Below are 43446 nucleotides of genomic sequence, written 5' to 3' on the forward strand. Positions count from 1 at the left end.
AGGGAGCAACTCAAGGAGATGTGGTACTGCACAGATGAAGCCGAAGCCACGGCTCAATGGAACCTTTGGTGGCAACAAGTCAGAGAGAGTGGTATCAGGCCGTTACTCCAATTTGGCCAGCGTCTTAAAAACTATCTTCATGGCATAGTTGCTTCAGCGGTTCATCCGTTGCACACCTGCCGACTGGAAGGGATGAACAACAAAATCAAACTGCTGAAGCGAATGGGCTATGGCTACCGGGATACCGAATACTTCTTTCTGAAAGTCAGAGAGGCGTTCCCCGGAGATCCGCGATGAACCTTTTTTTTGGCTGATTGTTATTGTCTAAGCTTTATGCCCCTTATCCCCACTAACTATTTCTCCCTCTCACTGCTATTCAAACGTTTGATGCCCCTCTCTACAAACCAATATTGGGAGAATCAGGCACCAAGAAAGGGGCCGCAATCTGGATTTAGCAGCAAAACTGCCAATGGTTTTCGACCAGTGATTTAGATTCAAACGCATCAAAAAACCACTTACTAATCAAATATTTTTGATAAACACCCAAGATGAGAACAATTAGGCCGGAAAGATTTTATCTAGAAAGGGCAAAAAAACAGTTGCAAACATAAATGAGAATGATTATTGTTAACTCGCGTTCCAAAACTCATCCTTAGCTTTAGGCCTGCATTACCCGCTGAGAGTTATGGTGTTCCTGAGTTTGCAAAGCACGACATTGCTCACACACTCTTTGTGGCCGGGTTAATTACCCGGCTCTTTTTTTGTTTGCACGCCAAGCCTATAACCTACCCGAACAGCAGACCATCATAGGGGCCTGACTGATCCTCTTTAGCTATATGATAAATACTGACAGTAAACTGCGTCCCCTTACCCAGAGTCGAACTGACCTCTATGGTGCCGCCTATACGCTTGATAATACCGTAGCTCAACGACAAGCCCAGCCCGGTACCATCCTTACGGGTGGTATAGAAGGGATCGAATATCCGGCTCAATTGCTCCTGCGGGATCCCTGAACCTTCATCTTCAATCTCTATCTTGATCCCCACAGGTTCATCCTGTTCCACCCAATCATAGGTGCGGATCCAGATCCGCCCCTTGCCATCCATAGCATGAGCGGCGTTGACCACCAGATTGATCAACACCTGCAGTAATTGTGGACGATTCACCTGCACCGGATAACTGGCGTTCAGCTCAGGCAACAACACCACTTCCTGCTTACCCAATGAGTGACGCACCAGCAGCTGCATCTCTTCAATAATAGGTGTGATTTGATGCATCTCCAGCGGCGCATTGAATTCACCGGGACGACTGTACTGCAGCAAGCTGCGAATAATTGTACTAATACGGCCTACCTGCTGGATGATGAGGTCTATTTCCTCCTCAACGACCTCAGCGTTGTCACCAAGCTCCACCCGCAGCAGTTCCATATTACCGAGGATTACGGCGGTAGGGTTATTGATCTCATGGGCAATCCCAGCGGTCAATTCCCCGAGGGCGGTCAGTTTTTCATTGGTCACCAACTGCTGACGGGTTTCGTTCAGCAATTGTACGTTGCGCTGCAACTCTTCGGTTTTTTCCTGCAGGCTACGGGTACGTTCCTCGACCTTCATCTCCAATTGCTCGGCTGCCGCTTGAATTTGCGCATTGCGGCGCTGCAACAAATCGAGCATACGGTCAAACTGCTCTGCCAGGTTGGCCAGCTCATTGTCTCTGTCCAGTCCCAGCTCGCCGATACGCAGGTTACGCCCGGACTGCACCGCCTTAACCACTTGATGAATTCGTTCAATCGGTTGCAATAAACTGTAAGCGCCGCGATAAACCAAGAGTCCGGAAACCAGCAACACCAACATCAAAATGGTGCCCAACTCTATGATATTAAGAAGATAGTTGTGGATAAAAGGCGACTCGGAAAACCCGGAATAGATCATGCCTATCCGTTGACCGCGGATATCGGTCAACGGCGCATAGGCCGAGATAAACCAGTCGTTGTAAACAAAGGCTCTATCAACCCAGAGTTGGCCTTTGACCAACACCTGCTGACGTACCTCCTCCGACACCAGTGTGCCCAATGCCCGGCCGCGATTCTCATCTTCTTTGGGGAAGAAATGCAGAGGCACATTGGTGCTGATGCGGATATTGTCGAGGAAGATGGTCACAGTGCCTATGGAACGTTCCGGCAGTGTGCCCTTGTCATAGACCAGATCGCGAATATGATCGACGATGCGAGTGTTGCGATTAAACAGGATCCCACCATCCAGATACCAGCCGATCTTGCCGTTTTCATCGGCTACCGGCAGCAGGCTGCGGCTGAGCATGCCCCGCTCTTCAACTTCCCTATCGGGATTTTGTGCCCTCAAGGTCATTTTCACCGGGATCTTGGCACGTTCGGCCAACTCGGGATCGATTCGCGCCAGCCGCGAGCTGGAGAGTACCATCAACCCGGAATAGGCGCTTTGTCCCTGAACCAAGGGCAGCATCTGCCGCAAGTCCGGATCGGCCGCCGCATCGGCGATTCTAACCAGACGCAAAAAATCGAGATCCAATGCTTTGCGTTGCTGATCCAGAAAAACATTGAGCTCTTTCTGCTTCAGCTGTTTACCTTCGAGTATCGAGCGAAAGTGGGTCTGGAAATCGAAGGACTGCATCACATGTTCCAGCTGTTTTTCCTGGCGCTCCTGCACGGCATCCAAGGTGTTATTGGCCACGGTCAGGTCTGCTTTGACCTTCATAAACAGCTGTTTGCCTGTATAGCTGATGTTCCAGTAAATGGTGATAAACACCAGGCTCACCAGTGTCAGCAAGATGGGCAACAGAGTCAGGATCAGAATGCGATAACGCACCTTTGCCTGTAGCTGCTGCCAGCTCAGGCCAAAGAGCCGTTTGAACAGTGACAAGCTCAGACCTCCGACTCGCAGTCAAACCACTCTTTGTATTTACGATCCAGTGTCTTGCGAGACACTCCCAGCACCCGGGCTGCCGCCGACTTGTTGCCTCCGTGGGAGTCAACGACGGCGGTGACATGGTCTTTCTCCACATCCTTGAGCGCCCAGTCGTGGGGATAGCCAGGCTGAGCATTCAGTTCGGCCTTGGGCTGTTCTTTCCAGTATTCCGCCGGTGGCTTACCGAGCAGAATGCAGCGCTCTATCATGTTACGCAATTCGCGGATATTCCCCGGCCACTGATGTTGCTGCAGTTTGAGCAGGTCCTCATGGCTCCAGACCACCTCTTTCACCCCGAGCTCTGCGGCCAACTGACGGGTAAAATGATGGGTCAATTCCACCACATCATCCGGCCTTTCCCGCAATGGCGGGATCACTATGTCGAGCACATTGAGACGGTAAAAGAGATCGCGGCGAAAATGCCCGGCTTCAACCTCTTCGGCCAGTTTACGGTTGGTTGCCGCTATCACCCGAACATCAATATTGACTTCTTTCTCGCTGCCAACCGGACGAATCGCTTTTTGTTCCAGCACCCGCAGTAAGGCCGTCTGCATTTTCAGCGGCATTTCCCCGATCTCATCGAGGAAGATGGTGCCGCCGGAGGCAAAACTAAATAAGCCTTCCCTATTGCCCTTGGCGCCGGTAAAGGAACCTGCAGTATGACCAAAGAGTTCACTTTCCAGCAACTCTGGGGCAATGGCGCCGCAGTTAACCGGTACAAAGGGGCCCTGACGACCACTGAGCAGGTGAAGTTGCCTGGCCACCAGCTCCTTGCCCGTGCCGGACTCGCCTTCGATAAGCACTACGGCATTGGTCGGTGCCACTCGCTCAATCACCCGCTTGACCTCCATCATGGCATCACTGTTGCCTATGATGGTGGAGGAGTAGCCGCTGGACACTTCCCGGCGCAGCATCAGGTTTTCCCGCTTCAATAAGCGCCGCTCGATGCAGCGATCGACCGCCTTCATCATCTGCTCAAGATGAAAGGGCTTCATGATGAAGTCGGAAGCGCCGGCCCTAAGTGCCTGAATAGCCACTTCCATATCGGCATAGCCCGTCATAAAGATGATGTCGGAACGCCGCTCTTGATCATCCAGCGCCTCACGCCACTCAATACCTGAGCGGCCGGGCAGACGTATATCCACAATCAGCAGATCGAAGTGACAACGGCTTCGCAGTTGTTCAGCTTCTTCTATGCTGGCGGCGGTTTCTACCAGGGCAAATTTCTTTGCCAGCGCTTTGTTGAGGAAACTGCGCATACCGGGCTCGTCGTCGACGATCAACACGGACACGGCAGAAGGCATTGGCTTAGACTTAAGTGGCTTTTCTATCTGGCTCATATTGTCGGCTTCAGGACATTTTGACTCAATTGAAATAGATTCTATCATTGATACGGTAAAAATTGGTCACTATGAACCAGCGAAAAAGCCGATTGGGACAATTTGTCTGACACTTATTTACCAAGCTTGGGATCCAGTTCACATATTGGATCCCTCAATATCGGTTTATAGCTGACATTCATCTTTGGCACCCAAATTGCTTTATTGGGTGCGAGTACAAGGCCGTGGCCCGCTGGCTTATGGGTTCGGCACACTTATAAAATCATGCCAAGGAGCAATAATGTTGAACTTGAAACAACTGCTGGGTCTTGCCATTGCGGCAGGCCTGATGATCTCTGCCCCGGCTTCCGCTCAGGAAACCATCAAGCTGGCCACCACCACAAGTACTGAAAACTCAGGTCTGCTGGGTTACCTGCTGCCAAAATTCGAATCTGAATCAGGTTACAAGGTACAGGTGATCGCCACAGGTACAGGTAAAGCCCTGAAACTGGGTACCCAAGGTGACGTGGATCTGGTGATGACTCACGCTCCTGGCGCAGAAGCCAAGTTCGTTGCCGACGGTTTCGGTGTTGAACCTCGCGGTATCATGGAAAACGACTTTGTTGTCCTAGGCCCAAAGAACGACCCTGCCAAGGCTCGTGACAGCAAGAATGCCGAAGAAGCCTTCGCCAAAATCGCCAAGTCAGGCGTACCTTTCGTATCCCGTGGTGATGACTCAGGTACTCACAAGAAAGAACTGTTGATCTGGAAAGCCGCCAACGTGACTCCAGACTTCAAAGGCTATACTTCTGTAGGTCAAGGCATGGGTAAAACCCTGCTGATGGCTAATGAACTGCAAGGTTACACCCTGTCTGACCGTGGTACTTTCGTGGCTTACAAAGCCAAACTGGACCTGAGTATCGACTTCGACGGCGGCGCCACTCTGGCCAACCCTTATCAGGTTATCCTGATCAACCCTGCCAAATACCCTGATCTGAATCACAAAGGTGCACGTGCCTTCAGTGATTGGTTGATTAGCAAAGAAGCACAAAGCATGATCAACAGCTATAAAGTTCAAGGTGAACAACTGTTCAAGGCAACTTACGGCAAATGAGTGAAGGCTGGTTAGCCCTTATACAGCAGGCCCTCGGCCTGCTGTTTTCCAGAGACCCCGAAGTCTGGTCTATTATCTCCGTCTCTTTCTCGGTATCTTTCGCGGCACTGCTGATCACCTTGCTGCCGTCCATGATACTGGGGTTCGCCCTGGCGTTTGTTCAGTTTCCCGGTCGCTGGCTGGTAACCAACCTGGTGCAAACCCTGCAATCCATTCCCACTGTGGTGGTTGGCCTGTTGGCTTATCTACTACTGACCCGTAACGGTGCCCTGGGCGACCTGCGCTGGCTCTTTACCCAAAAGGGGATGATCCTCGGGCAGATGATGATCTGCGCCCCGGTACTGATAGCCATGAGCCATGCCGCCTTCACCAGTGTCGACCGCCGCGCCTGGGAAACCAGCCGCACCCTGGGTGCCAGTTGGAGCTCGGCTATCTGGGTGGTTTGCCGCGAGCTGAGAGTACCGCTGTTACTGGCGATTATCGCCGCGTTTTCCCGTATCATTACCGAAGTCGGCTGTTCCATGATGGTTGGTGGCAATATAGCCCATGTTACCCGTAACATACCCACCGCGATTTCGCTGGAAACCAGTAAAGGGGACTTCGCCCAGGCCATAGCCCTTGGCTTGGTGCTGCTGGTGCTGGCACTGATACTGAATTTTGCTCTGGGTACTCTGCGCGGCAGGGCCAATCCCAGAAGTCATTAGGACGCTTGATGATAAAGCTGATAGCCCAAGATCTTGAGATGCGTTTTGGTGAACGCCTGTTATTTCGCGCCCGGCAACTGGAGTTTTGCCAGGGCGAAGTCATCTATCTGCAAGGTGACAATGGCTGCGGTAAAACCACTCTGATGAAGCTGCTGGCCGGCTTACTCAAGCCCAGCGCCGGTACCATCTATACCCAAGGATTTCCAGCTGCGCCCTGGTGGCGAGGTGATACCTTGCTCGGCAAGGCTATTTACCTGCATCAGCACCCATACCTATTTGAAGGCAGTGTCAGCTACAATCTGCAACTGGCGCAGAAATACAGCAGCCTGGATAAAGCCGAGCAGCGCACTAGGATGCAAAGCGCGATAGAAAATGCCCAATTGGGGAAACTGCTCAAGACTAACGCCTCAACGTTATCCGGCGGCGAACGGCAACGGCTGGCACTGGCCAGAGCCTGGCTGTTGAAACCCAAGTTACTCATGCTCGATGAGCCCATATCCAATATGGACAGGGCATCGCAGCAAACCGTTTTTGCTATGATTGCCGAATTAAAGCAACAAGGTACTGGGCTGCTGATCAGTAGCCACCAGCACTCAGAGCTGACCGCACTTTGTCACCAACATTGGCATATAGAATCACAACAACTGACAACCTCAGCCAATTTGAGACTGGCCACGGAAGAACTGCAGGAGGAGAACTATGTCGCAGCGCATTGATGCGGTAATACTCGCCGGAGGCATGGCCAGGCGTATGGGCGGAGAAGACAAAGGACTGGTAGATCTGCTGGGGCGTCCCATGATTGCCCATGTTATCGACAGGGTAAAACCTCAGGTGAATCAGATCCTGATCAACGCCAACCGCAATCAAACACGTTATGCTGAGTTCGGTTTTCCAGTCATTGCCGACCTGGAACAGGGCTATCCCGGGCCGTTGGCAGGGATGATCAGCGCCCTGGACAAAACAGACGCCGATCTGCTGTTAGTGGTGCCCTGCGACTGCCCTTTGCTGCCCAAAGACCTGGTTGAGCGCATGGCGCAAAAACTATTGGCATCAGAAGCGGATCTCGCCGTGGCATCCGACGGCGAGCGGGAGCAGCCAGTGGTTATGCTGCTCAAACCGACGGTGAGGGATTCGATGCAGGCGTTTCTCGATTCAGGCAGGCGCCGTATTGATCTCTGGTACAGTGAGCACCCGGTAGTGGTTGAATCATTCGCCGATCAACCCAACGCCTTTATTAACGTCAACACCAACGAACAAAAACAACAACTCGCGGCGGAAATATCCCAAGCTTAAGAGGTTTCTATGAGCACTGTCTTTACCAATCCCCTGTCCATTCCCGTGTTGGGCTTCTGTGCCTATAGCGGCACAGGCAAGACCACACTGCTGAAGCAGTTGATCCCTGAACTGAATCGTCGTGGTTTGAGACTGGCAGTGATCAAACATGCCCATCACAACTTTGATATCGATGAGCCGGGTAAAGACAGCTATGAGATGCGCAAAGCCGGTGCCAGACAGATGTTGGTGGCCTCCCATGTACGTTGGGCCTTGATGACAGAAGATCCGCTGGACAGAGATCCGGATCTGCTGCATCTACTCGGCCAGCTGGAACAGGACAAGGCCGATCTGGTGTTGGTGGAAGGCTTCAAGAAACTGGCGCTGCCCAAGATTGAATTACACCGAGCCGCCCACGGCAAACCCTTTATCCATACCGAGGATCCCAATATCCTCGCAATAGCCTGCTGTGACGAAACCAAGCTGCCAGGGGAGATCCGCCGCCTGGATCTCAACAATGTGGCGCAAATCGCTGACTTTGTGCAGCAGTATGTTCGCGATTATCGCCCCGAATCCAAGCCCTCTTCAGCAAGAGCCCTGCCCTTAAGCGCCTGTGAGCTCGGCAGTGAACAGAATCTGTCGGTACGTCAAGGCATTGACCATATCCTGGAGCAAGTCAAACCCGTCACAGAGACAGAGCTGTTGACGCTCGATGAGGCCGACAACCGTATTCTGGCCCAGGATGCAATATCACCTGTGAATGTGCCACAGCAGACCAACTCGGCAATGGATGGTTACGCCTTCGCGTTTCAAGACAACATGTCACAACCCTTTGAGCTGAAAGGAGAAGTGCTGGCCGGTCATCAATATTCTGGCCAGTTGCAGCCGGGTGAAGCGGTACGAATTATGACAGGTGCGCCGGTTCCTTTGGGTGCAGATACCATTCAACCCAGAGAGCTTGCCACTGAAACTGATGGCAAGGTCAGCTTCAGTGGCAAAATCTACCGCGGCCAGCACGTGCGTCTGGCGGGTGAAGATATAGCCCAAGGCGCCGTTGCCCTAAGTGGTGGTACACGTTTGGGCGCTGCCGAGCAAGGCCTACTGGCTTCGCTGGGACTGTTTGAGATGCCCCTCAAACGCCGCCCCAGAATTGCCGTATTCTCCACCGGCGATGAAGTCAGCCAACCCGGCACTGAGCTCAAGGCCAACTGCATCTACGACTCCAACCGCTATACCATCAAGGCGATGGCCAAGCGTCTGGGCTGTGAAGTGCTGGACTTGGGGATCATCGAAGACTCAGAAGCGGTTCTAAGCCAAACATTGAGCCAGGCGGCGACTCAGGCCGATGTGATCATCAGCTCGGGCGGGGTGTCTGTCGGCAATGCCGATTATATCAAGACAGTGCTGGCCAAGCTGGGAGAAATCAACTTCTGGCGTATCAATATGCGCCCGGGACGCCCATTGGCATTCGGTAAGATAGACCAAACATTGTTCTTCGGCTTGCCCGGCAACCCTGTGGCCGTGATGGTCTCTTTCCTGATGTTTGTTCAACCTGCATTGCGTAAACTGGCCGGTGAACCAAGCGGGCAACCAAGACTATTGCCGGCGATTGCCGATGAAGCCATGCGCAGCCGCAGCGGCCGCACCGAGTTTAGCCGCGGCATCATGACCCTGGGAGATGACGGCCAATTGCACGTACGCACGACCGGTGCCCAGGGCTCAGGCATGCTCAGCTCCATGGTCAAGGCCAACTGCTTGGTGATTATCGGTGAGGCCGATGAACGCATAGAGGCGGGTGAAACCGTCTATGTACACCCGTTTGCAGACCTGCTCTGAGGCTGCCCTTGAACAGCCTAAGTGACGGCTTTGGCCGCAAAATAGAGTATCTGCGCCTCTCCATTACCGACAGGTGTGATTTTCGCTGCATCTATTGCATGAGTGAAGATCCCTGTTTTCTAGCGCGGGAACAGGTATTGAGCCTGGAGGAACTGGCTTTTATCGGCCGCGCCTTTACCGAGCTTGGCGTCAGCAAGATACGCCTCACCGGCGGCGAACCCTTGGTACGCAGCGATTGCGACCGTTTGGTGGCGCAGCTCGCGGCATTACCTGGGCTCAAAGATCTTTCCATGACCAGCAACGGCTCCAGGCTGGCCAAACTGGCTCCGGCGCTGAAAGCCGCCGGCTTGAACCGCCTCAATATCAGCCTGGACACCCTAAAGAGCGAACTCTTCACCACCCTGACCCGCAACGGCAAGCTGGAGCGAGTGCTCAAGGGCATAGATGCCGCCAAGGCAGCCGGCTTTGACAGGATCAAGATCAACGCCGTGATCCTCAAGGGACGCAACGAAAACGAAATTATCGATCTGCTGGAGTATTGCCGTCAAAAGCAGCTGGATATCGCCTTTATCGAAGAGATGCCTCTGGGTGTGATGGAGGAGCGTTCTCTGCCAAGACACATGAGCAGCAGTGATGTCAGGGAAATTATCAATCAACGCTGGCCCTTGAGCCTGTCATCCAAGCGTACCGGCGGCCCGGCACGTTACTACAGCATGGCCGACAGCCCTATCCATATAGGTTTTATTTCACCCCACAGCCATAACTTTTGCCATGAGTGCAACCGGGTCAGAGTCACGGCCGAAGGCCGCTTGCTGCTGTGCCTGGGGAATGAACACTCGCTGGATCTGAAGCAGCTCATCCGCAGCCATCCAGGTGACATAGACGTGTTGAAGCAAGCTATCTTCGAGGCGATTCAGCGCAAGCCCAAGGAGCATCACTTCGACGATCCCAATCAGGTGCAGATCCTGAGGTTTATGAACAGCACGGGTGGCTGATACCTGCCACCGTGCTACACTGGCGATTCGACCTCAATCAAACTATTTTTGCCCATGGCACTGACCCGCAAACAGTGGAATAACATCATTATTCTGGCCTCCATTTTGATGGTGTCGGTACTGACCTTGCTGGATAAACGCATGAACTCGGTGCCCGATACCCGCGATCTGTTTGACAGCCATACTGAACTGCAACAGCTGCAACTGGACGGGATCTGGTTGGCACAGGCCGCCACTGGCCAATGGCAGTGTGACCCCAAGGTGCTCAATTGCGCCGACTGGAGTCAAGCCTGGCTCAGTATTCGGGTATCACCATTGGCCAGCAAGCCTGAACTCACCCAAGATGAGCGGCCACAAGAGTTGCTGCTGAAAGTCAGCGGCGCTGCCGAGCCACAACTTTGGCTGTTCTATCCCCATCAGGGACTGCTTAAATCTGCCGCCGGGAACTGGTATCTTATTCCCCCCAGCCTCAGAAGTGGTGTTGTACCTCTGCTGAGTGTATCCACAAGCTGATAGAGCAGAGAGCCTTATGCCAGAATTGCCGGAAGTGGAAGTGACCCGCCTCGGGGTTACGCCGTATCTTGTTGATCAGACCGTCAGTAACCTTATCGTTCGGAATCCTTCGCTGCGTTGGCCGGTACCGGAAACGGCCCGCAATATCATAGGACAGACCATCAGAGCCGTGCGCCGCCGCGCCAAATACCTGCTGCTGGATACAGATGCCGGTACCTGCATAGTGCATCTGGGGATGTCCGGCAGCCTGCGGATTTTGCCCCGTAGCACACCGGCGGAGAAACACGACCATATAGATTTGGAGCTGGAAAACGGCCGGGTGCTGAGGTTCAACGATCCGCGCAGATTCGGTGCCTGGCTCTGGTGCGAGTTGCCGGAAACGGCTCATCCACTGCTGGCCAAACTGGGCCCCGAACCCTTAACGGATGCCTTTAATGTCGAGCAACTGCACGCGGCACTCAAGGGCAAGAAGAAGGCGATAAAACTTTGTCTGATGGACAATGCCATTGTGGTGGGTGTCGGTAATATCTATGCCAACGAAGCCCTGTTTGCCGCCGGGATCCACCCGCAGGCCGATGCCGGTAAAGTGGATAAAGAGCGGCTGACAGTGCTGGTCGCCGAGATAAAGCTGATCCTGGCCCAGGCCATCAAACAGGGCGGCACCACACTGAAAGATTTCACCAATGCCGAAGGTAAACCGGGTTACTTTGCCCAAAAGCTGCATGTCTATGGCCGCGGTGGGGAAACCTGCACCCAATGTGGCCATCTATTATCCGAAATACGCCTGGGACAGCGCAGCACAGTGTTTTGCAGCCTGTGCCAGACGCGCTGACCCAAGGCTATTCCCGCATCCACTGCCCCGGATGCGGGGTGTAGTAACTGACCATAGTCTTGGGCGACTGACATTCGGGCAGACTCGCCGATGCCGACAGTAAATACCAATCTTGCCTGTGGGCCGAGCCCATATTCTGCCCCTTACTCAAATCAAAGCATTCAAGGGTTACCCAACCGGGAACCAGGAGATAGCGTTGTTTACCTTGTTGCAGCCACTGCCAGGCCCGGCGCTCCTGCTCGGCGGTGGATGCCAGATAGCTAAAATGGGTAATACTTATGGGAGAAAACAGAATAAACTGCTCCTTGAAGCGGATTAATCCAAGCTCAGCTTCCTCACCTATCACCTCGGCAGTATGTTGCATCAAAGCCTTGGGAGTACGTATTTCATCGAGCAACAGATAACCCCAGGTGCTGACCAGGAGCCATCCTAGAATAGTTACAGCGCCGGCCCTGAACAGCGAAGGCTGCTTCCTTAGCCACCAAATCAAAATTAGCCAGGAAGAACCCAGCACCATAAACAGGTAGCCGATACCTGTGAGATCATCGGTATAGTCCGCCAACCTCTCAAGCAACTTGGGATGATTCAGCAATGCCAGCACCCCAAGAGTCAGCAGCAAGCCCCCCAACAACCACAACAGGGCGGACACCAAACGCTCAAACCACAGACACAACTGTGCTCCCTGCAATGCAGCCGCAATGGCCAGCGCGGCCATCGGCAGTGCCGGTAAAATATAGAGATTGCGCTTACCTGGGCTGATACTGAAAAACACCACCACCAACAAGACCCATAACAGCAAGACGGCAATGCCTGGGTCTGCCTTAATGGCCGCCCAGAGGCGCTTTCCGTAAGCCAATGCCAATAAAGGCAGAGGGAACCAGAGCCAAGGAATGACACTGAAAACAAAGAAATACCAAGGTTTGATATGATCCCAGGCGTTGACGTAACGTTCACCCGTTTGCTTAAACAAAATATTGTTCATGTAAGCCAGGTGATCCGGGCTCGCGGATGCTTGAACCGTCAGTATCATGGGAACCAACCAGAGCGCAATTACGGCCAACATGGCGACCGGCCCCAATAGCGCCCGCCAGCGCCAGCTCTCTCGCCATAAGCCTCGTTGCCAGCTGTAAAATGCCAACGGCAACAGCAACAGCAGAGGCAGAAAGCCAACCCCCTTGGTGATAACCCCCAACCCCATAAAGCCCCAGGCGGCGAAATACCAGCCCCAACTCGGCCCTTTGAGGAAATGGCGCAAGAGGCCATAACACCCTAAAGTAATCCAACACATCACCATGGCATCTATCTGAGCATTCTTGGCCTGCATCAAAAATTGCGGCACCAATAGCAGCAGCAGAGCAGCATTGCGCCCGGTGCGAACATTCCAAAGTCTGGCGCCCAGATCGTAGACCAGCATCACTGTCAACAAACCACACAGGGCATTGGGCAGCAAGAAAGCCAGCTTGAGGTCACCAATCAAGGCGTAGCAAAGTGCTATGGCCCACATGAAAACCGGCGGTTTATCAGGATAAAATTCGCCGCCGCGACTGGGAAACAACCACTGACCGCTACTGACCATTTCTCTGGCAACTTCGACAAATCTGGGTTCGTCAGCAGGCCAGGGAGAGCGGAATCCAATTCCCAGCAACATAATAAACAAGGTCAGCCAGAACAATGCCCAAAACACCCTGGTGTAACTATCACTGCCAAAGTAGCTACGCAGCCAATTCATCAAAGCTCCTGTTTTTCTGTGACCAAATCATCCACCTGACGACTCAGGCGATTGCGGTAAAGGTAAGTTCCTATAAAGCTGGAAAGCAGCAAGAGCACCAGGCTGATGCCGAGTTGATACTGATCAGACAAGCCCAAGCCGGCCCCGGCATAGGCAAAGATCAGCATCTGCGGTAAATAACCAATGAAACTGCCAAGCAAAAAACCGCCGACAGGAACCCGGGTTGCCCCGGCGAAAAGATTGGTCAACAGGTTGCTGCCCACAGGTAACAGCCTAATCATTAATACTTTGAGCCAGGTGCGATGGATGATCATCCGTTCAAAACGTTGCAGCCGTATACCAAAACGTTTTTGCAAGAATTCGCGTACCGTCAAACGGGCACAGTAAAAGCTGAGAAGGCAACCCGCCAAGGCGGCAAAGGTAGAAAACAGGGCGCCAACAGCCCCCCCAAGCGCGAAGCCGAAAACAAAGGCAATGATCTGTCTCGGCCCCCCCACGGCAGTAAACAGGGTGCCCACAGCAAACAGTAACGCCAGTCCACCACTCCCTTGGCGCTGAATAAAGTTGGCAACCCAGTTGCTGTCGGTGAGATGCTCAAACCAGCCGGCCTGAACGGCCAACATCAGCCCAAGCAAGACAGAGAGCAACAACAGTGTCTTTAGCAAACGCTTCAACTTAATCCCGGCGGCTGTGTTCAATGCTGTCTATCTCGGCAATTTTGGCCCGGCGGATCAACCACATCACCCCCAAGATATCGACGATTCCCACCCAGAGTCGATTCCAGGCAGTATATTTTGAAATACCGGCTTGTCTATCTCTGTGATTAACCACGGAAATACGCACATCTCCCCCAATACGGCGGATAAGCGCCGGAATATACCTGTGCATATGGTTGAAATAGGGAAGTTTCAGAAAACTGGCTCGTGGAAACAGTTTAAGGCCACAGCCGGTATCCGGAACGCCATCGTGCAACAAAGCATCGCGTACCCGGTTGGCAAAACGGGATTGAAAGCGTTTCCAAGCCGTGTCTTTACGGTGCTTTCGATAACCTGCGATACAAAAATCAGCACTGTTCATTTGCGGGATAAGCCGGATCATGGCGGGGATATCCGCAGGATCATTCTGCCCATCGGCGTCCAGGGTCACTATATATTCCCCCTTGGCCTCGCGCACTCCCGTGCAGATAGCCGTGCTCTGACCTGTACTGCGTTTATGACGGATAACTCTGGCATCACAACCATTTTGTTCTGCGGTTTGTAACACTTCGTTGGCAGTGTTATCGCTGCTGCCATCGTCCACAACCAGAATTTCAAATGGAGTTGTACTTGCCAAGGCCTGACAGATTTCATTAATGAGAGGGCCTATATTGCCGGCTTCGTCTTTGGCGGGTATTACGACTGAAATCAAAAATAAGCTCCCGGGATACTGACCTAAAAACAGTTCAAGCCTATGTTCCATAGGCTTGAACTGCAGCATAGAAGTCGTTTCTTAAGGCTAAATTATGTCAACGCCGCTTTTTACGCAACCATTAAAACCAATGCTGATAACATTTTAATTACAGACATAAAAAAGCCGGCTAAGCCGGCTTGGGGAAGGTGTTATTTCTCAGAATCTGTATTCGTAACTGCCAAATAGGCTGGCATCTGTATCGTTATCAGTATCGAATTCTGAACGGGAAGCAGTTCCCCCAAAAGTCATCATTCCCTTCAACAAGGGCATTCGATAGCTGAGCTCCAACATCAATAGGTCTTCCTTGGCAGGCTGAGGTGCCCAACCATGAGAAGGAGACTTGCCGTCTTTATTGAGTTGAGCATAACGCAGGTAAGCGTTGATGCCGTGGCTGTCGGCAAATTGCCCAACCAAACCCAACACATAAACCTTGGCATCGCTGTCATAGGTGGATCCCAAAGAACGTTGATAGTAACGTGAACCACTCAGGTAAGTGCTATGTTCATAGAAACAGTTAAACACATTAGGGTCGCTACCACAGGCTACCATTGTATCCGTATACTCAAAGAACAGCTTATATTGTTGCTGCGCCAGGTTGAAGCGGGTATCAGCGCCCACCAGCATGGCACAGTCGGCAATCTGCCATGGCGCCGAACCGCTGGAGTCTTCACAGGTGCGCTCCAGATAAAGGCCGAAAGGCACGTTAAACAGAGTGTCGGCATAGCGAATATCGAAACCCGCCATCTGGTTGCCTATCTTGGACTGCATGGAAGGGTCACAGTTAGGATCTCCATCGGCACACTCGGTACCACCTGAAATAGCATCCCAGAATGAACCAAAACCGCAATCCTGCCCCTCACCACAGAATTGCGTGGTCCAGGAAAGGCCTATTTCCAACTGTTTGAAGGGTCTGACACTGCCACGCATATTCCACAGCAGGGTATCTTCAATGGCCCTGTCGTCGTTCATCCAACTGATACCAGTAGTCAAGGTCCAGGGACCAATCCAGGATAGCCAAGGGGTTTCAAAGCCAGCGGCATTGTTACGACTGAGCATCACAGACGGCATGGGCCTGGCATTATTTGATTTATGCAAGGCCGAATCAAATCCAGGCCCCCACCACTGCTGCACAGCGCCTGCGGTCACTATCCAATTGCCCAATACCACAGCCATGTAGGAATCATCCGGACGAGCGTTCTCATCATCCTGAGCATCATATGCCCCGGTTCCTGCAACCTTGAAGGCAAAACGTTCTCCGACATATTCATAGGAGGCACTCAGTTGTCCCTTCTCACGATAGTCAGAACCAAAATGTTGAAATCTGGCAGCATCGGTTGCCGCCGTTGCCTTGATGGCCGCACTACCGCGACTGTCTATCGCCTGACGATAGTAAAAATTCACCCTGGAAAAGGCGTCGGTCAACGCCGGGGTCAGGGTGGCCGGCTCAACTTTGGCCAAGTCGGCACCGATACCTGCCCACATCAAGGGATAGGTATTGACCGGAACCGTGATTACCCCGGCATCGGCCAGCGCTTGTATATCGGCTCTTAAATAAATGTCAGAACTATCGACCCAAGGCGCCGCTTGACTCATAGTACTCATTCCCAGGCCAATGCCCAGCACCAAGCTTTTGTACAAAAAACTTCTCATTGAAATTAACTTCCTTGCTTTTTGATTCGGGTAACCAAGGCCTTGGCAACATCCGGATGAACAAATTGACTGACATCGCCCCCGTGCAGCGCGACTTCCTTGACCAAGGTCGATGAAATAAAAGAGTTTTCTTCCGCAGGGGTCAAAAAGACACTCTCCAGCTCAGGGTGGAGCCGACGATTCATATTGGCCAGTTGGAACTCATATTCGAAATCAGACACAGCGCGCAGCCCCCGCACCAACACATTGGCACTCTGTTCTTTGGCAAAGTCCACCAGTAGCCCGGTAAAGCCAACCACCTCGACATTATCCAGATGTGAGGTCACCTTGTTGAGCATGGCGACCCTTTCTTCCAGAGTAAAACAAGGCTGCTTCGATGGACTGGCTGCCACACCTATCACCAAGTGAGAAAATAGCGCAGCGGCACGTTGGATAAGATCCGCATGCCCATTGGTGACAGGGTCGAATGTTCCGGGATAGATGGCTTTCGTGTACATGACTCTGTGCCCTAAATTGATGGTGTAATCGCGCCTAGTTTAACGAGTTCTCTCCCTGGATTGAACCATTGACATCGAATCAGCTTGGTTAACCGCTTAACAGCGGTTGTACCCAAAGAGTCTGAGTTCAAGGCATTTGGTGACCCATGCAATTCTTTCAGACATGAAACCTGGTTATGAAAGACGAAAACACAGATCTATGGAATTTAAATTGGTATACTGACACGCCTTTTTTCGTGAGTGATCCATTGATGTTCACGAGGATGTAGACATCAATGGATCACTTAAGTTTTTACAATGAGTTGATTTTTTCATATGTTAAAAAGAGTATTGGTCATCAAACACGATAAAATTGGCGACTTTGTCCTCATGTGGCCTGCACTGTATCTACTCAGGCATGCTTTACCGCAAGCCAGTATTGAAATGTTTGTCTCTCCAGCCGTAAAGCCATTTGCTGAAGTATGCCCTTATGTTGACCATGTCATTGTCGATAACGGCAACGATGAAGAGATTGGCGAAGCCATCAGCGCCAGGCAATATGACGCAATTCTCATCTCTCAATCCGAATACCGTATCTACAAAATCTTACGCCACATAGATGTTGCCTATAAACTCGCTCCTAAGCATAACTGGTACCAATATCTCTATAAACACAGAGCCAACGTTCAATATCGTAAGGGAGAGCCTTGTTGGCGTGGTGCTTGCTTACTGGTAGAGCACTTCCTTAATCATTTTGGATACAGTATCCCAGCGCTTCCCAAACAATATTGGGATAAACAAGCCGTGCGAGACAAATGGCAAGCCTATTACGAACATTCTTCAGGTGAAAAGTTGATCTTTGCTCATCCGGGTACAGGTGGGTCATCCGGTGCGCTCGCCCCAAAGGACTTTGCCTACCTATTAACACAGATAAACGCCAATACTAAAATCGACTGTAAGTTTGTACTCACCTTTAACGGTGACGAAGAAGCATTAGCGCAAATAATCAATAAAGACTTACAAGCTAACGGAGTCAAAGTGGTGATGGCCAAACCTTTAGCCGGCCTTGCCGACTTTGCCGAATCACTGGTCGCTGCCGACATGTTTATCGCAGGTTCAACAGGCCCATTACATATCGCTGGGCTCCATGATGTGCCGACTGTAGGCTTTTATGCGGGGAGGCGTTCAGCGCCCAAAATTCGCTGGCAAACTTTGACCCAGAGCCACAAGCGTCTAGCCTTTACTCCACCGATAGGCAAAAAAACTGGCCGAAATATGGCACTAATCGATTTTGACGCTGCGGCACAGGAAATTGCTCAGTTCCTAGATACCTTTTATGGTGAGCCCCAACCACTCACCTCGGATTTATAACATTTAGCGACTCGACATTTATACGAGTCACACGAAAATTGGAAAATACTTATGATAGTAGTCACAGGTGCCGCAGGCTTTATTGGTAGCAACTTAGTTAAAGCGCTCAATAACTTAGGGCGTAGTGATATTATTGCCGTAGATGACCTGACCGACGGCACCAAGATGTTTAATCTCGCCGACTGTGAAATCGCCGATTATCTGGATAAAGCAGACTTCATCGAACAGATCAACCAGGGACAATTCGATAACAAGGTTGAAGTAATCTTCCATCAAGGCGCCTGTTCGTCAACCACTGAGTGGGACGGCAAGTTTATGATGGCTAACAACTACGAGTATTCCAAAACCCTGCTCCACTTCTGTGAGCGTACCGGCAGCCAGTTTATCTATGCATCCTCGGCCTCTGTTTACGGCGGCAGCGATAAGTTTGTCGAGCAGCGGGAGCTGGAAAAGCCGCTCAACGTCTATGCCTACTCCAAGTTCCTGTTCGATCAATATGTCAGGCAACATAGCTTCACGACTCAAGTGGCCGGACTACGTTACTTCAACGTTTATGGACCAAGGGAACAACATAAGGGCGGCATGGCTAGTGTAGCTTTCCACTTCAACAATCAGATTAAGGCGAATGGTATCTGCCGCCTGTTTCAGGGCCACGACGGCTTCGAAGATGGCAAACAACTGAGAGACTTCGTGTATGTCGAAGATGTAGTCAAAGTCAACCTCTGGCTATGGCAAAATCCAAGTGTCTCAGGGGTGTACAACTGTGGTACGGGTCAAGCACAGAGCTTCAACGACGTGGCCAATGCGGTGATCGCTTATCACGGTAAGGGGGAAATCGAATATATTCCTTTCCCGGATAAGCTCAAAGGCGCCTATCAAAGCTATACCCAGGCGGATCTCACTCGACTTAGGGCTGCTGGATATACTCAGGCCTTTAAAACAGTCGAGCAAGGAGTACCCGAGTATCTGGACTGGCTGGCCGCGCAACACTTTATCGGTCAGTAATTAAGCCTTGAGGAGCCCATTTGTAATGAAAGACAATCAATTGAAAACAGCTATTTTTACGCTTGCTATTGGTGATGAAAATCCCATGTACCGTGCCGCGTTACTCAGTTTCGAAAGATATGCCGAAAAAGTCGGTGCTGATCTTATCGTTTCAAAGGAGCTCCATTACCCAATCACCATCACAAATCCAAAACATACCGCCAGCCCTGCGTGGACAGAGAAGTTATATATCAAGGAGTTATTGAAAAAATACGATAGGGTACTGTACCTGGATGCCGATATCATTATTACTCCAGATGCTGACAACATTTTTGAAGTTTATAATGAACTGGATACTATTTATCTATTTAATGAAGGACAGTTGCTAGAGCGTCAACCTGTGATAGACAAAATCTCTGCTATCATGGGTGAAATAAAAGACTGGCCCAAAGAAAATGGACGCCCTGTCTACTATAACTTAGGCTGCATGCTAATTTCACGCCAATGTCCATTATTTGATATTGCCTCATTATCTGATCTTCAGAAACTTTGTAATCACATAAAGTACTATGAACAAACTTATGTAAACTACCTGATACAACGTGATAATCTCAAAAATAAGAGCATATCCTCACAGTTTAACCGCATGGATGTTTTAGGGGCAGATAATTATAAACAAGCCAGCTTCATCCATTATGCTGGTAGAGGCTATACTAACTCTTCCTTAAAACGTGAAGTCAGATTTGTAAACGACTTTTGCGACATCTTTGCTAACCAAATAGATGCTGACACTTTAAAAGAAATCAAAAGCGACGGCTGGGAATTGTTTATCGACAAAGCACATAAGCGTTATAAGCTACCGAGATCGATCATCAGTGCCTTGGCCAAAGCCTTCGTCACCATTTAAGGAAATAGCTAAAACTCATGATGAAGTATAAGGTTTTCGTTATCAATCTAGCCCGCTCTAAAGAGCGGATGGCCCATATTACCGAGCAACTCAATCGTGTTGGAGTCCCCTTCGAACGCATAGAAGGCGTTGATGGCAACCTACTAACAGATGAAGAAATTGAACAGGTTTCTCCTGCCAAATTAGTGCAAAAAAACTATTACAGGGCGCTAAGTAAAGGAGAGGTCGGTTGCAGTCTTAGCCACAAAAAAGCATGGCAAAAAATTATCGATGATGACTTGGATTTTGCCTTCATTCTTGAGGATGACATCTACCTAGAAGACAATTTCTCAGAAGTGGTCGACTTAATGCGAAACCTACCCACAAAAGAATGGGACTTCATTAAGCTTTATCCACTCCGCAAGGGTGGCCAGAGCAATATTAGGAATGCTTATACTTACCATAAGCACAAATTTATTAGTTATCATAAGTTTCCAATTAGCGCTGTAGCACAGGTAGTGAGTAAAAAAGGAGCTAAAGCACTTATCAAAAACATGCCTTATGTGGTACAACCAGTTGATGGACACCTAAAATCCTGGTGGACGCTAGGTATTTATCCTTTTGGACTCATCCCATACTGCGTTTCAGTCGATCTGACGGGCCTATCGGACATCAACCCTCATGGGGGGCTTGAAAAGATGAAGCAACGCAAATTAACCAAGCTATATCTTAACTGGCAACGCGCTCTGGCGCGGCTTTTTGCAACGCCTAAGCTTGACAAAAAATTCACACAGTTTACCAACTATCTAAAATAGAGATTCTTGTGTCTGTCATAATTGAACATTCAAGCATACTGAAAGCTAAGCGTGTCTTGTACATGACACACTTGGCCATTGGTGATTTTGTCTACCAAGGTGTTTGGTTACGCGCCCTTAAAGCAAAATACCCTCATCTTAGTATCGATATCTGGTTTGACGACTGTCGCAGTAAGCCCCACGATTGGGCCAAAGGCCGCAACAAAATTCTATCGGAATGGATAAATGCAATAGGGGATTTCGACGACGTTTATCCTATTGTGAGCAATTTGGATCAACGTCAAGCAGCAATCCAAACAGCTCGAGAAAAAAAATACGATATCATCATTTTCGTAGGGAAAAATCGTAGCGAACAATTTGCAAAGATTGCACGTCAGATCTCATCGACAGCCATAGTTGTCGCCACCATGAACTACACCCTAAAAAATCTATTTACCAGTAAAATCTATGCTGGCAAACTCGATGGTACTCTCAACTACCGTGACATAGCTAAAAAAAGCTCACATATTACTGACTTCTATGGTCACTGCTTTAATCAATTTCTAGGATTAGATACCACAGATCTCATTAACGGCAGCAAACAACTCGATATTTATATTAGTCCTGAGTATCAATCAAGTGTCCAACCCGTGATAACCTCACTCACACAGGGTGACTCAAATAAACTCATTATTTTTATCAATCACCTATCAACGGCGACGAAAAAAGACTACCCCTGGCCTCAAGTAAAACAACTGATCCAGCTGCTTAATTCAAAATATGCCAACCTAGTATTCATAGTCAATACACCGCCAGATAAGCTTGAATCTGTCACTGCAGAGATAAGAGCAGATAAAGATTTAAATCCAAAGCAGATCACTACCTTTACTGCACTGAATAATTTCTTTGAACTTCCAGCTATCATAGGTCTTTGCGACCTGAGCATAAGCGTCGATACTGCTACTGCTCATCTCGCTGTATGCATGTCGAAGCCTCAAGTAACCCTAATGGCCAGCGACTTTAAGCTCTGGCAACCACTGGGGGATAGCATCATCCTTGAAGGTACAGGTAAAGCAAGCTCTATTGCCCCTCACCAAGTCGCCAATGCAGTGGAAAAGCAAATCCTAAACTTCTATGGTGAAACAGAAAAATTTCAGCCTTTAAACAACAATTGAGTATATGTTGAACATAAACCTGGGCAGGGTAAACTTAATAATGCATTATTTATTAATGCTTTATATTTAGCCCACCAACACCGAGGCTTTAATATCAGGGCTTGTAAAACGATTAAACAAGCAAGAGCTTAAGTAATTGGGCTGCAAGTGGTAAAAGTGGTGAAGTTTTATTCCATTCCCCTTAAGAGGACTCACAGAGGCTCAGATAGTCGGCAACAATTTTGTCGATGGTCACCTGCGTAAGGATCTGACTGTCGGCAAAAGGCGGATAATACTCCAAGGCTTGCTCCAACTTCCGACTTAAAGCCTTACTATCCCGTCTCGGAACCAGATATTTAGCCAGTTCACCCGTTAAAATCTCATCAGGTCCATGGGGGCAGTCGGTACTGATCACAGGAGTGCCGCACAATAATCCCTCGACCAGGACATTACCAAAGCCTTCATAATCGGAACTGAGCACCAAGAGACTCGCACCCTTTATCCAGGGAAAGGGGTTGGCCTGAAACCCGGGACAGATGATGCGATCGGCCACACCGTATTTTCTGGCCAGTTTCATCGCCTTCTTGGGATTGTTACAAAGTAGCACCAGCGGCAAAGGCTTATGCATCTTGGCAAGAGCCTGAAATAGTATGTCATGACGTTTTTGCCGTGCGACGCGACCAACATGGATCAGATAGTCACCTTTGGGAATATCCGGGTGTTCCTCTACAGCTTTTGCCCTTATCGCTTCTATATCGAATGGGTTATATATAGTACGCATACTGCGGGGAGAAATTCGCCCGCTCTGGCGAATTTCCTGAGCGATCCCCTTGGAGACTGTGATCAACGCCTGGCCGTTTAGTGCCAGCTTGGTTCTGAGCATTGTAAGGTAAGCTAATAGTCCGAGTTTACGCTCACGCTTCAACTCCTCTTCAATAGAGTTATGCACCACAATATAGAGCTGTGATACACCGGCACGAGTTAGCAATAAATTGCTCTTGTCCAAATTAGACAAAATAAGGTCAAAACCACCATAAGTCTGTTCGAGTTCATCGAACCATTGCTTGACCCTGGCAACCGAGCGCCCCAACCGCCACCAGGCAATGATATGCCGCTCACCTTCATCGAAGCAGACATGCAAGGGAATTTCCTCAGGGACTGCATAATCATAATGAGGAGTCAGCACCAAAAGATGCGGCTCGTGTCCCAAACGTTTCAGTTCAGTCGCCAGAGTTAGGACTATCTTCTCTGCACCGCCACCGGCGAGGCTGTCTATAGCTAAGCCGATCCGTTTACTACTCATAATCAAGCCCCAATAGTCGTGCAATCTCCATTATGCAGATATCCAGCCCCTTGGCCTCCCCCTCTTTATCCATATTGGCAACTAACTGCCCCACGGTTTGTGGTTCCAACAGACGCTGTACCTGAGTACACATAGCATCTGTCTCGATATCGCTGCTGATGGCTAAGCCCCGCTGCACACAGCTATCAATCCGCTTGGGTTGATCCTTGGAAACTGCCACCGCCAACGTCGGCACCTTAAGAGCTATCGCCTGCAACAGGGTATCACCACCGCTTAGTACAGCGCCCACTGCGCCATCAAGCAGATTGATAAACTCCATGCTGGAGAGCCGCTCTATGCTCACTACCCCCTCTAACCTAGGCAGGGCTTTAGGATAATTAGGACCAAACACCATGACGCTGGGTATCCCCATCTTTTGATAACAGACCTGCGCTACTTGGGCAAAACGTTCAGCCGCAAGAGTTGCGCCGACATAATGACCGCCAGATCCTGCGCTATAGAGGAGATATCCCTTTGGCTTTAAGTTATATGCTTGCTGCAACTGCTGTTGCAACGCTTTATCGGGTCTTGCGAAGATAGGACCGGTAAAGATGGGCTCGGCCCGTTTGATCAGGTTTAACTTGAAGCGATCGAAACGACTAATATCGCCAATCACAAACTCAGGCTGCACTACCCAATGACTGTCAGTGACCAATGCCCGTACAAGCTTCATGCCTCGAGCACGTTTGCGTTTGTGCTGGCTGATAAAAACCACCTTGGCGCCACTGCGATAAGCATGTTTCAGCTGTGCTTTACGGCCGGCCGCATCAAAGATTACCAGGTCAGGCTTGAGCTCTGAGATCAACTGGTTCACCTCTTTCACTCGCTTGGTGGGAGTGTCGTCAACCAGATGCGTTGGATAGGAGCAATACTTGGCGTAGGGGGCGCGACTGTTAAGCACAAATTCAATCTGTGCTCCGGGCCAACGCTGCATGATCTCGTCGGCCACTATGGTGGAACGCATATATTCACCTATTCCCTCTTCACAGGAGACAGGTACAAATAGAAATTTTGGCGCCACGGACATCGACATTATCCCTAAAATTAAATGGAAAAACCCCATCCTCCCTCATTGCTTCACTCAACTGATGTTTGTCAGCAGATGAGCCTATCAAGCCTGAAGTTTACCATTAATCGGCAGCTCCTTACTATTGACCGGAGTATTGTTGAGGATCGCTCGATTAAGCGCTTTCGCTCGCTGGCAACAGACGATCAAATTGGGCTATTACAGATGCCACCGGGATCATCTCCATCAGATGCGCGCCCTTGGCGCGTGTCCCCCAGGGAACCTCGCCTGGATGTTGCAAGGCGATTACCTCATCATAGACACTGACCACGCTATCCAAACAGGTATAAGGCCCAGTGCGTCCAGGATTGGAATGGGCGTATAGGCCGATCACCGGCGTTCCTTGGGTCACAGCCATATGAGCAGGACCGGTATCCGGCGCCAGGACTATGCTCGCCTGTTTCAAAAGCGCCAAAAGCTGCGTCAGTGAAGTCTTACCCACCTGGTTTTCGATGCGGGCATCGCCATGTTCAATAATGGCCTCGGCAAGCTGATACTCCATAGGAGCGGGGCCGCCGCAAAGCAACACACGATAACCTCTTTCCAGCGCATGGTTGGCTACTTGAGCATAACGTTCGGGCAACCAATTTCGCTCTGCCTTACTGGCGGCAGCGCAAATAATCAGTGCCTTATCCCCATCAGGGATCAACTGACAGGCAAACTCAGTATCAGCGGCGGGCACAGGAATGTCCCACTTAGGCTGAAGATCTGTCACCCCCACAGCCTTAGCGAAGCCCATAAAGCCTTCCAATACATGGGGCGTGGCCAACGGGGCAACCTGCTCATTGGTCACCAACCATTGTCCCTCTTTGGCCCTGGCCCGGTCAAACCCTATGCGCACTTTGGCGGGGATCATCAATGAGGCTATGGTAGCCCGCAGCGCCACCTGCATGTGCAACAGCACATCGAAACGACGCCCCTTGAGCGCCCGCCGCAAATTGAGGTAACTCTTCCAGCCTTGACCTTTGTCAAACACCACAAACTCCACCCCGGGCAGGTGCTTGAGCAGCTGATATTCTATCTTGCCTACCACCCAGGTGATGGCCAGTTGCGGGTACTGGCGCTGAATTGCCTGCACCATGGCAACGGCATGACAAACATCACCAATCGCCGACAGGCGCAGCAAACAGAGAGATTGAATTTTCGCGGGGTCAAAACTCATGGACAGAATCGGCTTCTTGGGTGCAAACCCCAGATCTTAATGTAGAATAGACTCAGGTTCCACGCTTATAACGAACAAATAGCCGATGCAGATTAAAAACACCGCCAAGGGTTGCCTGGCGCTGAGCCTTGCCGCCCCACAAGCCCTGGATGAAACCTGGTTTGACGAGTCTTTTTGGCGGCAGCAGCAAGCGATTGTCGGCTCATCCAAGGGGCGTTACACCACTTGGTTTGTCGAGCATGAAAAACAGCAGTGGGTATTGCGCCACTATTGGCGCGGCGGCTTGATGGAAAAGTTCAGCAAAGACGCCTACCTGTTCACCGGCCTCACCAAAACCCGCGCCGTGGCAGAACTGGCGCTCTTGGAGCAACTCTTTGAAGAAGGTTTACCTGTACCCGAGCCCATTGCCGCCAAAGTGGAACGCTTCGGGCTCTGGTACCGGGCCGATATCCTGATCCGTCGCATTCATGGTGCCGAGGATCTGGTGGCTCTGCTGCAAAAACAGGCCATGTCACGCCCACAGTGGCAACAACTCGGCGCCTTGATTGGCCGTTTTCATCAGCGCGGTGTCTACCATGCCGATCTCAACGCCAAAAATATTCTCAGCAGCGACCAGGGCTTTTATCTGATTGATTTTGACCGAGGAGAGCTGCGAACCCCGGCCGATGGCTGGCAACAGGCCAATCTCAGTCGGCTGCTGCGCTCCTTCAACAAGGAAAAACGCAAACAGCCCCAGCTGCAATTTACCGAAGATAACTGGCAGTGGTTGCTGGAAGGCTACCGCGGCTCAGCGAGTGCCTGACAACAAGGCCTGAGCCAACTGCAACTGCTTCTGCAGTGCTCCTCTGTTGCTGCTAACCACTTCCAAGCCGGCTTGGGCGGCGCGGCGTCTCGCATCGCTGTCCTGTAACAGTGCCGCTATGCCACTCGCCAGCGAGGCGGCATCCTCAACTTGCTGTAAGGCCCCGGCACCTTGCAGCAGGTAAGTTATCTCGGCAAAGTCCCAATGATGAGGGCCGACAAATACCGGCAAGCCCAAGGCCGAAGGCTCCAGCGGATTATGCCCGCCATTGGTGATCAGGGTGCCGCCGACAAAGGCCAGATCGCCGCAGGCATATAACCCGAGTAACTCCCCCATGGTATCCCCGAGCAGCACCTGAGTCTCGGCAGCTAGCCCTTGGCCGCTGCTGCGCCGCACATAGGCAAGTCCGGCCTGCTTGATTGCCGTGGCGGCATTATCGAACTGCTCCGGGTGTCTCGGTACCATGATCAACAAGGCCTCTGGCCACAGTGCCAACAGGCATTTATGGCACTCCAGCATGGCGGCAAATTCCCCTGGATGAACACTGCCGGCAACCCATACCGGGGACGAGGCGCGTCCCCACAACTGCCTTTCGCCCCTGGCCCTGGTTATCTTGTGCTGATCCAACTGCAGGTCGAACTTGAGGCTACCGCAAACACTCAACTTGTCGCTGGCAACGCCCAAGGCGATAAAGCGTTCGGCCTCGGCTTGGGTCTGCACGGCTATCTTATCCAACAGTTGCAACATCGGCAGGCTAAGTCCGGCCCACTTCTGGTATTTGGCGGCCGACTTGGCCGACAACCGGGCATTGGCCAACATGATGCCTACGCCCTGTTTTTTGGCCTGATGCAGTAAGTTGGGCCAGAGTTCAGTTTCCATTACTATCAGGTTTGCAGGATTGAGCCTGTTAAGAAAACGTCGCACACACCAGGGGAGATCGAACGGCAGGTAACAATGCTGCACTGTGTCACCAAACGCCTTGCGCACCTCACGGGAACCTGTGGGACTGGTGGTCGTTACCGTGACAGATAAGTCAGGGTTGGCTTGCATCAATGCCTTGATCAGCGGCACTGCGGCCAGGGTTTCCCCCATGGAAACAGTATGGATCAACAGGTCTGTCGGTTTGGCCTTGAACAAGCCGAATCGTTCGCCCCACCTGCCACGGTAATCCGGGCTCTTCAATGCCCTAAATGCCAGATACAGCAGCAAGAGTGGCGACAACAGATACAGCAAGAGTGAGTAACGGCTAAGGTTCATTGGCGGGATAATTGAGTTTTGCCTGATGGATTGTCACAATGCTAGCATAATACCCGAAGCAGCATAACCAAGAGCCATTCGCCGGATTGCGGATGATGCCGCAACCATTTAGGACTCAGATGAAAACCCGCGATAAAATCATCCAGGCCAGCCTGGAACTCTTCAACGAATACGGCGAACGCTCCATCACCACCAACCATATCGCGGCTCATCTGGGAATAAGCCCGGGCAATCTCTATTACCACTTCCGCAACAAGGAAGATATTATTCGTTGTATCTTCGACCAGTATGAAAATCATCTGGAACTGGGGTTTCAGCCCTATGAAGACAGGCAAGTCGATGTCGAGTTGTTGATTGGCTATTTCGATGCCATGTTCTATACCCTGTGGCAATTTCGCTTTATGTACGCCAACCTGGCCGACATCCTCAGCCGCGATGAGGCCTTGAAAAAGCGCTATCTGGAAGCCCAACAAAAGGTGTTGACCCGCTCTAGCCACGTACTTCAACAGTTGTGTCAGGATGGCTTTCTGCAGCTGGAGCAAGACAAGATCTCCAGCCTGGCCGATACCATCAAGATGATAGTCAGCTTCTGGATCAGCTATCAGCTGACCCAATCCAGCATAGCCAATATCACCAAGTCTTCACTCTATGAAGGCCTGCTCAGGGTGCTGATGATCTTCAAGGCCTACGCCACCCCCAGTTCCACCTCGACCTTCGAGCGTCTGGAGCAACACTACCAAAATTTGGCCCACCAGCAAGACTAGCTCACCGTCTTGGGCATCTGACATTCAGGTGCCTTGCTCTCTCAGCTTCCTTAGTTTTTCTCATCTGAAACAAGCACTAGCCCTAATCTGATTTATCCCTGACGGCCCAGCTCAAAAAAGAGTGTTGAGCCATTGGCTTTAGGGTTAAAATGCCACCACTCCAATAAACAGAATAATCCAATCAAGGAGACTTAAGGTGGCATCTACCTCATTCTACGATCAGATCAACCAACAGCTTGCCGACGTCAAGGCCGAAGGTCTGTACAAGAGCGAACGTGTAATAGTTTCTCCACAGCAACCAGCCATTCGCGTCAACGAAGCAGAAGTTATCAACTTCTGCGCCAACAACTACCTGGGTCTGGCCAATCACCCTGAATTGATCAAGGCGGCACAGGCCGGGTTGGCAGACCATGGCTTCGGCATGGCCTCGGTACGTTTTATTTGCGGAACCCAGGATATTCACAAGCAACTGGAAGCCAATCTGTCCGAATTTCTCGGCATGGAAGATACCATCCTCTACTCCTCCTGCTTCGATGCCAACACAGGTCTATTTGAAACCCTGTTAGGCCCGGAAGATGCCATAGTGTCAGATGCCCTGAACCATGCTTCTATCATTGACGGTGTTCGCCTGTGTAAGGCCAAGCGTTTTCGCTACGCCAACAATGATATGGCCGACCTGGAAACCCAACTGATCGCCGCCCGCGATGCCGGTGCCCGCCATATCTTGATAGCGACAGATGGGGTGTTTTCCATGGATGGGGTTATTGCCAACCTCAAGGGTATCTGTGACCTCGCCGACCAATACGGCGCCCTGGTCATGGTCGATGACTCCCACGCCGTTGGCTTTATCGGCCAGAACGGCCGCGGCACCCACGAATATTGCGATGTGATGGGTCGCGTTGACATCATCACGGGCACCCTGGGTAAGGCGCTGGGCGGCGCTTCCGGCGGCTTCACCGCGGCCCGCAAAGAAGTGGTCGATTGGCTGCGTCAGCGCTCACGTCCTTACCTGTTCTCCAACTCACTGGCACCTTCTATCGTCAGCGCCTCGATTCGGGTGCTGGAGATGCTCAAAGAGGGCCAGGAACTACGCGAAGCGGTATGGGAAAACAGCCGTTATTTCCGTGAAAAAATGGCTGCAGCCGGATTCACCCTGGCCGGAGCAGACCACGCCATAGTGCCGGTCATGCTGGGTGATGCCAAGTTGGCCAGTGACTTCGCCAACCGCCTGCTGCAGGAAAATATCTATGTTATTGGCTTCTCCTTCCCGGTAGTACCCAAGGGACAGGCCCGTATCCGTACCCAGATGTCGGCGGCTCACAGCCGTGAACAGCTGGACAAGGCCATCGAAGCCTTCACCCGAATCGGCAAGGAGATGGGTATCATCTGATACCTATCCCATGGAGTAACATGATGAAAGCACTGAGCAAACTCAAGCCTGAACAAGGCATCTGGATGGTAGACGCACCCAAGCCGGAAATGGGCCATAACGATCTGCTGATCAAGATCCGCAAGACCGCCATCTGTGGTACCGATGTGCATATCTACAACTGGGATGAGTGGTCACAAAAGACTATCCCTGTTCCTATGGTTGTCGGCCATGAATATGTCGGCGAAGTGGTGGACATGGGCCAGGAAGTGCGTGGCTTCAATATTGGTGACCGGGTGTCAGGCGAAGGCCATATCACCTGTGGTCACTGCCGTAATTGCCGTGGTGGCCGTACCCATTTGTGCCGTAACACTGTGGGGGTTGGGGTCAACCGCGAAGGTGCCTTCGCCGAATATCTGGTAATCCCGGCCTTCAACGCCTTCAAGATCCCCGATGATATCAGCGACGAGCTGGCTGCTATCTTTGACCCCTTCGGCAATGCGGTACACACTGCGCTATCTTTCGATCTCGTCGGTGAAGATGTGCTGATCACCGGAGCAGGTCCCATAGGCATTATGGCCGCCGCCGTTTGCCGCCATGTGGGTGCACGCCACGTGGTCGTTACTGATGTCAACGAGTACCGTCTGGAGCTGGCACGTAAGCTGGGGGCTACCCGAGCCGTCAATGTGGCCAAAGAAAAACTCGAAGATGTGATGAGCGAGCTCGGCATGACAGAGGGCTTCGATGTCGGCCTGGAAATGTCCGGTGTACCGTCTGCCTTCCACTCCATGCTGGATACCATGAACCACGGTGGCAAAATTGCCATGTTGGGGATCCCGGGTGGCGATATGGCGATAGACTGGAGCAAGGTCATCTTCAAGGGGTTGGTGATAAAGGGCATCTATGGCCGGGAAATGTTTGAAACCTGGTACAAGATGGCCAGTTTGATCCAGTCCGGATTGGATATTGCACCTATTATCACCCACCATTACAAGGTGGATGACTTCCAGCAGGGTTTCGATGCCATGCGTTCGGGTCAATCCGGCAAGGTCATTCTCAGCTGGGATTGATCCTCAAACAGGGCGCTGTACTCATGCAGCGCCCTGATGCACACTGTTAATAAGCACTACCTCTTTTACAGGCAAACTATGTCCAGTTACCAACACCTTTCTGTCGTTCAACTCCAGCAAATGATGGCCGAAGATGCCGAGCTGCAGATAGTCGATATTCGCGATCCTGCCAGTTTCGAGACGGCCCATATTCCCGGCGCCATTCGCCTCGGCAATGACAATCTGGCCGACTATCTCAGGGACGCCGATATGGATAAGCCCTTGGTTGTCTGCTGTTATCATGGCATCAGTAGCCAAAGTGCCGCGGAATATCTGCAACATCAAGGATTCGATGAGGTCTACAGCCTGGATGGCGGTTTCGCTGCCTGGCCGAGGGACTGAGACATGGAAATCGGCCGCCTCCCCAACGAACGCGCCGCTCAGGCGCTGGTAGACTATCTCAAGGGTGAAGGGATCCCCTGTCGCATCATGCATCTGGAACAGGGAGTGGCTATCCATGTCATCAAGGACACCGACCAAGCACAGGGGCGCAAAGCGTTTCTCGACTTTGTTCAGGATCCGTTAAACCCCAAATATCTGCAGGCTTCCTGGGACCATGGCGACAACCGCATCCGCTTTGACTATGGCGCACCATCACTGCAACTGCTGAGTCAATTTATTACCGGCGCCGGGCCGCTAACGCTGGTCATTCTGCTGGTCTGCATAGCTATCTTCGCAGCCATGAACCTGGGTTACGGCAATCAGGTTTTCGAAGCCCTGGCCTTCTTTGGCGCCACTTCAGATGCCGGTTTCAGCCAATTCTGGCGCTTGTTTACTCCGAGCCTGCTGCACTTCTCGGCGCTGCATATCACCTTTAACCTGCTCTGGTGGTGGGTCTTGGGTGGCAAGATAGAAAACCGTATCGGCATTGCGCCGCTGCTGACGCTACTGCTGGTCGCCGGCACATTGCCCAATCTAGTGCAGTACTACCTCAGTGGCCCCAACTTCGGCGGTCTTTCCGGGGTTGTGTATGGCCTGGTGGGTTATACCTGGATCAGCGGCCGCATGAGCCCAGAGAAAGGCATAGGCCTGCCACCTGCCATGATGGGCTTTATGCTGTTGTGGCTGGTGCTTGGCTTTATGGATATGTTTGGCCTGTCGATAGCCAACGGCGCACATCTAGGTGGGCTCTTGGTCGGTCTGACCCAAGGCTGGCTCGACAACCGCAGGAAAAGATAATCCTATGTAGCTCGGCTTTGTAGACGCCAAAGTCATTCTGCACAGCAAGCAACAGTAAAAAGAGGGAGCTCAGGCTCCCTCTTGAATAGGAGCTAAGTAACTTGGACGGGCTTAGGCCAGCTCCAACACCTTGGTCACCAGCTTTTCAATGCCGCTATTGGCCTCGGCAATGGAACCTGCCAGCATATAAGCCGGGGTGCTGACAATCTTGCGCTCACTGTCGACCACAATTTCATCTACCTTGGCATTTTGATGTTCACCGCCCATGGCAGTAAAGGCCGCTGCGGTTTCGGCGTCCGTCCCTATGGTGCCTTTGGCCCCCTTACCATAGAGGCCCGGGATCATCACAGGTGCAATACAGATAAAGCCCACCACCTTACCAGCGTTGATAAAACGGCTGATAAATTCACGCACCGGGGCGGCGATCTCACTATTGCTGCCATTTACGGCAAAGTTACAGAGGTTTTTGGCAGCTCCGAAGCCACCGGGAATGATCAGACCGTCGAAATCGGCCAGATTCAACTCGGACGTCGCCTTGATATCACCACGGGCAATTCGAGCTGCTTCTTCCAGCACGTTACGCTGCTCAGTCTCCACGACTTCACCCTTGAGGTGATTGACCACATGCATTTGAGGAATATCGGGGGCAAAACATTGGTACGCTGCGCCGGAGCGAGACAGGGACAGCAGGGTCAACACTGCCTCGTGAATTTCACTGCCGTCGAAAACACCACAACCACTGAGAAGAACTGCAATTTTTTTCATTAAAAAATCCCTCTTATGTCATTTAGGTTTAACAAACCAATTACAAACTGGTTGATCTGATTAAAAAACATGCTAACTTAATTCATCGTCTCTGCTAAGAGGCGATTTTTACTGCTACCAAGGTGCAAATCTGGAAAAGGAATTTAAAAAATCCACAACCGATAAGATTTGGTAAAACTTTTACCTGACTCACAAAAAAACAAATAATAAATAAATATCAACAAGTTATAAAAACAACTTCGAGTTGTTCTCTACAGCATTTCTCTATGTTGATTTTTTCACTCACAGACTTATCCACAGGCTGAGGGTGATTTTGTCATGGCCGAAAATGCCTTGGTATGGCATGCTTAGCAGCACTTAAGACAGCTTAGATTGAAACAAAACTATGCCAACAATAGCAGAAAACCCCCTCGTCCTTGTGGATGGTTCTTCCTACCTCTATCGGGCCTACTATGCGCCGCCTCACCTGACCAACTCCAAGGGTGAAGCAACCGGGGCGGTTTACGGCGTAGTCAACATGTTGCGCAGCTTGCTGGGTAAATACAAGCCACAGCAAATGGCGGTTGTGTTTGATGCCAAAGGCCCCACATTTCGTAACGATATGTATGCAGAGTATAAGGCTCACAGACCTCCAATGCCTGATGATCTACGTAGTCAGATAGCGCCTCTGCATGCCATCATCGAAGCCCTGGGTCTACCACTCCTGTGTATTCCCGGCGTAGAAGCCGATGACGTGATAGGCACTCTGGCCTCACGGGCCAGCAAAGAAGGACGTGCCATTCTGATCAGCACAGGCGATAAGGATATGGCTCAACTGGTGGATGACAATGTCACCCTGATCAACACAATGACAGACACCATAATGGGGCCCGAAGAGGTCACCAACAAGTTTGGTGTCGGCCCCGAGCTTATCATCGATCTGCTAGCACTGATGGGCGACAAGGCCGATAACATCCCAGGCTTGCCTGGTGTGGGTGAAAAAACTGCGTTGGCGATGCTGATGGGCGCCGGAGGAGTCGCCAAGCTGTTGCAGCAACCGGATTGCGTCACAGCTCTTGGCTTCCGGGGTGCCAAGACCATGGCCAAGAAAATCACCGACAATGCTGAGATGCTGCAGCTCTCTTACGATCTGGCGACTATCAAGACAGATTGTGATCTTGATCTGGACTGGCACCAACTCAATATTACGGCCCCCAATAAAGACCAACTGACACAGCTTTATGGTGAGATGGAGTTCAAACGTTGGTTGGCAGAAGTTCTGGACAACAAGATGCCGCATCCGTTAGCGGTCAATACTGCAACGGCTGAAACCCAGGAAGAAACTCCACCCCAACTCGCCATAGAGACAGAATACGAAACCATACTGACCGAAGCGGCCCTGGAAAAATGGCTGAAAAAACTGGTCAAGGCTGAACTAATGGCGATAGATACCGAGACCACCAGCCTCAATTATATGGATGCCGAGCTGGTGGGTCTGTCTTTTGCAGTCAAAGCCGGAGAGGCGGCCTACCTACCTCTGGGGCACGATTACCCGGAAGCACCTGAGCAACTGCCCCGGGAAATGGTATTGGCCAAGCTCAAACCGATACTTGAAAACTCTGAGATAAAAAAGGTCGGTCAAAATCTAAAATATGATATCAGTATTCTGGCCAATGCCGGTATCAAGCTGACCGGTGTTGCCTTCGATACCATGCTCGAATCCTATGTCTTCAACTCAGTGGCATCCAGGCACGACATGGACGGGCTGGCACTCAAGTACCTGGGGCACAAATGTGTCAGTTTCGAAGAGATCGCCGGTAAAGGCGCCAAGCAGCAGACATTCAACCAGATCCCTTTGGAAACAGCGGCGCCTTACGCCGCCGAAGATGCCGATATTACCCTTAGGCTGCATCAACACCTATGGCCAAGGCTCGAGCGGGAACAAGAGTTAGCCAATGTTTTCACTGAACTTGAGTTGCCGCTTATTCAGGTATTGTCACAGATGGAACGCGACGGCGTGCTGATCGACAGTATGCAATTATCGCAACAAAGTGATGAGCTGGCGCAAAAAATAGATGCGTTGGAGCAAAAAGCCTATGAGATCGCCGGAGAGAAATTTAACCTCAGCTCCCCCAAACAACTGCAGGCACTATTCTTCGAAAAGCTGGGTTATCCGGTAATCAAGAAAACGCCGAAAGGCGCCCCCTCCACCGCCGAGGAGGTATTGATAGAGTTGGCGCTGGATTATCCATTGCCAAAGATTATTCTCGAACATCGCAGCCTGACCAAGCTCAAGAGCACCTATACAGATAAGTTACCGCTGATGATCAATGGCAAAACCGGCCGGGTGCATACCAGCTACCATCAAGCCAACGCTGCCACCGGCCGTTTGTCATCCAGCGACCCTAACCTACAGAATATTCCTATCCGCACCGAAGAGGGGCGTAGAATTCGTCAAGCCTTTATCGCACCTTCAGGACGCAAGATTCTGGCCGCCGACTATTCACAAATTGAGCTCAGGATCATGGCTCACCTATCCCAGGATGCCGGCCTGCTGGCGGCATTCGCCGAGGGTAAAGATATTCACAGAGCAACAGCGGCTGAAGTCTTTGATGTGGCGTTTGAAACTGTCACCCCAGAACAGCGTCGCCGCGCCAAGGCGGTAAACTTCGGTCTGATTTATGGCATGTCGGCCTTTGGCTTGGCGCGCCAACTGGATATTCCTCGCACTGAAGCACAAAGCTATATGGATACCTACTTCAAGCGTTATCCCGGCGTGCTCAAGTATATGGAAGAGACCCGGGCACTCGCCGCCGAGCAAGGTTATGTCTCCACACTCTTTGGTCGGCGCCTGTATCTACCGGAAATCCGCGACCGCAACGCCATGCGGCGTCAAGCTGCGGAACGGGCGGCTATCAACGCTCCGATGCAGGGAACAGCAGCCGATATCATCAAAAAAGCGATGATCAAAGTTGCCGACTGGATAGCCTCTGACACTAAGGGGGAAATCACCATGATCATGCAAGTTCACGATGAATTGGTGTTTGAGGTTGATGAAACGAAAGCCGAAGAGTTGCAACAACAGATCTGCAAACTCATGGCTGAAGCGGCTACCCTGGATGTCCCTTTGCTAGCCGAAGCGGGCCTGGGTGATAGCTGGGATCAGGCACACTGATAACCCACCTACTTCATCAAGAGCCATCCTTCGGGGTGGCTTTTTTGTATTTTGAACACAACGCAGTAATTATTCCCGCTTATTATCGTCACTAGCCAACCTATCTGAACTGAAAACAACACTTTCCGGCAATTAATCGACAAATGCGTGCTAACAGATTGCATTTTAAGCTCATTTCTGTAATTCACAGATCAAAAATTGCTGTTTCAACCAAGATTTCTTGTGATCGACTCCACATTATTGTCGTATTTTTGAAAAAACAGTTTTCCCATTAAAGATAAATGCAGTATTATTCTCGGCGTAGGGTACAGAGGTTAAGATGTTCTATCTTTCAGACCTTTATTTCACTTTTAGTGATCAGCCAAATTCTGGCGCCCCAGCAATCATTTGCTGGGGCTTTTTTTCGTCTACAGTATTTTTTAGAGCAATTACTTTAAACTTGATTCGATTCGCGCTATGCTACCGTCATTGAGAGCCATCGAAGTCCAAGTTTGATGGTACTTGAGTCTTGTTGAAATTTTAGCTTCTCCCCAAAAGAGCTAATTTAACCGGTGACTGAGTCGCCGGTTTTTTTTGTCCTGGATTCTCCCAGCACAAACAACAGATACAAAAACGGCAGCCTCCATGGCTGCCGTATAGTGGTTTGGGTCCATCATCCTTGTTCGTTGTCTTCTTGTTCCAACCAGGCTGGATGGCACCACTCATCCAGAATTGCCAAAACCTTAGGTTTCCCGGTGCCCTTCAATGAAGAAAAAGGCTCGACTCTGACCCAATCACCAAAGTCAACCAGCGCTTTACGTACCTCATTGACCGTTTTCATCTTGGCACTCTGTGGCAATTTATCTGCCTTGGTCAGCAGCGCCAGTACCGGGATTTCACTGGCAACAGCCCATTCAATCATCTGCAAATCCAAGTCTTTCAACGGATGGCGAATATCCATTAGCACCACCACACCACTCAGGCAAGCCCGCTTTTGTAAATATTCACCCAAAGACTCCTGCCATTTAAGCTTCATGGCCAGTGGTACCTGAGCAAAACCATAGCCGGGTAAATCCACCAAACGGCGCTGCTCATCGAGCTCAAACACATTGATCAGTTGGGTACGGCCAGGAGTTTTACTGGTTCTGGCAAGGTTTTTCTGCTCGGTTAAAGCATTCAAAGCACTTGATTTACCAGCATTTGAGCGGCCGGCAAAAGCGATTTCCACGCCGGTGTCGCCAGGTAAATGCTTATCCAAATGGGCAATATCAGGCGCGCTGATAAGGAATTTTGTCTTGCGAAAATCGATACGAGTTGCTGTCACTTCTGACTCCGGAATTTTGCTGGGTGATAGCATAAATATTGAAGACTTGCTTACTTTTCCACGTTTTCGTGTAAAATATTAGCCCGATCACATTATTTGTATTTTACCACGCTTGCGGGTCACCCTAGTAAGCTCAGGACAATAATTTAACGAAAGAAGTTGGAACGCCATGAAAAAGTTAGCCCTTGCGCTGTCTGTAGTCGCCGCCATATCTTCACCTGCGATTGCTGAAGGTAATGCTGAAGCGGGAAAAACCAAAGCCATTGTCTGCTCTGCCTGCCATGGTCTTGACGGCAACAGCATGATCGACATGTATCCCAAGTTGGCCGGTCAGCATACAACCTATCTGCAAAAACAGCTGCGGGAGTTTCGTAGTGCAGCTCAAACCGGTGGCAAGGATGGCCGTATGGATCCCATCATGGGTGGCATGGCGGTAGCCTTGAGCGATCAGGATATTGCCGATGTTGCAGCTTATTTTGCCAGCCAAACATTGCAGGTTGCTGAAGTAAAAGATGTTCCTGATGCCGGCGAAAAGCTGTTCAAGGGTGGTGATATGTCTCGTGGCATAGCCGCTTGTTCTGCGTGTCACGGTCCTGAAGGTAAAGGCAGCGAACTGGCCGGTTTCCCGGCAGTTGCTGGGCAGCACGCCAACTATATCAAGATCCAATTGAATAAGTTCCGTGATCAGAGCCGTCATAATGACCTAAACGGCATGATGCAGGACACAGCGAAAAAGCTGAATGATGCAGACATTGATGCGCTGGCCAAGTACATCTCCAGCCTGAAGTAATTTTTGCTGTAGCTTGGAAAAGGGTGAAGTTTCACCCTTTTCTTAAGTCACAACGTTTACGTTTACGTAAACTGAAAACATTAACGCTTGACACAGATCACAGATTTAGGTTTAATGTGCCCGTACCGAGATAAACCCATCTGTTTGTATAAAAACTTTACCAACAACATTCAGGTTTCGGTATAATTTACATTCAAGATATAAGAATAAAGCAAGCCAATAACAATAAGACTACTAAGACCACTCGCAAATAATAATAATGAGTCGAGATTTCGGTTTGAAATCCAGGTCAATAAAAGTAAGGAACCGGCGATTTTGCCAAACCGCTTTTTAGCATTGTCCTTACGAATTAACAGGGGAACTTGCTCCAACAGGAAGATGTTTGCAGGACTCAAACATTGGCACGGGAAGCAACGCGCTTTGGATGCACTGGCTGGAAGCTTGTTATCACTGGAAGGTACTTGGTAGACAAGGATGGTCTGTTAGGCGTCACAGAAGACGACTGAATAATGATGAGTCAATTGGCCATCGCTATTTGCAGGAAACCCAAGAAAGTGTCTGGAAGACCGATAACGAGAAAAACTGCAGGGAAAGCTGTCAAAAAAAGAAGGATATCGACCGGGAAAGTCGCATAGCAAGTAAGGAAACTTGAAATCAGAATAGGGTGTTAGTTAGCACCATCATAAGGCGGCAGCCATACTGCCGCCTTTTTTTATGGCATAATTTGTTAACCCCCATTGAGCAGATATTAATTAGTCCATGCGTCGCTGTCCCCTGTGTCATAACGATCAGGCTGAACTCAGCTTTCAGGATAAGAAACGAGGTTTTTATCTCTGCCCTGAATGTCGGCTGTTGTTTGCAGACTCCAACAGTTACCTGTTACCAGATGCCGAAAAGCAGCGTTATGGACGAGCCCGCCAAGCTGGAAAGCAAAAGCAGTTGGCACGCTTTATCCACCCCTTGTTGGAACAGCTGCAATCTTTGCAGCCAACGCCTTTATTTGGCCTCAACTTTGGCCGAGTGCTAAGCGAGGATGGCCTGAAACAGATCCGCGACGCCGGACACCATTTACAACAGTTCGATCCCTTTTTTGCAGCAGATCACCAGTTACTACATCACCAATATGACTTTATCTGTTGTTTTCGGGTGTTCGAGCACTTCAGGGCCCCGGCCAAAGAGTGGAGCTTAATAGAAACCCTTTTGAAACCAGGTGGTTGGCTGGCCATATCCACCCCATTACTGACCTCTTTAGCCGCGTTCCCCAAATGGCATTACAAAAACAATCCAACCCATGTCAGCTTTTATCAGCAACAGACGTTTGCTTACTTGGCATCTCAGGGCAAATTTAGGCTAATATTTGCAGCGCAGGACTTCATCTTGATGCAAAAAACATCAGGATCTGCTATAACACGCGACCTTGATGCAGAACCGCCGCTTGTAGACTGAACCCGGCACGGTTCGGACGCAACCAACTACTTTTTATCGAGAGAATTATGTCCCGTAGTAAAAAGACCCGTAAAGTCGGCGAGAACAACCCCAAACTGGCCCCCAGAAGCAAGAAATCTGAGCGCGCTCCAGCCCGTAAGAAGCAGGATTCAGGTAATAAGGCGGGTAGCCGCCAGAACCCTGCTGCTCCAAAGGGGCAAAAGCGGGCAGGCTCTGACAAACAAGATATCCGCCTTGGCAGCAAAAGGCCTGTCGCTCTGGATATAGTCAAAGAAAAGGTTGCACAGCCAAAACAACCTAAACTGACCGATGAACAGTTGCTGCTGCAACTGGAGGAAGATCCGCGCCTGAATAAGCTGCTGGATCAGCTGGAAGAAGGTCGGGAACTGGCCGCCGATGACCAGCAATGGCTGGAGCGGCAATTGGCCAAGATAGAGAAGCTGATGGAAAAACTTGGCATTACCGATTTGGATCAGGCCGATGAAGCCCCAAGCAAGAGTCATAGCGATGACGAATTGCTGGAGAAATTCGAATCCGGTGCTGAGCTTCTGAAACAATACCAGGACAACTAACGGAGGCCGGGATGCAGTTTATCCTTATCACCTTAGCCATGTTGATCATCATAGGACTGAGTGCCTATGCCACAGTGTTGCTTTTGCGTCTGAGAAGACAAACCCAGGCCAGAGAGCAGGCGATGGCTGAACAAAAGGCGGTTATGGAAGCTAAACAGGCATCCCTGCTTGCCGATATCCGCTATATTGCCGCCGCAATGACAGAAGAGCGTTGTGAGTTGTCCGAAGGAGTAGTTAGAATCGTCAAACTGTTCGATCTGCTATCGCTGACAGAGAGAGTCAGTGGTGACTACCCGGATGTGTTTATGCATTTTGAGCGTATCAAGGATCATCCCATTCTGGAGGCCAGGGCTCAGTTACCCAAACAAGAGCGGATGCGGCTAGACCTGGCCAGAATGAAGTCTGAAGCCGAGCTGGAGCAAGGCATATTGGCCGACGCCAAAAAACTCTCCGAGTTTCAACTCAAACCAACTCACTAATGCAGCAACTGCCGGCTTGCTCTCAGCAGTCGGCAGCGCTTTATTCACCATCCCCGAAATCTTCGCCCCTGAAAGACAGTCCCAAACATCGGAGGCTTGTGTTTTAGTTACGCCTGAGTTCGCAGCCTTGTCTTGTCGTCTCAGCCAAACAACAATCAAGCCTGTTGAATCTTTTCTCTGGCGTGAGTCGGTGCACAAAACCTCAATAAGACAACAGACATTGAAAGCATTTTCAGGGATATTTCTTAACGTTTGCTTGTGTACATATAATTTTTACAACCTGGATCAAGGTTATTTGAGCCATAACCCTGCATACTTCGCTCATTGCTAATTTACTGTCGGAGGACACGCCTTGAAGCAGCCCACTCATATCAGCTGGGATCAATCAATGATCGAGAAATATAACTACAGCGGTCCCCGTTATACTTCCTACCCAACGGCGCTGGAGTTTGACGACTCATTCACAGAAGGCGATCTATTGTCGGCCATAGCCAACAGCAAAAGTGACAAACTGTCTCTGTACATTCATATCCCCTTCTGCGCCAAACTTTGCTATTACTGCGGCTGTAACAAGGTTATCACCCGACATCAGCACAAAGCCGATCAGTACATAGAGTACCTGGCAGCCGAGATCGTCAAGCGGGCGCCTCTGTTCAAACACTATACTGTGACCCAAATGCACTGGGGCGGTGGCACACCGACGTTCCTAAACCCAGAGCAAATCATTAAGTTATCGTCACTGTTGAAGAGTCACTTCAACTTTGCCGAACAGGGTGAATACTCTATCGAAGTCGACCCTAGAGAAATCGAACTCTCTATGCTGGATGCCCTGAAAGAGGCTGGGTTCAACCGTATCTCCATTGGGGTGCAGGACTTCAATAAAGAGGTTCAGGCAGCAGTTAACCGTGAACAGGATGAAGACTTCATTTTTGCGCTGATCAAAAAGGCCAAAGAGATGGGCTTTGTCTCTACCAACGTCGATTTGATTTACGGCTTGCCTCATCAAACACCGGAAACCTTTGCCGAAACCATTCAGCGCATTCTGGATCTGTCGCCAGACCGTCTGTCTGTATTCAACTATGCTCACCTGCCGGCCCGCTTCGCGGCGCAGCGGAAAATCAAAGATGAGCACCTGCCCAGCCCACAACAGAAGCTGGACATGCTGCATCAGACGATTGAGACCCTGACCGGCGCCGGCTACCAATACATAGGCATGGATCACTTCGCCAAGCCTGATGATGAGCTGGCCAAACTGCAAAGAGAAGGCCGATTGCACCGTAACTTCCAGGGTTATACCACCCAGGAAGAGTGCGATCTCCTCGGACTTGGGGTGTCATCCATCAGTCAGATTGGTGACTGTTATGCGCAAAACCAAAAAGATATTCGCCCTTACTATGAAGCCATAGATGAGCAGGGCCACGCTCTATGGAAAGGCTGTAAACTCAATCGTGATGACGAAATCCGTCGCGCAGTGATCAAGCAGCTTATCTGTCACTTTGAGCTTGATATGACCAAGATGGAGCAACAATTGGGGATCCAGTTTGAAGAGTACTTCGCCGAAGATCTCAAGCTGCTGCAAACCTTTATCGACGATAAACTGGTTAACATTGAAAACCGTCAGATCAGCATCAGCCCAACCGGGCGCCTGTTGATCCGTAATATCTGTATCTGTTTCGATGTCTACTTCCGAGAAAAGGCACGTCAGCAACAGTTCTCCCGGGTAATTTAACCCTGAGTAGAATAAAAAAGCCGATGAATCATCCATCGGCTTTTTTGTGTCAGAACCAAACTTTTATGCTTTAGCAGCGTAAAGTTCCCGGCGCTCGCTGTCTGAGAGGAAGGCCATCTCCACGCCATTACGCTGCAGCTTGGCCAATTCAGCATCGGTGAAGCCCATCTCCTGCTTAACCACACGATATTCATGCTTGATATCTATGGCACTGACGCCTGGATCATCGGTGTTCAAGCCAACCAACACACCGGCTTCCATAAAGGTTCGCAGCGGATGCTCTTGATAGCTGCTCACAGTGGAAGTATGTAGATTACTGGTGGGACAGGACTCGATACCTATCTTGTGTTCCACCAGATACTCCATCAATTTGGGATCATGAATGGCATTGACCCCATGGCCTATGCGAGTCGCCCCCAACTCCTTGATGGCTTGCCACATGCTTTGGGCACCGGCGGCTTCTCCAGCGTGAGCCGTTATCTGAAGCCCGGCATCGCGCACCCGCTTAAAATGCTCGTTAAACAACTCACCGGGGAAGCCCAATTCATCACCGGCCAAATCAACCGCGACCAGAGACTCCCTGTGCGCGAGTAAGCCATCCAACTCCTGGGTACAAGCCTGCTGACCAAATGAGCGTGACAGAATACCTATCAGTTTTATCTTGACCTGATAGTCCTTGAGCCCGGCTTTTACGCCATCAATAACGGCTTCCACCACACCCTCTATCGGCAACTTATGATTCATAGCCATGTAGTAAGGGCTGAACCTTAATTCGGCATAGTCCAACCCGGACAATGCCACATCGGCGACATTTTCATAGGCCACCCGCTTTACCGCATCCAGATCGGCCAGCACGGCAACCATCCAGTCCAGCTTTTTCAGGAAAGCCACTAAGCTGGATTCTTTACCCTGGATCTGTACGTAAGGTGCCAAAGCCTCAAGCGAGGCCGCCGGCAAGGCAATGCCATGCTGCTGACCCAGTTCCCATATGGTCTCAACCCTGACATTGCCGTCCAGATGGCGATGTAAATCGACCAACGGAATTGAAGTATCAATCATAAAAATAACCCCTGTATGAACTACCCCGCCAATGTAATTATTTTTTGGTCTGGGGACGCTTAAGTGTAACACGCCTTTTGTT

At 50.6% G+C, this 43446-nt stretch carries 40 protein-coding genes; 26 read left to right on the forward strand and 14 right to left on the reverse strand.

The genetic code is table 11. The features are described from left to right. The coding region (locus RC73_RS14940) for a transposase (protein WP_039035393.1) at positions 1–297 on the forward strand (297 nt) is incomplete at its 5' end. Positions 298–785: 488 nt separating this feature from the next. Here RC73_RS14940 and RC73_RS14945 read toward each other — a convergent pair. Both RC73_RS14945 and RC73_RS14950 read right to left on the reverse strand, forming a co-directional pair. Then, positions 786–2894 (reverse strand): sensor histidine kinase, encoded by a 2109-nt coding sequence (locus RC73_RS14945; protein WP_039035394.1) that lies wholly within the window; start codon positions 2892–2894, stop codon positions 786–788. A gap of 2 nt (positions 2895–2896) precedes the next feature. After that, entirely contained in the window at positions 2897–4279 is a 1383-nt protein-coding gene (locus RC73_RS14950; protein WP_039035395.1) for a sigma-54-dependent transcriptional regulator, read from the reverse strand. A gap of 280 nt (positions 4280–4559) precedes the next feature. Here RC73_RS14950 and RC73_RS14955 point away from each other — a divergent pair, with 280 nt between their 5' ends. Genes RC73_RS14955 through mutM form a run of 8 tightly spaced genes read left to right on the forward strand, consistent with a single transcriptional unit; the run spans position 4560 to position 11524 of the window. Continuing rightward, positions 4560–5372, forward strand: coding sequence for a substrate-binding domain-containing protein (locus tag RC73_RS14955; protein WP_039035396.1), 813 nt, complete (start codon positions 4560–4562; stop codon positions 5370–5372). Further along, positions 5369–6076, forward strand: a complete 708-nt coding sequence (locus RC73_RS14960; protein ID WP_039035397.1) for an ABC transporter permease — start codon at positions 5369–5371, stop codon at positions 6074–6076. Before RC73_RS14955 ends, RC73_RS14960 begins: the two co-directional genes overlap by 4 nt. Before the next feature lie 8 nt (positions 6077–6084). Beyond that, the gene (locus RC73_RS14965; RefSeq protein ID WP_039035398.1) at positions 6085–6792 is read left to right on the forward strand and encodes an ABC transporter ATP-binding protein; all 708 of its coding nucleotides are present in this window, start codon (positions 6085–6087) and stop codon (positions 6790–6792) included. Beyond that, the gene (gene mobA / locus RC73_RS14970) at positions 6776–7369 is read left to right on the forward strand and encodes a molybdenum cofactor guanylyltransferase MobA (protein ID WP_039035399.1); all 594 of its coding nucleotides are present in this window, start codon (positions 6776–6778) and stop codon (positions 7367–7369) included. The genes RC73_RS14965 and mobA overlap by 17 nt, the downstream gene beginning before the upstream one ends. A gap of 9 nt (positions 7370–7378) precedes the next feature. Beyond that, positions 7379–9184, forward strand: a complete 1806-nt coding sequence (locus tag RC73_RS14975) for a bifunctional molybdopterin-guanine dinucleotide biosynthesis adaptor protein MobB/molybdopterin molybdotransferase MoeA (RefSeq protein WP_039035400.1) — start codon at positions 7379–7381, stop codon at positions 9182–9184. 8 nt (positions 9185–9192) lie between these two features. Continuing rightward, the gene (moaA, locus tag RC73_RS14980) at positions 9193–10179 is read left to right on the forward strand and encodes a GTP 3',8-cyclase MoaA (RefSeq protein WP_039035401.1); all 987 of its coding nucleotides are present in this window, start codon (positions 9193–9195) and stop codon (positions 10177–10179) included. A gap of 54 nt (positions 10180–10233) precedes the next feature. Further along, complete coding sequence (locus tag RC73_RS14985; protein ID WP_039035402.1) at positions 10234–10692, forward strand: hypothetical protein; 459 nt, start codon at positions 10234–10236, stop codon at positions 10690–10692. Between the two features lie 16 nt (positions 10693–10708). Further along, positions 10709–11524, forward strand: a complete 816-nt coding sequence (gene mutM, locus RC73_RS14990; RefSeq protein ID WP_039035403.1) for a bifunctional DNA-formamidopyrimidine glycosylase/DNA-(apurinic or apyrimidinic site) lyase — start codon at positions 10709–10711, stop codon at positions 11522–11524. Between the two features lie 7 nt (positions 11525–11531). Here the strand turns inward: mutM and RC73_RS14995 are convergent, their stop codons facing one another. The 5 genes from RC73_RS14995 to coaD form a co-directional block, all read right to left on the reverse strand. After that, positions 11532–13253 (reverse strand): ArnT family glycosyltransferase, encoded by a 1722-nt coding sequence (locus tag RC73_RS14995; protein ID WP_039035404.1) that lies wholly within the window; start codon positions 13251–13253, stop codon positions 11532–11534. Further along, on the reverse strand, positions 13253–13927 hold the full coding sequence (locus tag RC73_RS15000) for a TVP38/TMEM64 family protein (protein ID WP_039035405.1): 675 nt from the start codon (positions 13925–13927) through the stop codon (positions 13253–13255). Before RC73_RS15000 ends, RC73_RS14995 begins: the two co-directional genes overlap by 1 nt. Position 13928: 1 nt before the next feature. Further along, positions 13929–14660 carry a glycosyltransferase family 2 protein gene (locus RC73_RS15005; RefSeq protein WP_039035429.1) on the reverse strand — a complete coding sequence of 244 codons (732 nt, stop codon included), beginning with the start codon at positions 14658–14660 and terminating at the stop codon, positions 13929–13931. 198 nt (positions 14661–14858) lie between these two features. Then, positions 14859–16352 (reverse strand): capsule assembly Wzi family protein, encoded by a 1494-nt coding sequence (locus tag RC73_RS15010; RefSeq protein WP_039035406.1) that lies wholly within the window; start codon positions 16350–16352, stop codon positions 14859–14861. A 5-nt stretch (positions 16353–16357) separates the two neighbouring features. Then, positions 16358–16849 carry a pantetheine-phosphate adenylyltransferase gene (coaD, locus tag RC73_RS15015; RefSeq protein ID WP_039035407.1) on the reverse strand — a complete coding sequence of 164 codons (492 nt, stop codon included), beginning with the start codon at positions 16847–16849 and terminating at the stop codon, positions 16358–16360. Between the two features lie 315 nt (positions 16850–17164). On the opposite strand from coaD, the gene RC73_RS15020 reads away from it, so the two are divergent. From RC73_RS15020 to RC73_RS15040, 5 genes are read left to right on the forward strand one after another with little or no spacing between them, the layout of a single operon-like run. Continuing rightward, positions 17165–18199 (forward strand): glycosyltransferase family 9 protein, encoded by a 1035-nt coding sequence (locus RC73_RS15020; protein WP_039035408.1) that lies wholly within the window; start codon positions 17165–17167, stop codon positions 18197–18199. A 51-nt stretch (positions 18200–18250) separates the two neighbouring features. After that, positions 18251–19204, forward strand: a complete 954-nt coding sequence (rfaD, locus tag RC73_RS15025) for an ADP-glyceromanno-heptose 6-epimerase (protein WP_039035409.1) — start codon at positions 18251–18253, stop codon at positions 19202–19204. A gap of 25 nt (positions 19205–19229) precedes the next feature. After that, positions 19230–20090: a glycosyltransferase gene (locus tag RC73_RS15030; RefSeq protein WP_226684949.1), complete on the forward strand. Its 861-nt coding sequence runs from the start codon at positions 19230–19232 to the stop codon at positions 20088–20090. A gap of 17 nt (positions 20091–20107) precedes the next feature. Then, positions 20108–20884, forward strand: a complete 777-nt coding sequence (locus RC73_RS15035) for a glycosyltransferase family 25 protein (RefSeq protein ID WP_052248225.1) — start codon at positions 20108–20110, stop codon at positions 20882–20884. A gap of 8 nt (positions 20885–20892) precedes the next feature. Next, positions 20893–22038, forward strand: a complete 1146-nt coding sequence (locus RC73_RS15040; RefSeq protein WP_039035410.1) for a glycosyltransferase family 9 protein — start codon at positions 20893–20895, stop codon at positions 22036–22038. Positions 22039–22219: 181 nt separating this feature from the next. On the opposite strand, the gene RC73_RS15045 is transcribed toward RC73_RS15040, so the two are convergent. The 3 genes from RC73_RS15045 to RC73_RS15055 all read right to left on the reverse strand — a co-directional run bounded on the left by RC73_RS15045 (position 22220) and on the right by RC73_RS15055 (position 25587). Next, on the reverse strand, positions 22220–23320 hold the full coding sequence (locus RC73_RS15045) for a glycosyltransferase (RefSeq protein WP_039035411.1): 1101 nt from the start codon (positions 23318–23320) through the stop codon (positions 22220–22222). Beyond that, entirely contained in the window at positions 23313–24386 is a 1074-nt protein-coding gene (locus tag RC73_RS15050) for a glycosyltransferase family 9 protein (RefSeq protein WP_082014341.1), read from the reverse strand. Before RC73_RS15050 ends, RC73_RS15045 begins: the two co-directional genes overlap by 8 nt. Positions 24387–24540: 154 nt before the next feature. Then, on the reverse strand, positions 24541–25587 hold the full coding sequence (locus tag RC73_RS15055) for a glycosyltransferase family 9 protein (RefSeq protein ID WP_039035413.1): 1047 nt from the start codon (positions 25585–25587) through the stop codon (positions 24541–24543). A gap of 85 nt (positions 25588–25672) precedes the next feature. Here RC73_RS15055 and RC73_RS15060 point away from each other — a divergent pair, with 85 nt between their 5' ends. After that, a complete protein-coding gene (locus RC73_RS15060) occupies positions 25673–26389 on the forward strand; it encodes a 3-deoxy-D-manno-octulosonic acid kinase (protein ID WP_039035414.1) in 717 nt (238 codons plus the stop codon). Here the strand turns inward: RC73_RS15060 and waaA are convergent. Then, positions 26375–27646 (reverse strand): lipid IV(A) 3-deoxy-D-manno-octulosonic acid transferase, encoded by a 1272-nt coding sequence (gene waaA, locus RC73_RS15065; protein WP_039035415.1) that lies wholly within the window; start codon positions 27644–27646, stop codon positions 26375–26377. The genes RC73_RS15060 and waaA overlap by 15 nt on opposite strands. A gap of 119 nt (positions 27647–27765) precedes the next feature. Between waaA and RC73_RS15070 the strand changes: the two genes are divergently transcribed. The 5 genes from RC73_RS15070 (at position 27766) to glpG (ending at position 32067) form a co-directional block, all read left to right on the forward strand. Next, a complete protein-coding gene (locus tag RC73_RS15070; RefSeq protein WP_039035416.1) occupies positions 27766–28410 on the forward strand; it encodes a TetR/AcrR family transcriptional regulator in 645 nt (214 codons plus the stop codon). Between the two features lie 196 nt (positions 28411–28606). Then, positions 28607–29800 (forward strand): glycine C-acetyltransferase, encoded by a 1194-nt coding sequence (locus RC73_RS15075; protein WP_039035417.1) that lies wholly within the window; start codon positions 28607–28609, stop codon positions 29798–29800. Positions 29801–29823: 23 nt separating this feature from the next. Then, complete coding sequence (gene tdh, locus RC73_RS15080) at positions 29824–30849, forward strand: L-threonine 3-dehydrogenase (protein WP_039035418.1); 1026 nt, start codon at positions 29824–29826, stop codon at positions 30847–30849. 78 nt (positions 30850–30927) lie between these two features. Then, positions 30928–31230, forward strand: a complete 303-nt coding sequence (gene glpE, locus RC73_RS15085; protein WP_039035419.1) for a thiosulfate sulfurtransferase GlpE — start codon at positions 30928–30930, stop codon at positions 31228–31230. Between the two features lie 3 nt (positions 31231–31233). Continuing rightward, positions 31234–32067, forward strand: a complete 834-nt coding sequence (glpG, locus tag RC73_RS15090) for a rhomboid family intramembrane serine protease GlpG (protein WP_039035420.1) — start codon at positions 31234–31236, stop codon at positions 32065–32067. A 111-nt stretch (positions 32068–32178) separates the two neighbouring features. Here the strand turns inward: glpG and elbB are convergent, their stop codons facing one another. Next, positions 32179–32832: an isoprenoid biosynthesis glyoxalase ElbB gene (elbB, locus tag RC73_RS15095; protein WP_039035421.1), complete on the reverse strand. Its 654-nt coding sequence runs from the start codon at positions 32830–32832 to the stop codon at positions 32179–32181. A 385-nt stretch (positions 32833–33217) separates the two neighbouring features. On the opposite strand from elbB, the gene polA reads away from it, so the two are divergent. Next, positions 33218–35986 carry a DNA polymerase I gene (polA, locus tag RC73_RS15100; RefSeq protein ID WP_039035422.1) on the forward strand — a complete coding sequence of 923 codons (2769 nt, stop codon included), beginning with the start codon at positions 33218–33220 and terminating at the stop codon, positions 35984–35986. Positions 35987–36638: 652 nt separating this feature from the next. Here polA and yihA read toward each other — a convergent pair. After that, positions 36639–37289 (reverse strand): ribosome biogenesis GTP-binding protein YihA/YsxC, encoded by a 651-nt coding sequence (gene yihA, locus RC73_RS15105; protein WP_039035432.1) that lies wholly within the window; start codon positions 37287–37289, stop codon positions 36639–36641. Between the two features lie 169 nt (positions 37290–37458). On the opposite strand from yihA, the gene RC73_RS15110 reads away from it, so the two are divergent. The 5 genes from RC73_RS15110 to hemN all read left to right on the forward strand — a co-directional run bounded on the left by RC73_RS15110 (position 37459) and on the right by hemN (position 42305). Beyond that, positions 37459–38079 carry a c-type cytochrome gene (locus RC73_RS15110; protein ID WP_039035423.1) on the forward strand — a complete coding sequence of 207 codons (621 nt, stop codon included), beginning with the start codon at positions 37459–37461 and terminating at the stop codon, positions 38077–38079. 759 nt (positions 38080–38838) lie between these two features. Beyond that, positions 38839–39525, forward strand: a complete 687-nt coding sequence (locus RC73_RS15120) for a methyltransferase domain-containing protein (protein WP_039035425.1) — start codon at positions 38839–38841, stop codon at positions 39523–39525. 47 nt (positions 39526–39572) lie between these two features. Continuing rightward, the gene (gene yihI, locus RC73_RS15125; RefSeq protein WP_039035426.1) at positions 39573–40097 is read left to right on the forward strand and encodes a Der GTPase-activating protein YihI; all 525 of its coding nucleotides are present in this window, start codon (positions 39573–39575) and stop codon (positions 40095–40097) included. Between the two features lie 11 nt (positions 40098–40108). Next, positions 40109–40576: a DUF2489 domain-containing protein gene (locus RC73_RS15130; RefSeq protein WP_039035427.1), complete on the forward strand. Its 468-nt coding sequence runs from the start codon at positions 40109–40111 to the stop codon at positions 40574–40576. 352 nt (positions 40577–40928) lie between these two features. Continuing rightward, positions 40929–42305 (forward strand): oxygen-independent coproporphyrinogen III oxidase, encoded by a 1377-nt coding sequence (hemN, locus tag RC73_RS15135; RefSeq protein ID WP_082014343.1) that lies wholly within the window; start codon positions 40929–40931, stop codon positions 42303–42305. 63 nt (positions 42306–42368) lie between these two features. Here hemN and add read toward each other — a convergent pair whose 3' ends face one another. Next, positions 42369–43364: an adenosine deaminase gene (gene add / locus RC73_RS15140; RefSeq protein WP_039035428.1), complete on the reverse strand. Its 996-nt coding sequence runs from the start codon at positions 43362–43364 to the stop codon at positions 42369–42371. Positions 43365–43446 lie beyond the last annotated feature (82 nt).

This window comes from Shewanella sp. ECSMB14102, from assembly GCF_000813075.1.
In the GTDB taxonomy this organism is placed as follows: Bacteria; Pseudomonadota; Gammaproteobacteria; order Enterobacterales; family Shewanellaceae; genus Shewanella; species Shewanella indica.

Bases quoted from the DNA above. Each gene is read 5' to 3' on its own strand.
- RC73_RS15020 (WP_039035408.1), top strand. From the start codon at position 17,165: ATGTTAAAAAGAGTATTGGTCATCAAACACGATAAAATTGGCGACTTT.
- waaA (WP_039035415.1), bottom strand. From the start codon at position 27,646: ATGAACCTTAGCCGTTACTCACTCTTGCTGTATCTGTTGTCGCCACTC.
- mobA (WP_039035399.1), top strand. From the start codon at position 6,776: ATGTCGCAGCGCATTGATGCGGTAATACTCGCCGGAGGCATGGCCAGG.
- RC73_RS14985 (WP_039035402.1), top strand. From the start codon at position 10,234: ATGGCACTGACCCGCAAACAGTGGAATAACATCATTATTCTGGCCTCC.
- RC73_RS14955 (WP_039035396.1), top strand. From the start codon at position 4,560: ATGTTGAACTTGAAACAACTGCTGGGTCTTGCCATTGCGGCAGGCCTG.
- add (WP_039035428.1), bottom strand. From the start codon at position 43,364: ATGATTGATACTTCAATTCCGTTGGTCGATTTACATCGCCATCTGGAC.
- RC73_RS14975 (WP_039035400.1), top strand. From the start codon at position 7,379: ATGAGCACTGTCTTTACCAATCCCCTGTCCATTCCCGTGTTGGGCTTC.
- RC73_RS15060 (WP_039035414.1), top strand. From the start codon at position 25,673: ATGCAGATTAAAAACACCGCCAAGGGTTGCCTGGCGCTGAGCCTTGCC.
- RC73_RS15030 (WP_226684949.1), top strand. From the start codon at position 19,230: ATGAAAGACAATCAATTGAAAACAGCTATTTTTACGCTTGCTATTGGT.
- RC73_RS15120 (WP_039035425.1), top strand. From the start codon at position 38,839: ATGCGTCGCTGTCCCCTGTGTCATAACGATCAGGCTGAACTCAGCTTT.
- RC73_RS15035 (WP_052248225.1), top strand. From the start codon at position 20,108: ATGATGAAGTATAAGGTTTTCGTTATCAATCTAGCCCGCTCTAAAGAG.
- coaD (WP_039035407.1), bottom strand. From the start codon at position 16,849: ATGTACACGAAAGCCATCTATCCCGGAACATTCGACCCTGTCACCAAT.
- RC73_RS15050 (WP_082014341.1), bottom strand. From the start codon at position 24,386: ATGTCCGTGGCGCCAAAATTTCTATTTGTACCTGTCTCCTGTGAAGAG.
- RC73_RS14960 (WP_039035397.1), top strand. From the start codon at position 5,369: ATGAGTGAAGGCTGGTTAGCCCTTATACAGCAGGCCCTCGGCCTGCTG.
- tdh (WP_039035418.1), top strand. From the start codon at position 29,824: ATGAAAGCACTGAGCAAACTCAAGCCTGAACAAGGCATCTGGATGGTA.
- RC73_RS15055 (WP_039035413.1), bottom strand. From the start codon at position 25,587: ATGAGTTTTGACCCCGCGAAAATTCAATCTCTCTGTTTGCTGCGCCTG.
- RC73_RS15070 (WP_039035416.1), top strand. From the start codon at position 27,766: ATGAAAACCCGCGATAAAATCATCCAGGCCAGCCTGGAACTCTTCAAC.
- RC73_RS15130 (WP_039035427.1), top strand. From the start codon at position 40,109: ATGCAGTTTATCCTTATCACCTTAGCCATGTTGATCATCATAGGACTG.
- RC73_RS14950 (WP_039035395.1), bottom strand. From the start codon at position 4,279: ATGAGCCAGATAGAAAAGCCACTTAAGTCTAAGCCAATGCCTTCTGCC.
- glpE (WP_039035419.1), top strand. From the start codon at position 30,928: ATGTCCAGTTACCAACACCTTTCTGTCGTTCAACTCCAGCAAATGATG.
- glpG (WP_039035420.1), top strand. From the start codon at position 31,234: ATGGAAATCGGCCGCCTCCCCAACGAACGCGCCGCTCAGGCGCTGGTA.
- RC73_RS14965 (WP_039035398.1), top strand. From the start codon at position 6,085: ATGATAAAGCTGATAGCCCAAGATCTTGAGATGCGTTTTGGTGAACGC.
- RC73_RS15110 (WP_039035423.1), top strand. From the start codon at position 37,459: ATGAAAAAGTTAGCCCTTGCGCTGTCTGTAGTCGCCGCCATATCTTCA.
- polA (WP_039035422.1), top strand. From the start codon at position 33,218: ATGCCAACAATAGCAGAAAACCCCCTCGTCCTTGTGGATGGTTCTTCC.
- RC73_RS14995 (WP_039035404.1), bottom strand. From the start codon at position 13,253: ATGAATTGGCTGCGTAGCTACTTTGGCAGTGATAGTTACACCAGGGTG.
- elbB (WP_039035421.1), bottom strand. From the start codon at position 32,832: ATGAAAAAAATTGCAGTTCTTCTCAGTGGTTGTGGTGTTTTCGACGGC.
- yihI (WP_039035426.1), top strand. From the start codon at position 39,573: ATGTCCCGTAGTAAAAAGACCCGTAAAGTCGGCGAGAACAACCCCAAA.
- rfaD (WP_039035409.1), top strand. From the start codon at position 18,251: ATGATAGTAGTCACAGGTGCCGCAGGCTTTATTGGTAGCAACTTAGTT.
- RC73_RS15045 (WP_039035411.1), bottom strand. From the start codon at position 23,320: ATGAGTAGTAAACGGATCGGCTTAGCTATAGACAGCCTCGCCGGTGGC.
- mutM (WP_039035403.1), top strand. From the start codon at position 10,709: ATGCCAGAATTGCCGGAAGTGGAAGTGACCCGCCTCGGGGTTACGCCG.
- RC73_RS15010 (WP_039035406.1), bottom strand. From the start codon at position 16,352: ATGAGAAGTTTTTTGTACAAAAGCTTGGTGCTGGGCATTGGCCTGGGA.